The sequence below is a fragment of the Sphingomonas sp. GW821-FHT10F11 genome (genome assembly GCF_058809095.1).
Genome location: NZ_JBXASH010000014.1, coordinates 1 through 57,671, shown reverse-complemented (window position 1 = coordinate 57,671; position 57,671 = coordinate 1). Strand labels below are relative to the sequence as shown.

The 57,671-nt window shown below is 67.0% G+C and carries 41 protein-coding genes (1 of these 41 running past the window's edge); 21 read left to right on the top strand and 20 right to left on the bottom strand.

The features are described from left to right. A protein-coding gene (locus AC1RT8_RS24040; protein ID WP_493079018.1) for a TonB-dependent receptor crosses the window boundary here: on the top strand, window positions 1–736 show its 3' end. 1,721 nt of this gene lie to the left of the window's left edge; 736 of the gene's 2,457 nt are visible here — the last part of the coding sequence; the start codon falls outside the window, past its left edge; its stop codon occupies window positions 734–736. Here the strand turns inward: AC1RT8_RS24040 and AC1RT8_RS24035 are convergent, their stop codons facing one another. Both AC1RT8_RS24035 and AC1RT8_RS24030 read right to left on the bottom strand, forming a co-directional pair. After that, window positions 737–2,098 carry a sigma-54-dependent transcriptional regulator gene (locus AC1RT8_RS24035; RefSeq protein ID WP_493079016.1) on the bottom strand — a complete coding sequence of 454 codons (1,362 nt, stop codon included), beginning with the start codon at window positions 2,096–2,098 and terminating at the stop codon, window positions 737–739. After that, window positions 2,098–3,906: a sensor histidine kinase gene (locus AC1RT8_RS24030; protein ID WP_493079014.1), complete on the bottom strand. Its 1,809-nt coding sequence runs from the start codon at window positions 3,904–3,906 to the stop codon at window positions 2,098–2,100. The genes AC1RT8_RS24035 and AC1RT8_RS24030 overlap by 1 nt, the downstream gene beginning before the upstream one ends. Window positions 3,907–4,363: 457 nt before the next feature. Between AC1RT8_RS24030 and AC1RT8_RS24025 the strand changes: the two genes are divergently transcribed. From AC1RT8_RS24025 to AC1RT8_RS24015, 3 genes are read left to right on the top strand one after another with little or no spacing between them, the layout of a single operon-like run. Continuing rightward, window positions 4,364–5,710, top strand: coding sequence for a dicarboxylate/amino acid:cation symporter (locus AC1RT8_RS24025; protein ID WP_493079012.1), 1,347 nt, complete (start codon window positions 4,364–4,366; stop codon window positions 5,708–5,710). 27 nt (window positions 5,711–5,737) lie between these two features. Then, window positions 5,738–8,845: a TonB-dependent receptor domain-containing protein gene (locus AC1RT8_RS24020; protein ID WP_493079010.1), complete on the top strand. Its 3,108-nt coding sequence runs from the start codon at window positions 5,738–5,740 to the stop codon at window positions 8,843–8,845. Window positions 8,846–8,856: 11 nt separating this feature from the next. Continuing rightward, window positions 8,857–9,783, top strand: a complete 927-nt coding sequence (locus tag AC1RT8_RS24015; RefSeq protein ID WP_493079009.1) for a PEP-CTERM sorting domain-containing protein — start codon at window positions 8,857–8,859, stop codon at window positions 9,781–9,783. Here the strand turns inward: AC1RT8_RS24015 and mobA are convergent. The 12 genes from mobA to AC1RT8_RS23955 form a co-directional block, all read right to left on the bottom strand. Then, on the bottom strand, window positions 9,749–10,297 hold the full coding sequence (mobA, locus tag AC1RT8_RS24010; protein ID WP_493079008.1) for a molybdenum cofactor guanylyltransferase: 549 nt from the start codon (window positions 10,295–10,297) through the stop codon (window positions 9,749–9,751). The genes AC1RT8_RS24015 and mobA overlap by 35 nt on opposite strands. Further along, on the bottom strand, window positions 10,297–11,517 hold the full coding sequence (locus AC1RT8_RS24005; RefSeq protein WP_493079007.1) for a molybdopterin molybdotransferase MoeA: 1,221 nt from the start codon (window positions 11,515–11,517) through the stop codon (window positions 10,297–10,299). The genes mobA and AC1RT8_RS24005 overlap by 1 nt, the downstream gene beginning before the upstream one ends. Then, entirely contained in the window at window positions 11,510–12,289 is a 780-nt protein-coding gene (gene cobA / locus AC1RT8_RS24000) for a uroporphyrinogen-III C-methyltransferase (RefSeq protein ID WP_493079006.1), read from the bottom strand. The genes AC1RT8_RS24005 and cobA overlap by 8 nt, the downstream gene beginning before the upstream one ends. Further along, window positions 12,282–14,864 (bottom strand): molybdopterin-dependent oxidoreductase, encoded by a 2,583-nt coding sequence (locus AC1RT8_RS23995; RefSeq protein ID WP_493079005.1) that lies wholly within the window; start codon window positions 14,862–14,864, stop codon window positions 12,282–12,284. The genes cobA and AC1RT8_RS23995 overlap by 8 nt, the downstream gene beginning before the upstream one ends. A gap of 151 nt (window positions 14,865–15,015) precedes the next feature. Continuing rightward, window positions 15,016–15,357, bottom strand: coding sequence for a nitrite reductase small subunit NirD (nirD, locus tag AC1RT8_RS23990; RefSeq protein WP_372857881.1), 342 nt, complete (start codon window positions 15,355–15,357; stop codon window positions 15,016–15,018). Beyond that, entirely contained in the window at window positions 15,357–17,831 is a 2,475-nt protein-coding gene (gene nirB / locus AC1RT8_RS23985) for a nitrite reductase large subunit NirB (protein ID WP_493079003.1), read from the bottom strand. The genes nirD and nirB overlap by 1 nt, the downstream gene beginning before the upstream one ends. Next, on the bottom strand, window positions 17,828–19,039 hold the full coding sequence (locus tag AC1RT8_RS23980; protein WP_493079002.1) for an alginate export family protein: 1,212 nt from the start codon (window positions 19,037–19,039) through the stop codon (window positions 17,828–17,830). The genes nirB and AC1RT8_RS23980 overlap by 4 nt, the downstream gene beginning before the upstream one ends. Further along, entirely contained in the window at window positions 19,039–20,322 is a 1,284-nt protein-coding gene (locus AC1RT8_RS23975; RefSeq protein ID WP_493079000.1) for a nitrate/nitrite transporter, read from the bottom strand. The genes AC1RT8_RS23980 and AC1RT8_RS23975 overlap by 1 nt, the downstream gene beginning before the upstream one ends. 185 nt (window positions 20,323–20,507) lie before the next feature. Next, window positions 20,508–21,716, bottom strand: a complete 1,209-nt coding sequence (locus AC1RT8_RS23970; protein ID WP_493078999.1) for an ABC transporter substrate-binding protein — start codon at window positions 21,714–21,716, stop codon at window positions 20,508–20,510. Continuing rightward, on the bottom strand, window positions 21,713–22,291 hold the full coding sequence (locus tag AC1RT8_RS23965) for an ANTAR domain-containing response regulator (RefSeq protein ID WP_493078998.1): 579 nt from the start codon (window positions 22,289–22,291) through the stop codon (window positions 21,713–21,715). Before AC1RT8_RS23965 ends, AC1RT8_RS23970 begins: the two co-directional genes overlap by 4 nt. A gap of 66 nt (window positions 22,292–22,357) precedes the next feature. Beyond that, window positions 22,358–23,437 carry a glycosyltransferase family 2 protein gene (locus AC1RT8_RS23960; protein ID WP_493078997.1) on the bottom strand — a complete coding sequence of 360 codons (1,080 nt, stop codon included), beginning with the start codon at window positions 23,435–23,437 and terminating at the stop codon, window positions 22,358–22,360. Beyond that, window positions 23,434–25,920 carry a DegT/DnrJ/EryC1/StrS family aminotransferase gene (locus AC1RT8_RS23955; RefSeq protein ID WP_493078995.1) on the bottom strand — a complete coding sequence of 829 codons (2,487 nt, stop codon included), beginning with the start codon at window positions 25,918–25,920 and terminating at the stop codon, window positions 23,434–23,436. Before AC1RT8_RS23955 ends, AC1RT8_RS23960 begins: the two co-directional genes overlap by 4 nt. Before the next feature lie 151 nt (window positions 25,921–26,071). On the opposite strand from AC1RT8_RS23955, the gene AC1RT8_RS23950 reads away from it, so the two are divergent. The 9 genes from AC1RT8_RS23950 (at window position 26,072) to AC1RT8_RS23910 (ending at window position 35,500) form a co-directional block, all read left to right on the top strand. Continuing rightward, window positions 26,072–26,563, top strand: a complete 492-nt coding sequence (locus tag AC1RT8_RS23950) for a (2Fe-2S)-binding protein (RefSeq protein WP_493078994.1) — start codon at window positions 26,072–26,074, stop codon at window positions 26,561–26,563. Further along, window positions 26,560–28,713 (top strand): xanthine dehydrogenase family protein molybdopterin-binding subunit, encoded by a 2,154-nt coding sequence (locus AC1RT8_RS23945; RefSeq protein ID WP_493078993.1) that lies wholly within the window; start codon window positions 26,560–26,562, stop codon window positions 28,711–28,713. Before AC1RT8_RS23950 ends, AC1RT8_RS23945 begins: the two co-directional genes overlap by 4 nt. After that, complete coding sequence (locus AC1RT8_RS23940) at window positions 28,710–29,321, top strand: Isoquinoline 1-oxidoreductase subunit (protein WP_493078991.1); 612 nt, start codon at window positions 28,710–28,712, stop codon at window positions 29,319–29,321. The genes AC1RT8_RS23945 and AC1RT8_RS23940 overlap by 4 nt, the downstream gene beginning before the upstream one ends. Then, entirely contained in the window at window positions 29,318–30,232 is a 915-nt protein-coding gene (locus AC1RT8_RS23935; protein ID WP_493078989.1) for a crotonase/enoyl-CoA hydratase family protein, read from the top strand. Before AC1RT8_RS23940 ends, AC1RT8_RS23935 begins: the two co-directional genes overlap by 4 nt. Before the next feature lie 115 nt (window positions 30,233–30,347). Beyond that, complete coding sequence (locus AC1RT8_RS23930) at window positions 30,348–31,502, top strand: fumarylacetoacetate hydrolase family protein (RefSeq protein ID WP_493078988.1); 1,155 nt, start codon at window positions 30,348–30,350, stop codon at window positions 31,500–31,502. Continuing rightward, the gene (xylB, locus tag AC1RT8_RS23925) at window positions 31,499–32,311 is read left to right on the top strand and encodes a D-xylose 1-dehydrogenase (protein ID WP_493078986.1); all 813 of its coding nucleotides are present in this window, start codon (window positions 31,499–31,501) and stop codon (window positions 32,309–32,311) included. The genes AC1RT8_RS23930 and xylB overlap by 4 nt, the downstream gene beginning before the upstream one ends. Beyond that, window positions 32,295–33,194 (top strand): SMP-30/gluconolactonase/LRE family protein, encoded by a 900-nt coding sequence (locus AC1RT8_RS23920; RefSeq protein WP_493078985.1) that lies wholly within the window; start codon window positions 32,295–32,297, stop codon window positions 33,192–33,194. The genes xylB and AC1RT8_RS23920 overlap by 17 nt, the downstream gene beginning before the upstream one ends. A 40-nt stretch (window positions 33,195–33,234) precedes the next feature. Then, the gene (locus AC1RT8_RS23915) at window positions 33,235–34,641 is read left to right on the top strand and encodes a sugar porter family MFS transporter (RefSeq protein WP_493078984.1); all 1,407 of its coding nucleotides are present in this window, start codon (window positions 33,235–33,237) and stop codon (window positions 34,639–34,641) included. A gap of 1 nt (window position 34,642) precedes the next feature. Continuing rightward, complete coding sequence (locus tag AC1RT8_RS23910; protein ID WP_493078982.1) at window positions 34,643–35,500, top strand: aldose 1-epimerase; 858 nt, start codon at window positions 34,643–34,645, stop codon at window positions 35,498–35,500. A 5-nt stretch (window positions 35,501–35,505) separates the two neighbouring features. Here the strand turns inward: AC1RT8_RS23910 and AC1RT8_RS23905 are convergent, their stop codons facing one another. Beyond that, on the bottom strand, window positions 35,506–36,663 hold the full coding sequence (locus tag AC1RT8_RS23905; RefSeq protein ID WP_493078981.1) for a serine hydrolase domain-containing protein: 1,158 nt from the start codon (window positions 36,661–36,663) through the stop codon (window positions 35,506–35,508). A gap of 169 nt (window positions 36,664–36,832) precedes the next feature. Between AC1RT8_RS23905 and AC1RT8_RS23900 the strand changes: the two genes are divergently transcribed. Further along, on the top strand, window positions 36,833–39,040 hold the full coding sequence (locus AC1RT8_RS23900) for a TonB-dependent receptor (protein WP_493078979.1): 2,208 nt from the start codon (window positions 36,833–36,835) through the stop codon (window positions 39,038–39,040). Further along, complete coding sequence (locus tag AC1RT8_RS23895; protein WP_493078978.1) at window positions 39,027–40,541, top strand: PepSY domain-containing protein; 1,515 nt, start codon at window positions 39,027–39,029, stop codon at window positions 40,539–40,541. The genes AC1RT8_RS23900 and AC1RT8_RS23895 overlap by 14 nt, the downstream gene beginning before the upstream one ends. A 17-nt stretch (window positions 40,542–40,558) precedes the next feature. On the opposite strand, the gene AC1RT8_RS23890 is transcribed toward AC1RT8_RS23895, so the two are convergent. After that, window positions 40,559–41,905, bottom strand: a complete 1,347-nt coding sequence (locus tag AC1RT8_RS23890; RefSeq protein ID WP_493078977.1) for a helix-turn-helix domain-containing protein — start codon at window positions 41,903–41,905, stop codon at window positions 40,559–40,561. A 289-nt stretch (window positions 41,906–42,194) separates the two neighbouring features. Here AC1RT8_RS23890 and AC1RT8_RS23885 point away from each other — a divergent pair, with 289 nt between their 5' ends. The 3 genes from AC1RT8_RS23885 (at window position 42,195) to AC1RT8_RS23875 (ending at window position 44,247) form a co-directional block, all read left to right on the top strand. Continuing rightward, window positions 42,195–43,103, top strand: coding sequence for an IS1595 family transposase (locus AC1RT8_RS23885; protein WP_493078976.1), 909 nt, complete (start codon window positions 42,195–42,197; stop codon window positions 43,101–43,103). A 249-nt stretch (window positions 43,104–43,352) separates the two neighbouring features. Beyond that, window positions 43,353–43,577 carry a hypothetical protein gene (locus AC1RT8_RS23880; RefSeq protein WP_493078975.1) on the top strand — a complete coding sequence of 75 codons (225 nt, stop codon included), beginning with the start codon at window positions 43,353–43,355 and terminating at the stop codon, window positions 43,575–43,577. Between the two features lie 79 nt (window positions 43,578–43,656). After that, window positions 43,657–44,247 carry a hypothetical protein gene (locus tag AC1RT8_RS23875; protein ID WP_493078973.1) on the top strand — a complete coding sequence of 197 codons (591 nt, stop codon included), beginning with the start codon at window positions 43,657–43,659 and terminating at the stop codon, window positions 44,245–44,247. Window positions 44,248–44,657: 410 nt separating this feature from the next. Here the strand turns inward: AC1RT8_RS23875 and AC1RT8_RS23870 are convergent, their stop codons facing one another. Both AC1RT8_RS23870 and AC1RT8_RS23865 read right to left on the bottom strand, forming a co-directional pair. After that, window positions 44,658–46,319, bottom strand: a complete 1,662-nt coding sequence (locus AC1RT8_RS23870) for a glycoside hydrolase family 43 protein (protein ID WP_493078971.1) — start codon at window positions 46,317–46,319, stop codon at window positions 44,658–44,660. Next, window positions 46,319–48,097 carry an IlvD/Edd family dehydratase gene (locus tag AC1RT8_RS23865; RefSeq protein WP_493078969.1) on the bottom strand — a complete coding sequence of 593 codons (1,779 nt, stop codon included), beginning with the start codon at window positions 48,095–48,097 and terminating at the stop codon, window positions 46,319–46,321. The genes AC1RT8_RS23870 and AC1RT8_RS23865 overlap by 1 nt, the downstream gene beginning before the upstream one ends. A gap of 125 nt (window positions 48,098–48,222) precedes the next feature. Here AC1RT8_RS23865 and AC1RT8_RS23860 point away from each other — a divergent pair, with 125 nt between their 5' ends. Beyond that, a complete protein-coding gene (locus AC1RT8_RS23860; protein WP_493078968.1) occupies window positions 48,223–48,912 on the top strand; it encodes a DUF4336 domain-containing protein in 690 nt (229 codons plus the stop codon). An 11-nt stretch (window positions 48,913–48,923) separates the two neighbouring features. Here AC1RT8_RS23860 and AC1RT8_RS23855 read toward each other — a convergent pair whose 3' ends face one another. Both AC1RT8_RS23855 and AC1RT8_RS23850 read right to left on the bottom strand, forming a co-directional pair. Next, window positions 48,924–50,000, bottom strand: coding sequence for a LacI family DNA-binding transcriptional regulator (locus tag AC1RT8_RS23855; protein ID WP_493078966.1), 1,077 nt, complete (start codon window positions 49,998–50,000; stop codon window positions 48,924–48,926). 484 nt (window positions 50,001–50,484) lie between these two features. Next, on the bottom strand, window positions 50,485–52,635 hold the full coding sequence (locus AC1RT8_RS23850; protein WP_493078965.1) for an alpha-glucuronidase family glycosyl hydrolase: 2,151 nt from the start codon (window positions 52,633–52,635) through the stop codon (window positions 50,485–50,487). Between the two features lie 157 nt (window positions 52,636–52,792). Between AC1RT8_RS23850 and AC1RT8_RS23845 the strand changes: the two genes are divergently transcribed. Beyond that, on the top strand, window positions 52,793–55,180 hold the full coding sequence (locus AC1RT8_RS23845; protein WP_493078963.1) for a glycoside hydrolase family 3 N-terminal domain-containing protein: 2,388 nt from the start codon (window positions 52,793–52,795) through the stop codon (window positions 55,178–55,180). Then, a complete protein-coding gene (locus AC1RT8_RS23840) occupies window positions 55,177–57,546 on the top strand; it encodes a glycoside hydrolase family 3 N-terminal domain-containing protein (protein ID WP_493078961.1) in 2,370 nt (789 codons plus the stop codon). The genes AC1RT8_RS23845 and AC1RT8_RS23840 overlap by 4 nt, the downstream gene beginning before the upstream one ends. The last annotated feature ends 125 nt before the right edge of the window (window positions 57,547–57,671 follow it).

Below are 57,671 nucleotides of genomic sequence, written 5' to 3'. Positions count from 1 at the left end.
GCGCTACCAGCAGGGCTTCCGGCCGGGCGGGATCGCGGTGCGGCAGGACTTCGTCCAGCGCTTCAAAGGTGACCGGGTCGCCACCACCGAAGGCGGCGTGCGCTATAGTGGCCCTAATTTCAGCCTGTCGCTGAATGCCTCCTGGTCGCGCTGGAACGACATCCAGGCTGATCTGATCGATGGCTTCGGCTTCCCCACCACGGCCAATGTGGGAGATGGACGTGTCCTGTCGGTCGGGCTGTCGTCACGCTGGCAACCGCTTCATGGTCTGTCGTTCGATGCGTCGATCTACCTCAACGACAGCAAGGTGACCACGCGCGACCTGAGCAGCTTCGCGATCGCCGGCGGGACGACCACCTTGCCGGCCGACCTCGCCCAGACGACATTCGACCGCCTTCCCAATGTCGCCGATGCCACCGGCCGGCTCGGCTTCGCCTATGTCACGCCGCTATCGGACAAGCTCGATTTCGAGGTGAACGGCTATGGCCGCTATGTCGGAAAATCGACGCTCGGGATCGGCGCGATCCTCGGGCAGCTTCAGGGCGATTATCTCGACACCGGCCTCGAATTCCGGGTCGGCACCGCTCGGCGCGCCGTGACTCTGTCGCTGACCAATCTGCTCGATGCGCGCGGTAACCGCTTTGCGCTCGGGTCGCCGTTCCTGGTGCGGGATCGCAACCAGATCACCCCGCTTCAGCCGCGCAGCGTGAGGCTCGGTTTCGACGTCACCTTCTAGCTAGGCCTTGCGCCCAGCCGGCCGCGCGCGGAAATCCTCGACCTTGATCCCAAGGCGCGCGACCTTGTCGTAAAAGGTCTTGCGCGGGATGCCGAGCAGCGGGAGCGCTGCGGCCACGCTGCCGCCGGTCGCGCGCAGCGCTTCCTCGATCGCTCCGGCCTCGAACTGGTTGACCCGCGCCGGCAGGCTCGGCCGCTCCCCCGCCGGCGCGACTTGGGACGGCTCCGCCAGGCCGAGCACCGCGCCGAACGCGAAGTTGCGCAGCTCACGGACATTGCCCGGCCAGTCATGCGTGCGCAGGTGCCGGCGCATGCCGTCGGTCAGCAGGAAGTCGGTGATGCCCGCCTGTTGCTTGGCCTCTTCGACGAAGCTTGCGAACAAGGGCGCGATATCCTCCGCCCGTTCGCGGAGCGGCGGCACGCGCAATCGTACCAGGTTCAGCCGATAATAGAGGTCGGGGCGGAACCGCCCCTCGGCCGCGGCGCCTGCAAGGTCGGTCTTGGTCGTGGCGATCACGCGGAGATCGACGCTGCGCGGGCGGGTGTCGCCGATCGGGTGGACCTCGCGCTCCTCCAGCACCCGGAGCAGCCGCGCCTGGACGGCGGGCGCCATGCTGTCGATCTCGTCGAGCAACAGGGTGCCGCCGCTCGACGCCTCGATCTGGCCGATCCGCGCGAGGCGGGTGTGCGGCACGCTGTCGGCGGCATGACCGAACAGCTCGACCTCGGCGATCGCCTCGGGCAGGGCACCGCAATTGACCGCGATGAACGGACGGCCTCGCCGCGCACCGAGCCGGTGCAGCAGCAATGCGGCAAGCTCCTTGCCGGTACCCGTCTCCCCTTCCACCAGCACATCGATATCGGCCAGCGCGAGCTGGCGGATCGTGCCGCGCAACTGCACCATCGCGGCGCTGTCGCCGATCAGCGGCCCCGCCTCGTCGACCGCCGCCGCGGCGGCGCGAAGGCGCCGATTGTCGAGCACCAGCAGCCGTTTCTCCAGCGCCTTGTTGGTGGCGGCGACGAGATGGTCGGTCGCGAAGGGCTTGGTCAGGAAATCGAACGCGCCGTCGCGCAGCGCCCCCACCGCCATCGCGACATCGGCATGGCCGGTGATCAGGATGACCGGGATATCGGGGTCGATCGCGCGGACGCGCTCGAGCAGCTGCAGCCCGTCGATCCCCGGCATGCGGATGTCGGAGACGATCGCGCCGGCAAAGTCGGGCCTGATCTCGGGCAGCGCCTCGGTCGCGCTGGCGAAGGGGCGCACGCGCAATCCGGCCAGCTCGAGCGTCTGGATCGTCGCCTGGCGGAGATGCGCATCGTCCTCGACGAAGAAGATGCTTTGCTCGGTCGGGAACAGCATCAGACGCGCTTCAGCCTGAGCTTGAAGGCGGCGCCGTCGAGCGCCGAGCTGCCGATCTCCAGCTCGCCGCCGAATTCGCGGGCGATGTCGCGTGCAATGGCCAGGCCGAGACCGAGCCCTTCCGGCTTGGCCGAGACGAAAGGCGCGAAGAGCTGATCGGCGATGCTCGGGTCGACGCCCCGGCCATTGTCGCCGACCGTCACGGTCACGTCGCTGCCCGAGGTCGTGGCGGCGATCAGGATGCGCGGCGCGGCGACACCCTCGACCGCATCGAGCGCATTCTGCAGCAGATTGACCAGGATCTGTTCGAGTCGGACCCGGTCGCCCGCGACCTGGGTGTCGCGCATCGCGGGCGGCAAATCGACCGTCACGACCTCGCGCGCGCGTTCGCCGAGGATCAGCAGAGCGCCGTCGATCACCGATCCCAGCGCGATGGCGCCGCGCGCCGGCGTGCGGCGGCGGGCGAAGGTGCGCAGCTCGGCGGTGATCGATCCGATCCGGGCGGTCAGGTCGATGATCTGTGCCAGGTTGCCGCGTACCGGATCGATCTGGTCGCGGTCGAGGAAAGTGCCGGCATTCTCGGCAAAGGTGCGGATCGCGGCGACCGGCTGGTTGATCTCGTGCGCCACGCCAGCGGTGATCTGGCCGAGCGAGCCGAGGCGGTTGGCCTGGGCGAGTTCCTCGCGCGCCGCGCGGAAACGGCGCTCGGCCTCGATACGCTCGCGGGATTCGATGGTGAGCTGGCGGTTGGTCTCGCTCAGCTCGGCGGTGCGCCGGGCGACCTCCTGTTCGAGCGCTGTCTGGGCCTCGCGCTGGAGGTGGCGTTTTTCCCGTGCCCGCCACGCCAGCCCGGCGATCGCGCCGAGGATGATCAGGATGCCGAGGCCCCAGAGCCGCACCCGGGTCGTCGCGGCGGCGAGCGGCGCGGCGAGCGGTTCGAGATGGACCAGTCGCGATCCCGCAAGCGGCACCGGCAGCGACCCGACCCGATATCGCGCCGCGTTGCCACCAAGGGTCGCCGTCGCCGCTGTGCCGGACAGGGCGATCGGCGCGGCGCGGGGCGGTCCGCTGCCGAACTGCAAGGTGGTGCGCGCCTGCGCCAGGGTCGCGGCATCGAGCGGATGGGTGGTGCGGAAGCGCCAGTCGGGCACGCTGGTGATCAGGATCACGCCATGCGTATCGGTGACGAAGCTCGGTCCGGCGGCGCGCGCCCAGGTCGCTTCCAGCCGGTCGAACTCGACCTTCACCACCACGATGCCCACTGCGTGGCCACCGACCTCGAGCCGCCGGGCGAGGAACAGGCCGGGCCGGCCGCTGATCGTGCCGAGTGCGAACAGCTCGGAGGCGCCGCGCGCCATCGCGTCGCGGAAATAGGGACGGAAACTGTAATTCTGGCCGACAAAGCTGGTCGGCAGCCGCCAGTTGCTCGCCGCGACCGTCAAGCCCTTCGCGTCGATGACATAGATCACGGCGGCGTCGGTGCGGCTCGCGAGCAGCTCGAGCGTGCGGTTGAGCCGCGCGACCGCGGGCGGCGCATGGGTCTCCAGCGCGGTCGCGACATCGGGATATTCGACCAACACCAGCGGCAGCAGCCGGAACTTCTGCAATTCGCTGGCGAGCAGCCCGGCATGGCTGCGCGCCGTCTGGCCGGCGGTGGCATCGGCCGCCATGTCGGCCTGCGCGCGCGCCCAACGGCTACCCGTCCAGAACAGCACGGCCAGCGCCATCAGCACCGTCAGTGCCGCGACGATCAGCCGGATTCCGGGCCGGGTGATGTGCCACCGCCCCGTGATCGTCGATCCCGTCATCGGCACGACATCGCACCGGTCATTGTACAATGTCGTGCCGAAATGTCAGTGACCCTACTGACATTTCCAGCACCTATGGCAACGCCCGGCCGGTCTTTCGGGCGCCGGCTCGATTCAACCCGCCCATGGGTGCGGCTATCCTGCTTCATGTCGTCGTTCCGCCAACCGATTCCAGCCGGGCATCCGGCGAGAAATGGGTGAGACCGCGCCGATCTGCTAAGATTATGCCGATCCGCCATATGGGCGACATATCACACAAATTGGGATTGTCATGTGTGAAAATACGCACATTCTGGCATGGTCCGCAAATCATCTTTTCTCATATAATTATTATTCACCAATATCTTATTCAAGATTTTCGAAACTCTCCCCGGCGGCGTTCTGGTGCCGTATTTTCATACCCAGCCGCTCACCAGAAAGCGGCCGACAGCGCGTGTCGCGCGCCGAGAGGGACTGAATGACGATCACCGTCGCCACTGCAACCGACCGACCCCATGCTCGCGTGCCGTTGTGGCGGCATCTCTATGTGCAGGTGCTGGTCGCGATCCTTCTGGGTGTGACGCTCGGCCATTTCTGGCCGACCTGGGGCGCGGCGATGAAACCCGTCGGCGACGGCTTCATCAACCTGGTCAAGATGATCATCGCACCGGTGATCTTCCTGTCGGTCGTCAGCGGCATCGCCAGCGTCCGGCAATTATCGTCGGTCGGCCGGGTCGCGGCCAAGGCCTTTGGCTATTTCCTCGTCTTTTCGACGCTTGCGCTGATCCTCGGCCTGATCGTCGCGAACGTCGTGCAGCCGGGTGCCGGCATGAACGTCGATCCCGCGACGCTCGATCAGGGTGCGGTCGCCGCCTATTCGCACAAGGCGCATGAGACGACGATCACTGGTTTCCTGCTGTCGATCATCCCGACGACGATGGTGTCGGCGCTGACCGACGGTTCGATCTTGCAGACCCTGTTCGTCGCGATCCTGTTCGGCATCGCCATGTCGCTGGTCGGCAAGCCCGCCGAGCCAGTCCTGGAACTGGTCGAACGGCTGGCCTTGATCGTGTTCAAGCTGGTCGGCATCCTGATGCGCGCGGCGCCGATCGGCGCGTTCGGCGCGATGGCCTTCACCATCGGCAAATATGGCGTCGGATCGCTGGTCAATCTCGGCGCGCTGGTCGCGACCTTCTACCTGACCTCGCTGTTCTTCGTGCTGGTGATCCTTGGCGCGGTGGCGCGGGCGCACGGCTTCTCGATCGTCCGGCTGATCGTCTATCTGCGCGCCGAGCTGCTGCTGGTGCTGGGCACCTCCTCATCGGAAGCGGCGCTGCCCAGCCTGATCGGCAAGATGGAGGCCGCCGGCTGCGACAAGACGGTGGTCGGGCTGGTCGTGCCGACCGGCTATTCGTTCAACCTCGACGGCACCAATATCTATATGACGCTGGCGGCGTTGTTCATTGCCCAGGCGTGCGGGGTCGACCTGTCGCTGTGGCAGCAGCTCAGCCTCTTGCTGGTCGCGATGCTGAGCTCGAAGGGCGCGGCGGGGGTGACCGGCGCTGGCTTCATCACCCTGGCATCCACCCTGTCGATCGTACCCGACGTGCCGGTCGCCGGCATGGCGCTGATCCTGGGCGTCGACCGCTTCATGTCCGAATGCCGCAGCCTGACCAACTTTATCGGCAACGCCGTTGCGACCGTGGTGGTCGCGCGCTGGGAAGGCGCGCTCGATCGCACACGCCTCGACGCGGCGATGGCCGGCAATCCGCTGCCGGTGGAACAGGTGATCGCGCCCGACATCGAGACGGCGCCCGCCGAATGACAAGACAAAAAAATGGGGAGAGAAGAAATGACCTTTGCAATCCGATCGGCGGCCCTGCTCGCCGGAACCGCCTTTGCCGCACTCGCGACCGCCGGCGCCTGGGCGCAACAGGCGCCGCCTGCGTCCGCCGCGCAGGATAACGGCTCGCTCGCGCCGGCGGACGAAGATTCGGCCGACGTGAAAGACATCATCGTCGTCGGGTCGCAGATCAAAGGCTCGAGCGTCACTGCCGCGCTGCCCGTCACCGTGCTCGATTCGAAACAGATCGACGCGACCGGCGCCCTGACCGGCGACGATCTGATCCGCGCCATCCCGCAGATGGGCGACGTCACCTTCAACCCGTCGAACAACCCGCAGACCAGCAATGCGGCGCGCGGCGACGTCAATTCCATCAACCTGCGCAATCTCGGCGTCGGCAACACCCTGGTGCTGCTCAACGGCCGCCGCCTCGTATCGCACCCGGTGAGCCAGGCCGGCGAGGGCAATGTCCCGGTGCTCGGCTTCAACTCCAACTCGCTGCCGGTCGCCGGGATCGAGCGGCTCGAGGTGCTGCGCGACGGCGCGGCGGCGATCTACGGCGCCGATGCCGTGGCCGGTGTGGTCAACACCGTGACCAAGAGCGATTACAAGGGCGTCTCGATCGACGGCCGCTTCGGCTTCGCCGAGGGCACCCACCGCAAGGAATATCAGATCACCGGCTTTGCCGGCACCGACTTCGCCGGTGGCCGCGGCAATGTATCGCTCTATCTCGATTACACCCGGCGCACCGCGCAGCTTTCGGGCGACGAGCCCTATACCGCGACCAACGATCTGCGGTCGCTGTTCGCCAACAATCCAGCCTTTGCCAGCAATGCCAATTCCGACAGCCGCGCGACCCAGTCGCCCTGGGCGAACCTCGCGGTCGTGGGTGGCCCAGGCACGATCCGCCGCGGCACCACCGCCGTCACCAACTCGACCGGCGCCTTCCACACCCAATCCGCGCTCAATCCGGGCTGCGTGATCACGATCAGCGCCGATACCTGCCTCGGCACCGGCACGCGCGCCACGGGCACTACGCTGCGCAATGAGCGTTTCGACAATGCCGCGGACACCACCGTCTCGCCGCGCATCAACCGCTTCAACAGCTTCCTGAGCGCGCATTACGACGTCTCGGATGCCTTCACCCTCTATACCGAGATCGGCTATTATCAGGCGAAGAGCCACGCCATCCAGCCGCCGACGATCAACCTGAATGCGATCGTGGTGCCGGCGACCAATTACTGGAATCCGTTCGGCCCGACCGTGTTCGCCAACGGCACGGTCAACCCCAATCGCATCCCGGGCCTGACCAACGTTCCCGCCGCCGGCCTGCCGGTGCGGCTGTCGACCTATCGTTTCGTCGATACCGGCCCGCAATATGTCGACGTGACCAATTCGCAGTCGCGCTTCCTGGCGGGGGCCAGGGGCAAGATCGGCAGCTTCGATTTCGACACTGCCTTCCTCTATTCCGAAGCGATCGCGACCGACCTCTCCGATGCGATCAACATGACCAAGCTTCAGCAGAGCCTCGCACTCTCGACGCCCGATGCCTACAACCCGTTCAGCGGTGGCTGCTCGGCCAATCCGAGCATCGGCGATTGCTCGCCCTCCTCGCAGGCGGCGATCGACGCGATCCGCTTCAAGCTGCGCCGGCATGACAAGACCACCCTGGCGCTGGGCGATTTCAAGGTTTCCAACGGCCATCTCTTCGCGCTTCCCGGCGGCGATGTCGGCATCGCCGCCGGCATCGAGGGCCGGCGTGAGACCCAGCGCGATGATCGCGATCCCAATCTCGATGGGCGCATCCAGTTCGTCGACGCGGTGACCGGAGACGTCTCGATCAGCAACGTCGCGGCGGTAAGCCCGACTCCGTCGACCAAGGGCGACCGCTTCGTCGCCTCGGCTTTCGGTGAGCTTGCCGTCCCGCTGGTTTCGCCGGACATGAACATCCCGCTGATCCACCGCCTCGATCTGCAGCTGGCCGGCCGCTACGAGCACTACAGCGATTTCGGATCGGTAGCGAAGCCGAAGGTCGCCGCCGCCTGGGATCTGGTCGACGGGCTGCGCCTGCGCGGTTCCTGGTCGCAGGGCTTCCGCGCGCCGAACCTCGAACAGACCAAGACGGTGCAATATTCGCGGCTCAGCTCGAGCAGCGTGATCAACCAGGATTTCTATCGCTGCGAAGCCGATGTGAACAAAGGGACGATCGCCAATTTCAACACCTGCACGCGCAACATCAGCTACACCATCCTGATCAGCGGCAACCCGAACCTGAAGCCCGAGGACAGCACCAACTGGACGGTCGGCGCGGTGATCGAGCCCAAGTTCATCCCGCGGCGCTTCGGCCGGCTGACCTTGACCGCCGATTTCTGGTCGATCCATCAGGTCGGCATCGTCGGCCAGTTCGGCGCGCAGAATGCGCTCGTCCTAGACTATCTCCTGCGCCTCCAGGGTTCGAGCAACCCCAATGTCATCCGCGCGGCGGTGACACCCGATGATACGGCGGTGTTCGCCGGCTCCGGCCTCGCGCCCGCTGGGGCGATCCTGCAGATCAAGGACCAGTTCACCAACCTGCTGCCCCAGACGGTGCAGGGCGTGGATCTCGCCTTGCTCTACCGTCTCAACAATACCGGGATCGGCGATTTCGACCTCAATATCAACGCGGCGCGGCTGACCAAATATGCCCGCGAGAATCCGCCTCTGGTACAGACCCTGTTCGATGCGCGATCGGCCGGCACGATCGACCCGGCGACCCCGCTGACCGACGGCAGCGACCTGATCGAGGTCCGCGGCAAGCCGAAATGGCGCGTCACCGGATCGCTGACCTGGACGCTCGGCCAGGTACAGGTCGGCGGGTTCGCCAATTTCATCAGCGACGTCAATGACACCAATTTCCTCGATTCGTCGGGCAATCCCTATGTCATCCAGGGCCAGACGACCTTCAATCTCTACGCCCAGTACCGCTTCAAGGGCGGTGCGCTCGACAATACCCGGATCCGCGTCGGCGCCCGCAACCTGTTCGACAAGCAGCCGCCGATCACCGCTGACGGCTATTTCGGTTCGCTCTACAATCCCTATGGCCGTTACTGGTACGTATCGATCGGCAAGAAGTTTTGAGGAAAAGGTGGATGAAGACAGGCAGGGTCGGGTTGCTGTTGGCGGTGTCGTTCGCGGCGTTCGCCTCCGCCGCTGCGGATGCGCAGGTGCAGGCGCCTGTTCCTCCACCCGTGATCGCCACGGTGCCGGTGCCGGCGAAGACCATCCTGTTCGTCGGCAACAGCTTCACCCAGGGCGCGCATTCGGCGGTGCGCCGCTACCGCCCGGACACGGTGACCGACCTCGCCAATGACGGCACCGGCGGCGTGCCCGCGATTTTCAAGCTGATGACTCAGGAGGCGGGACTCAACTACACCGTCAGCCTGGAGACTCAGGGCGGGAAGGGCCTGGATTTCCACTACAACACCAGGCGCGCGCTGCTCGATCGCAAATGGGACGTGGTCGTGCTGCAGGAATTCAGCACGCTCGACCGGGCGAAGCCGGGCGATCCGGGATTGCTGCTGACCTATTCCAGGCTGTTCGCGGCGATGTTCCGCCAGCGCAATCCCGCGGTGCGGATCGAGTTCAGCTCGACCTGGTCGCGTGCCGACGAAACCTATGAGCCCGACGGCCATTGGTTCGGCAAGCCGATCACCGCCATGGCGCTTGATCTGCGTGCGGGGGCCAATCTCGCTTTGGCCAACCGCTCGATCGACGGGATCATCCCGATCGGCGAGGCGTGGAATCGCGCCTTTGCCGAAGGCGTGGCCGATCCTAATCCCTATGACGGGACCGAGTTCGGCAAGACCGATCTGTGGACCTATGACCAGTATCATGGGAGCGCCGCGGGCTATTATCTCGAAGCGCTGATGATCTTCGGCAAGGTGACCGGGCTCGACCCGCGCTCGCTCGGCGCGAACGAAAAGGCGGCGGACGATCTGGGCCTGTCGCCCAAGCTGGCGGCGGCATTGCGCGATATCGCCTTCAGGCAGCTCGAGGCAGAGAAGGCGCCGCGCTGAGAAGGCAGGCCAGATCGGTCGGGTAGTTGAGGTTCCCGATCGGGAAAGGCTCGTCGACCGTCCGCGCGCCGGCCTCGGCGATCCAGCCGCGCACGGCGCGGTCGCCCCGGGAGAGATGCGCGCCGAGCAGAGCGCGACAGGCGACGGGCCACCAGCCGATCAGATGCTGGTGCCGCAGCACCGCAGGCATGCGGCCCTGCAACCGCGCGACGAGATCGTCCGGCAAGGGCAAAGCGTCCACCGGCACCGACAGGACGGCGTCGAAGCCATGCCGCGCCGCGTGATGCAGCGCCGCCTCGAGTCCGGCCAACGGCCCGATCCGGCAGTCGCGCAGGTCGCGCAACGCCTTGAGGCCGGGCCAGTCGCGGCCGCAGATCGCCATTGTCTCAACCTGAGGACTCAGCGCCTCGATCACATGCGCGATCATCGGCCGCCCATGGATCGGTGCCAGCGCCTTGTCGCTGCCGAAGCGGCGCGACTGCCCACCCGCGATGATCGCGCCGAGCACCCGCATCAGAAATCGAGGATCATGGCTGGGGCGCCGGCCGGCTCGGCCGGGGCATCGCGCCCGCGCCGGATCAGCACATTGCTTGCCGCGAGACTGGCCTGGGACGAGGCCGTCTGCCGGTCGAGCGCCCTGACCGCGCTCCCGTCCCAGTCACCGCACAGGAAGCTTTCGCGATTGCCCGCTTCGTCCAGCGGTGCGCCAAGCATCGCCGGCCGCCAGCCAAGCGCCGCGGCGGCGGGCCTGCCGGTGAGCAGGCACAGCAACGGTGCGAGGAACAGCCGTGCCGTGACCAGTGCGGCGGTCGGATTGCCGGGCAGCCCCAGCACCTGGGTGTGGCCGGCGCGGCCATACCAGACCGGCTTGCCCGGCTTGATCGCCACGCCGGCAAAGGCCCGGTCGAGATCGAGCGCCCCCAAGGCGCTGCGCGAAAAATCGCGATCGCCGACCGAGGCGCCGCCGGTGACGACCAGCACATCGGCCTTCGCCATCGCGCTGCGCGCCCGCGCTTCGATCATGCCGCTATCGTCGGACGCCAGAGCCATGCCCGAGATCGTCGCACCCCATTCGGTCGCGAGCGACGCGATGGCGAGCGAAATGCTGTCGGGGATCGACAACGCGCCGCCGCCGGCCAGGCCCGGCCGGGACAGCTCGTCGCCGGTCGCCAGGATGAAGACGCGCGGCTGGCGCCACGCGGTCAGGGTCGCCGCATCCGCCGCGGCCGCGACCAGCATCGCGCGGGCATCGAGCCGGCGGCCGGGGGAGAGCAGCATTTGACCCGCCGCGAAATCGGATCCGCGCGATCTGACATGGCGGCCGCCGTTGGCGGCGGGGATGGCAACCTCATCGCCGTGCCGCACCGCCAGTTCCTGCACGATCACCCGGTCCGCCCCGTCCGGCATCGGCGCACCGGTGAAGATACGCGCTGCCTCGCCCGGACCGATCGCGCCGCGATACGGTCGGGCCGGAAAGGACTGGCCGATCACCTTGAGGCGAGACGCCCGCGGACCCTGAACCGCATAGCCATCCATCGCCGCCAGGTCGGCGCGCGGCGAATCGAGCCGGGCCAGCACCGGCCTTGCCAGGATGCGCCCCGTCGCGTCGGCGAGCGCCACCCGCTCCTGCCCGAGCGGTGCGGCCACCGCCGCCATGCGCGCGATGGCGGCGTCGAAGTCGAGCGTTGCCCGGCAGGGGGCAGCGGGGCGGATGGCGAAGGCAAGGTCAGACATGCCGGCGCGCCGCGTCGAGGATCGCATTGAGGTCGGCGGCACGGCGCGCGCGCATCGCCTCGCCGATCAGGATCAGCGCCGGCCCCCCGGTCGCGCTGCCGATTGCGATCGGCAACAGATCGAGCCGCGTATGAACCAGCCGCTCCTCGGCGAGGCTCACATCCTTGGCGATCAGCACCGGCGTGGCGGCGGAGAGGCCGTGCGCGATCAGCTTGCGGCAGATCTCGGGCGCGGCGCCCCGGCCCATATAGAAAACCAGTGTCGCGTCTGGATCGGCGAGCGCCGTCCAGTCGAGATCGATCGCCTCGCCCGCCCGCGCCTGAGCGGTGACGAAGCGCACCTGCCGCGCCGATCCGCGCAGTGACAGCGAGACGCCGGCGTTCGCCGCGGCAGCGCTGGCCGCGGTGATGCCTGGGCAGATCCGCGCCCGCACGCCCGCCTGCGCCAGCGCCTCCATCTCCTCAGCCGAGCGGCCGAAGATCGACGGATCACCACCCTTCAGCCGCACGACACGCTCGCCATCCAGCGCTGCCGTCACCAGCAGCCTGTTGATCGCCTCCTGGGTCCGCGAGTGCCGCCCGGCGCGCTTGCCGACGGGGACTCGGCGCACATGCGGGGGGATCAGGTCGAGCACGCCGGGCCCGACCAGCGCGTCATGGAATATCACCGAGGCGGCGGCGATCAGCCGCTCGGCCTTGCGGGTCAGCAGGTCGGGGTCGCCGGGGCCGGCCCCGACCAGCCAGACCTCGCCGGGGGCGATGGGCTCAACCATAAGCGGCTTCCTTTTGAGCTGGGAGCAGGGCGGCGATGGCGGGGCGGCACGACCCGCAATTGGTGCCGGCATTGATCGCCGCGCCGACTGCCTCGACGCTGACCAGGCGCTGCCCGGCGATCGCGTCGAGGATGGTGTTGAGACCGACATCGAAACAGACGCAGACGATCCTGCCGCGATCAGGCGCCGGCGTTGCCGGACGGCCCGCCAGCAATTCGAAAGGGGCGGCATCCGCCTGGCCCAGCTGCGCGATCAGCCAGTCGCGCGGCGGTAGGCCGCCGCTGCGCGAGACGAACAGCGCGGCTTTGAGCATGCCATTGGTCATCACCACTGACCGGATCACGCCGCGCTTGGGGTCGATCATCTCAGCCCGCTCGTCCTCGGGCAGCAGCGCGGTCAACGGTGCGATATCGCCGTCGCCGGCCAGCTCGGTCAGCCAGCCGCTCGCGGTGCGGATCCGCGTCCAATAGGCGCAGTCGGGTTTGGCCGGCAGGTCGCGCGAGAGCAGAAAACCGCTCCAGCCGGGCTTGTACGGACTGGCGCTGGCGGGTGTGTTCTTGAAGCCGGGCTGGCCCGACACCGGGTCGCGGTCGCGTGCCGGCAGCAACCCCGCTCGGCCGCCGCCACTGGTCTGGTCGGTCCAGTGGATCGGCACGAACAGCTCGCGCCGCCTTTGGTCGGGCGTGCTGGCGACGCGGAAGATGCTTGATCCTTGAGCCGTCTCGACCCGCGCAAGCCCGCCATCGGCCAGGCCGAGGCGCTGCACGGTGTCGGGATGTACCTCGACCAAGGGCTCGCGGCGATGCTGCGACAGCTTCGGCGACAGGCCGGTGCGCGTCATGCTGTGCCACTGGTCGCGATAACGCCCGGTGTTCAGGCGCAGCGGAAAGGCGCGGTTGCCGTCATCGCGCGGCACATGGCGGACTGGCACCAGCCGCGCCTTGCCGTCGGGCGTTGCATAACCCCGCGCCGCGAAGGGCGAAGCGCCGCCCCATTGGAACGGCGCCATCCCATCATAATCGTCGTTCGAAATGTCCGCCTTGCCGGAGATGTCGAGCACCCGCACGCCCCGATTCTCGAACCCGGTCTGCGCGGCGAATTCGCGGAAGATGCTCGCCGCGTCGGGATAGTCGAAGCCGGCAAAGCCCATGCGCTTCGCCACCTCGGCGATCGCCCACCAATCGGGCCGCGCTTCGCCGGGTGGCGTCATGAAGCCGCGCTGGCGCGAGACGCGGCGTTCGGAATTGGTGACGGTGCCGTCCTTCTCGCCCCAGCCCGTCGCGGGCAGCTTCACCTGGGCGTAGAAGCCGGTATCGGTCGCGGCGATACAGTCCGAGACGACGACGAACGGGCAATTGGCCAGCGCCACCCGCGCCATGCGCGCATCGGGCAGCGAGACGGCGGGGTTGGTCGCCATGATCCACACCGCCTTGATCCTGCCCTTCGCCATCGCATCGAACATGTCGACCGCCCTGAGGCCGGGCCCGGGGCAGATCGTCGGCGACTGCCAGAAGCGCTGGGCCCGGTCGCGCTCCGCCTCGCTGAACCCCATATGCGCCGCCAGCATCGAGGCGAGCCCGCCGACCTCGCGCCCGCCCATCGCATTGGGCTGGCCGGTGATGCTGAACGGCCCCGCGCCGGGCTTGCCGATGCGGCCCGTGGCGAGGTGCAGGTTGATGATCGCGTTCGCCTTGTCGGTGCCGCTGGTCGACTGGTTCACCCCCTGGCTGAACAGAGTGATCGTGCGCGGATGCTGGGCGAACAGGTCGTAAAAGGCCTGGAGGTCGGCTGGCGCGATATCGCAGATCTTCGCCACATCGCCGGCGGACAGGGTTTTCCAGAATCCTTCGGGCACTACGACATGCTCGGCAAGGTAACGCCCGTCGAGCCGCCAGATCGACCGCATCTCCGCGAGCAGTCCGGTGAACAGCGCGACATCGCTGTCGGGCGCGATGGCGAGGTGGAGATCGGCGCGCTCGGCGGTCTCGGTGCGGCGCGGGTCGATCACCACCAGCTTCGTCCCGCGCGTCGCCCGCGCCACCTCGATCCGTTGCCACAGGATCGGGTGGCACCAGGCGGTGTTCGATCCGACCAGGATGATCAGGTCGGCGGCGTCGAGATCGTCATAGCTGCACGGCACCACATCCTCGCCGAACGCCCTGACATGCGCCGCCACCGCGCTCGCCATGCACAGGCGCGAATTGGTGTCGATATTGGCGGTGCCGATGAATCCCTTCATCAGCTTGTTGGCGACGTAATAGTCCTCGGTCAGCATCTGGCCCGAGGCGTAGAAGGCGACGCTGTCCGGGCCATATTCGGCGATCGTCGCGGCAAAACGGCTGGCGACGAGGTCTAGCGCCTCGTGCCAGCCGGCCCTCTCCGACCCGATCATGGGGTGTAACAAACGGCCTTCGAGCCCGATCGTCTCGCCGAGATGCGTGCCCTTCGAGCAGAGCTTGCCGCGATTGGCGGGGTGATCCGGGTCGCCGGCGACGGTGGCGGTGCGGGGGGAGGTGAGGGTGGCGACAACGCCACAGCCCACACCGCAGTAAGGACAGGTGGTTTTCACCATCATTCCCCTCCCTGGAAGGGAGGGGCCAAGGGTGGGTCAGCTTCGAGGGGGCTCGATGCCCCCTCGAAGCTTTGTACCCTGTCGCGACGAGTCTTGATGGGCGCGCAGACGCGCGCGCCCACCCCCGGCCCCTCCCTTGCAGGGAGGGGAGGGCTCACGCCGCCACTCCCTCGAGCGCGGCAGCACGCCCGATCAAAATCCGCCCCCCATCCACCTTCACCGGAATCACCGGCACGCACCCCTTGTCCGCGCCCAGCGCCTCGCCCGTCACCAGCGAAATCCGCCAATTGTGCAGCGGGCAGGTCACCGTGGTGTCGTGGACGATGCCCTGGCTGAGCGGCCCTGCCTTGTGCGGGCATTGATTGGCCAGCGCATAGACCTGGCCATTGGCGGTGTGAAAGATCGCGATCTCGCGCCCGCCGCGCACCGGCAGGGTACGCGCGCCCAGCGCCGGCAGCTGATCGACGGGTCCGATATCGAGCCATTCGGGTTCCATCACGCGACCTCCAGCGCACGAGCGGCAGGAGCGGGGCGGATCTCGGCAAGATGCTGGTGGAGCTTCCAGTCCTCTCCCGCCGCGCGCTTCGCCCAGGGGTCGTCCTGCATGAAGCTCTGCGAATGGAGGAACCGCGCCCGCAGTGCCTCGCGCCCAGCATCGTCGTCCACGATCCGCTGCCGGATATAATCCAGCCCGACCCGCTCGACCCAGGGCGCGGTGCGATCGAGATAACGCGCTTCCTCGCGGTAGAGCTGGATGAACGCAGCGCAATAATCGAGCGCCTCCTGCTCGGTCGAAACCTTGCACAGGAAGTCGGTGCCGCGCAGCTTGATGCCGCCATTGCCGCCGATCGACAGTTCGTACCCGCTGTCGACGCAGATCACGCCGATATCCTTGATCGTCGCCTCGGCGCAGTTGCGCGGGCAGCCCGACACCGCGATCTTGAACTTGTGCGGCATGAAGCTGCCCCAGGTCATCTGCTCGATCCTGATGCCGAGCCCGGTCGAATCCTGCGTGCCGAAGCGGCACCATTCGGAGCCGACACAGGTTTTCACCGTGCGCAGCGCCTTGGCATAGGCATGTCCGCTGACCATCCCGGCGGCGTTGAGATCGGCCCAGACCGCGGGCAGATCCTCCTTGCGGATGCCGAAGATGTCGAGCCGCTGGCCGCCGGTCACCTTCACCATGCGCGCCTGATATTTCTCGGCGACATCGGCGATCGCGCGCAGCTCCTTCGGGTTGGTCACCCCGCCCCACATGCGCGGCACGACCGAATAGGTGCCGTCCTTCTGGATATTGGCGTGCATGCGCTCGTTGACGAAACGCGACTGGTTGTCGTCGACGAACTCGCCAGGCCAGGCGCAGAGCAGGTAATAATTGAGCGCGGGCCGGCAGGACGAACAGCCATCGGGCGTGGTCCAGTGAAGTTCCTGCATCACCTGCGGGATCGCCTTCAGCGACTTCTCGATGATCAGCCGGCGGACATCCTCATGGGTGAAGCTGGTGCATTTGCAGACGGTCGGCGCCGCGCGCTCGCCGGCATAATCGTCGCCCATGGTGATGGCGAGCAGCCCCTCGACCAGCCCGGTACAGGACCCGCACGAGGCCGATGCCTTGGTGCAGGCGCGGACCGCGTCGAGCGTGCAGGCGCCGCCCTCGATCGCCGCGACGACCTTGCCCTTGGACACGCCGTTGCAGCCGCAGATCTCGCCGTCGTCGGCCATCGCCGCGACGGCGGCATTAGGGTTTGCCGATGCCCCTCCTCCCGAGGCGAAGGCCTGGCCGAAGATCAGCGCATCGCGGATCGAGGCGACATCCTCCTGGCGTTTGAGCAGGTCGAAATACCAGTTGCCGTCCTGCGTATCGCCATAGAGCACCGCGCCGATCAGCCGGTCGTCCTTGACCACGACGCGCTTGTACACGCCGCGCGACGCGTCGCGCATGACGATGTCCTCGCAGCCTTCGCCGCCCGAGAAATCGCCCGCCGAAAACACGTCGATGCCGGAGACCTTGAGCTTGGTCGAGGTGACCGATCCGCCATAGCCATTGGGCGTCGCGACCAGCCCGTCGGCGAGGCTGCGGCACATCTCCCAGAGCGGCGCAACCAGGCCATAGACCTGGCCCTGATGCTCGACGCATTCGCCGACCGCGAGGATATTCTCGTCCGAGGTGACGAGATGATCGTCGACATGGATACCGCGCCCGATCGCGAGGCCCGCATCGCGCGCCAGCTTCACGTTCGGGCGGATGCCCACCGCCATCACGACGAGGCTCGCCGGGATTTCGCGCCCGTCCTTCAGCCGCACGCCCTCGACCTTGCCCATGCCGAAGATCTCGGCGGTGTCGGCCCCGGTCAGGATCGTCTGGCCGCGCCGTTCCAACTCCTCCTTGAGCAGCCAGCCGGCCGCCTCGTCGAGCTGGCGCTCCATCAGGGTCGGCATCAGATGAAGCACCGTCACCTTCATGCCGCGCAGGCACAGGCCATGCGCCGCCTCGAGCCCGAGCAGGCCGCCGCCGATCACCACCGCCTCGCCCCCGGCCGAGGCAGCCCGCAGCATCGCGCCGACATCGTCCATGTCACGGAAGGTGACGACGCCTTGGAGGTCATGCCCCGGCACCGGAATGATGAAAGGATCGGAACCCGTCGCGAGCAGCAGCTTGTCGTAACCCTCGACCCGGCCCGATCGCGCGGTGACCGTCCGTCCGGCCCGGTCGATCGCCACGATCGGATCGCCCGCGATCAGGTCGATCGCATTGTCGGCATACCAGGCGTGATCGTTGATCACGATGTCCTCGAACACCTTGTCGCCCGCCAGCAGCGGCGAGAGCATGATGCGGTTGTAGTTCACCCGCGGCTCGGCGCCGAAGATGGTGATGCGGTATGTCGCGGCATCGCGCGCGAGGATCTCCTCGACGGCGCGGCAGCCCGCCATGCCGTTGCCGATGACGACAAGATGCGGTTTGTCGGTCATATCGCCCACTCCAGGGAGAGCCAGAGCTTGGTGGTGTCGGTCGCGAAGCGGTCGGCGTTGTAGGACGCGTATTTGGCAAGGGCGGTGTAGCGCCCGCGCTTGACGCTCGCCTGCAGATCGATCTCGTCGCCATAATGCTGGGCGAGCCGGTCGCTGTCGAAACGGTGATAGGCCGCGGTCAGGTCGATCGAGGCGAAGGGCCCGACCTTCTTCCAGCCATAGCCGGTCGAGGCATAGGCATCGCGCAGGCCGTCGGGCGGGGTGACGAGGAACTTGTCCGCCCAGCCATTGAACTTGTGCAGGGTGGCGAGCGGCGTCTGGAAGCTGGTCAGCGCCACGCCCTCATCGGCGCCCAGGACCTCATAACCGCCACCCAGCTTGAATGCGGACAGCTCCAGCCCGAGCTCGCCGGCATAATAGCTGGCGGCATAGCGGTTCGGGTTGCGGCCATCATCACTCTGCCGCGCATAGCTGACCAGATAGGTCAGCTTCGCTTTGGGCGCGATCGCGCGGGCCCCGGCGAAGCGCGCGCCATAGGTCTGGCTGCTGTTGCGCAGCACCAATGCCCGGTCCTGGTCGACCAGATAGGCAAAGCCGGTCAGCGTGCCGAGCTTGGTGGTCAGGGAGAGGTTGGCGAAGACATTGTCGCCGCCGATCGACAGGTACCGCGCCGGGCCGTACCGATTGCCGCCGTCGATCCCCCAGATGGTCCGGTCGGACCAGGCATAGGTCATATCCGCCTTGAGGTTCTTCACGCCCGACCATTCGATCCGCGCCGCGTCGAAGGTCTGCTCATTGTCGCGCCAGCCGACCGACCCCACGAAGCGCTGGTCGTCGAGATTGATCCGCTGCCGCCCGACCGTGACGACCGTCTTGGGCAAACCGCGATACTGGAGCTGCAACCGGTTCAGCTCGATGTTCTGCGCATCGGGTACCAGCGGAAAGCCGGTCTTGCCGTTGAGTCCGCTATTATAGTTTTCCGAAATCGCCAGCACCGCTTCGCTCTCGGCGAGCAGCGCGAAATCGCCGGCTTTGGCCTCCAGGCCGCTGCGGATGCGCATCGTCACCGCATCGGCGTCGCGGGTCAGCGGCGCCTGGTCGACATGCTCGTAGCGCAGCCGGGCATCGATCAGCGGCTTCAGGGTGACCGGCCCGGCAAGGGCTGGTGTCGACACCAGCCCCGCCAGCAGGATGGGAAGCGCGCGCATCAGATCCGCACGCCATTGGTGGCGGCGCCCCAGGTGGCGCGCCAGCGCGCCTTGACCAGGGTCAGCCCAGCCAGCGCCACCAGCGCGAGGCCGGCGAAGATCAGGAAACCCGTGGACGTGCTGCCGGTGAGCTGCTTCGCGAAGCCGAGCGAAGAGGCAAGGTAGAAGCCACCGATGCCGCCGCCGAACCCGACAAGGCCGGTCATCACCCCGATCTCATGTCCGAATCGTTGCGGCACGAGCTGGAACACCGCGCCGTTGCCGAAGCCGAGCGTCCCCATCACCAGCAGGAACAGCGCCATCGTGCCCACCAGCGAGGCTGGCGCGGTGCTGATCGCAATCAAAGTCGCCGCGGCGAGGCCGTAGACGAAGGTCAGCGTCTTCACCCCGCCGATCCTGTCAGCCGTGGCGCCGCCGAACGGGCGGACGAGCGATCCGATGAACACACAGGCAGCGGTGCAATAGCCGGCCATCACCGGGGTGAGTGCGAACTGGTCGGTGAAGTAGATCGACAGGCTGGCGGCAAGGCCGACGAACCCGCCGAACGTCACGCCGTAGAACAGCATGAACCACCAGGCATCGGCTTCCTTGAGCACTTCCAGATAGGCGGCGAGCTTCTTCGGCGCGGGCCGGTCGGGGGCGTCCTTCGCCATCGCCATGTAGAGGACGAAGACGATGGCGAGCGGGATCGCCGCCAGGCCGAACACCGCGTTCCAGCCGAACGCCTTGGCCAGGCCCGGCGCGAACAGGGAGGCGAGTACCGTGCCCGAATTGCCCATGCCGGCAATGCCCATCGCCTTGCCCTGATGCTCGGCCGGATACCAGCGCGAGGCGAGCGGCAGGGCGACCGCGAAGCTGGCGCCGGCAAAGCCGAGCACCAGGCCGACCGCGAGCGTGCCCATGAAGCTGTGCACCCCGAACGCCCAGGCGGTGAGCAGCCCGGCGATGACGATGATCTGGCCGATCGCCCCGGTACGCTTGGGGCCGATCCGGTCGACCAGCACGCCGTTGACCAGCCGCAGCACGGCGCCCGCCAGGGTCGGCACCGCCACCATCAGGCCCTTTTGCGCGGGCGTTAGTGCAAGGTCGGCGGCGATGATCGGCGCGAGCGGGCCAAGCAGCACCCACACCATGAAGGCGAGGTCGAAATAGAGAAAGGCGGCGATCAGGGTAGGGCGATGCCCCACCTGCCAGAAGCCCTCCGCCTTGCCGGTGGCGATCGTCGTGATGGGCGGCCGTTGTTGAGCGACCGGCCGGTCCTGCAGCGCCTGTGCTTGCGTCATCTGCTTCCCCTTCGAGCAAACGCAAAAAAGCCGCCGCGACGACCGTTGCGAAACGGTGCCGGACGGCGACTTTGCCAGAATTTTCGGTGGTGCCGGGTGCTACCTCGTTGCAGCGATCCGGCGGTCGAGTGAAAGCTGACGCGGATCGCGATCCGATGCAAGCCTTTTTTGCATCGCAGCGTAAATCAAGGCCGATTCGACCCCAACAGGTAGTTTTCGAGCGCATCGGGATCGAAACTGCGCGAGTCGAAGAACCGGTCGGCGCCGAGAATCAACCGGCCCTGAGTCGTTCCCACGCCTAGCGAGTCGGCAATCCCACCCTCCAGCTTCGAACTGGCACCGGGCAGCGGCACCCCGAGCGGGCGGAGCGCGGCGCGGTAGATGTCGGGCCGGAAGACATGCTGCGCTGCATGATAATCCGCGTCGTTCGCGTCGGTATGCCCCGCCAGGCACATCTGGGCATAGAGCCATGCCGCCTGGCTAACCCAGGGGAAGTTCGCCGCCTCGCGGTGCTGGAACATGAAGTCGGGCACATGGATCGCAGGGAAGCCGCGCGCGAACAATATCTGGTCGGAAATGGCGCGGCGGATCAGCGCGGCCGACCCATCGAGATAGTCCGGCCGCGCGAGAATATCGGAAATCTCGTCGAGCCGCGTCGGATCGACGAACGCGACGCCTGCCCGGTACAGCGCCCGGATCAGGCGGTTGGTCAGATCGGGATCGTCCTCCATCCGCGCGGTGCGCATCGCCAGCACCTTCTCGACGCCGCGCAGCCAGATCTGCGAGGTGACGGCGACGATCACCCCCACACCGCGATCGACCGCGACGCTGTTCCACGGCTCGCCGACGCAGATGCCGTCGACCTCGCCGCTCGCCAGCGCATCGGCGGCAAAGGGTGGCGCGACGGTGACGATCTCGACATCGCGGTCCGGGTCGATACCGCAGCCGGTCAGCCAGTAGCGCAGCATGTAGTTGTGGCTCGAATAGCGATGCACCACGCCGAAGCGCAGCCGCCTGCCACCGTCACGCGCGACGGTCGCCAGCTTCGCGCCGATCGCCGCCACATCTCCGGGCTGACCGACCGTCGTGACCTGTTCGGCCAGATCGGGGCGCAGCGTAATCGCATTGCCGTTCAGCCCGAGCACGAAGGGCACCGAGATCGGCGTCGCCGGTCGGCCCAGCCCGAGCGTTGTCGCGATGGCGAGCGGCGCGATCAGATGCGCCGCATCGCTATGGCCGTAGAGCAGCCGGTCGTTGACCGTCGCCCAGCTCATGTCGCGGACCAGCGTCAGGTCGATCCGCTCCCCCTCGGCAAAGCCGAGTTCGCGCGCCAGGATCGGCAGGGCGGCGTCGACCAGGGGGAGGAAGCCGATGCGGAACGGCGTGTTGCTCATAGGTCCCCCATCAGCCGGTCGGCGGTGACGATCGCGTCGGCGACGTCGCCGATCCGCCGGCCGCTATCCATCGCCGCCTTGCGTAGCGCGGCATAGGCGGCGGGCTCGTCGATCCCGCGCTTCTTCATCAGCAGCGCCTTGGCCTGGTCGATCGCCCTGCGCTCGGCCAGCGCGCCGCGCGCCTCGTCCAGCTCGGCGCGCAGCCGCGAATAGGCCCGGAAACGCCGGATCGCGAGTTCGAGCACCGGCTTGATCCGTTCCTTCTTGAGGCCATCCACCACATAGGCGGAAACCCCGGCGTCGATCGCCGCCTCGATCCCGGCGGTATCGCTCTGGTCGACGAACATCGCGACCGGGCGCGCCATCGCCCGCGACAGGGCGAACAATTCCTCCAGCTCGTCGCGGTGTGGATTGGCCAGGTTGATCAACACCACATCGGGCGCGAACGCTTCGAGCCGCGCGGCGATGCCCAGGCGTTCGTTGAAGATCGCGACATCGGTCAGGCCCGCGTCACGCAGGCCTTCCTCGATCACCGCGGCGCGCGCGGCGCTTTCATCGACGATCGCAATCCGCACCAGGACAGCCTTTCTTGCTGCGACGCGGCATAGACGTCCCGGGGCAGGTAGTTCAACTGCCCATGATCAGCCGGCGGCGCGGGCCGCAAGCTTGCGCTGTACGGTGCGGGCGGTGCCGACGAGCCGCGACATGATCAGATCGTCTATCCCGGCATAGCCCAGCCCGAGATGATCGGGCCGCACCGCGACGGCATCGCCCAGGTCGAGCTGGCCGGTGCGCAAGCCTGCCCGGCCGATCCGCGCCCAGCGCCGCGCGGTTTCCCACCGGATCAAGCTGCGGCTGTTCGAATCCGGCCGATGCCTCTCCAGGAAATCGTCCTGCAATGCGACAAGCGCATCGCCGACCTGCTGGAAGGTCGCGCGATTGGGTACGGGCCGCTGACCCATGACATATCTGACCATCAGCTCGGCGGTCTCCCGCGCCGCGTCGCCGAACAGATCGGCATAGGCGCTGGCCAGCACATCGGTGGCACGGCCGGTCATCGCATCGACATGGCGCTGCGAGGCGCCGCCGCTGTGGCGGCGATAGATCGTCAATTCCTCGTCGAGCCTGGCGATCGTGCCCAACCGGCCGATGCGGTGATAGAGGTCGTAATCCTCGGCGAAGAGCAGGTCGGGCCGCTGGAAGGGGTCGAGCCGCCGTGCGGCGTCCGTGCGCAGCATCACCGAGGACCAGACCAGCGGATTCTCGATCCTGAGCAGCCATTCGATCAGCGCCGGCGTCGTGACCGGCGCGAGCGTCCCAGGCAGGACCATGCCGTCTTCCAGGATGGAAGCGGCGGTGCCGACCAGCACGGTTTCGGGATTGGCGTCGAGATAGGCGACCTGTTTCGCGAACCGGTCGGGATGGCAGAGATCGTCATGGTCGAGCGCGGCGATATAGCGGCCCCGCGCTTCACCGACTCCGCGATTGCGCGAGGCGACCACGCCCTGGTTCCGCTCGGCAGCGATCAGCTTGATGCGTGGGTCGTCGAAGCCGCGCACCACCGCGATGGTATCGTCGGTCGAGCAATCGTCGACCACGATCACCTCGAAATCGCCAAAGCTCTGAGCCTTCAGGCTTTCGAGGGTCTCCACGATCAAGCCGGCGCCGTTATAGGCGCCGATGACGACACTGACGGTCGGGCTGGTCGTGGGATCGCTCACGCGACGGCCCTTTCGCTGGTGTCGAGCACCTGATTGACGATCATCAGCCCGACATCGTTCTGCCATTGCCACAGGCCGTTTGCCTGGCCGCGGAAGCTCGGCTCGCCGCCCAGCGCCCCCCAGGGCACGAAGCCCGCGGCAAGACCGATGCCGTAGAGCCCGGCGATCGGGACGCCATCGGCGTCGCAGACCCGGCAATGCCGGTCGACCATCGGTCCATTGCCCTGCGCGGCGAGCGCGATCGAAACCCCGTTCGCATCGCTGACCGGCAAGGCGCGGGGGCGATAGCCCATCGCCGCGATCACCAGATCCGCCGTGGCGAGATGCTCGCGCGCTACCGCATCGTCGTCGCCCGCCACCTGGTGGATCGCGACGCGCGGATCGGGCACGCGTCCGTCGACCCCGAGCATGCGCAGCACCAGTTCGCGCGCTTCCAACCGGAAGCCGCCGAGACGATAGACGAAACCGCTGACCGGGCAGATGTCGTCGGGGCCGAAATCGGTGAAGCCTTCCGCATGCGCCGCCTCGACCGAATGATAGAAGGGCCGCAAGGGCCGCCGATGGAGCAGGGTGACGGCACCCGCGCCGAACGGGAAGGCGGGGCGGCTCTTCAGCAGCAGCACCATCGTCGCGATCGCACTGGTCGATCCGCCGATCACCACGATGCGCGGATTGCGCTTGCCGGAGAGGAGATCGGCGACCTTGGCCATGCCGCCTTCGACAAGGACCTCGTCCGACTGGACCAGCCGGTCGCCGGCTTGCTGCACCAGCGACAGGCCCGCCACCTTCTGGGCGGCGAGCCGATCGAGCGGCTGATAGCCCCCGGTCGCGATCACCACCGAGCGGGAAAGCCGGTCGAATTCATTGCCGTCGATCAGGCGGCGGAGCCGGGTGCGCCACAGGCCCTCGCGCGTCCGCGTCGTGCCGAGCACCTCATGCCCGGTCAGCACCGAGCCGCCATTGTCGGTGACGATCCCCGCAAGACGGTCGCCCGTCGTGCGGACCAGCCGCCCGGCCTCGACCAGCGGCACGCCTTCGACTCCATCGTGCCGGGCGACGGCGCGGCCGACCGGACCGTCGGCGATCGCCGCGATCTCGGGGTGCACATTGTCCTTCACCGCGCTCAGAAAGGTCGTCGCGGTGCTGTCCGAATTGATCGCGTAACGTCCCAGCCAGCCACCGCCGATCGCATGCTCGCGTTCGACCACGACCAGGCCCGATTGCGCCAGCCTTGGCAGCAATCCCTGCTTGGTCGCTGCGGTAAGCAAGGCTGTGCCGGCGGGGCCGCCGCCGACCAGCAGCATGTCGGCGATCGGCAGGCTGCGCGCCTCGGCCGGCGGTCGCATGGTGGTGCGCACCGCGGAAAGGCGATTGAACACCTCCGCGACCGTCCTGGCGTCGTCCGGCGTCATCGCGTCGGTCACCGGCAGCGATAGCAGCCGGGCGGAAATCGAGTCGGCGACCGGGGTCGGCTCGATCGCGGCGACCGATCGGAACAGCGGCTGTTCGCCGAGATGGGGGCTGAAATAGCGGCCGCAGCCGATCCCGGCCTCGGCCAGCCCCGCCGTGATCGTGTCGCGGCGCGCCACCATCGCTTCGGGCAGCACGACCGGCATGAACTGGCTCGCGCGGCGACGCCCGGAGACGCGCTGGAAGGTCATGCCCAACAGGGAGTCGCGATACGCCTCCTCGATCGCCGCCCGGTTGTCGCAGACCGTTTCGATCTCGGCGAGCTTGGTGCGCGCCATCAGGCCCAGGATTTCGGGCAGCTTGGCGTTGATCCCCGGAACCGTGGCGCTGCGCCCGCTCTGGAACCCGAAATTGATCATCGGGCGGAGCGCCTCGATCAGCCGCGAGTCGCCGGAATGGATCAGGCCGCCCTCCGCCACCGAGAAGGTCTTGGTCGCATGCATCGAATAGACCACGGCAAAGGGTGCGTCGGCGCCGAAGCCCAGTCCGCACTCGTCGACCGTGCCGAGCGAGGCGGCGGCGTCCACCACCACGCCCGCGCCATATTCGCGTTGCAGCCAGGCATAGCGGTCGAGATCGATCGCGTTGCCGAAGGTCGCATAGGGAACGATCACCGCGATCCTGTCGCCATACTGCCGCAGCAGCCGCTCCTCGGCCGTGGGGCAGGCGCCCCAATCCTCCGGATCCACATCGCAGATCAGCGGGGTGAGTCCGGCCCAGATCGCCGCCTGCGCCGTCGCGGCGAAGGTCAGCGCGGGCATCAGGGCGAAGCGGCCGGTCGGTGCGGCCGGCCCCGCCGCTTCGCGGATCGCGACGATCAGCCCGAGCGTGGCATTGGCGACGGCCAGGCTTGCGCCATGCCCGCCGAACAGGCGGTCGTTCGCCTCGGCCTCGAACGCGCGGACCTCGGGGCCGTTGTTGCTGAAGACGCCTGAATCCTCGACTCGCTTCAGCGCGTCGAGATGCTCGCTGAGGCGCGGCGGATTGGGGGCGATGAGCGGGAAGCGTTGCATGGAAATGAGGCCGACCTGCGCATTTGGGGTTCCAATGCCGGAACTATGGCCCCGGACGGCCTAAAAAGCCGTTACACCGGCGATCGTTTCGATTGCCGACCCGGCGCGCCGCGCTTATCTGTACCGAGCGGGCTAAAAAGGGAGACGCTGCATGGCGACCGAGTTCCTCCTGAACGGGGTCAAGACCTCGTTCGACGGCGATCCCGATACCCCGCTCCTCTGGGTGCTGCGCGATCATCTCAAGCTGACCGGCACCAAATATGGCTGCGGCATCGCTCAGTGCGGGGCGTGCACCGTGCATCTCGACGGCAAGAACCGCCGTTCCTGCGTCACGCCGATCGGCACCATCGCCGGGCGCAAGGTCGTGACGATCGAGGGGGCGACCGACGCGCGCGCGGAGGCAGTGAAAGCTGCGTGGGTCAAGATCGACGTGCCCCAATGCGGCTTCTGCCAATCGGGCCAGATCATGTCGGCGATCGGTCTGCTCGCCGCCAAGCCCAGGCCGACCGATGCCGATATCGATCAGGGCATGGCCGGCAATATCTGCCGCTGCGCGACCTATGTGCGGATCCGCCAGGCGATCAAGGATGCCGCGAACGCGGCGGGCAAGGATGCCGCGAACGCGGCGGCGGTGCCGGCATGACCGCGCTTCCTCCCGCCAGCCGCCGCGAGTTCCTCGCCTCGTCGGGCCTCGTCATCGGTCTCGCTTTGCCGATGGGCCGCGCCGCTTCCGCCGCCGCGCCGGGCGCGCCCTTTGCTCCCAACGCCTTCGTCCGCATCGCCGCCGACGACAGTGTCACCGTGGTGATCAAGCATATCGAGTTCGGCCAGGGACCCGCCACCGGCCTCACCACGATCGTCGCCGATGAGCTCGATGCCGATTGGGGCCAGATGCGCATCGAATTCGCGCCGGCCAACGACCCGCTCTACAAGAATCTCCTGTTCGGCACGATGGGCACCGGCGGCTCGACGGCGATCGCGAACAGCTGGATGCAGATGCGCAACGCCGGCGCCGCCGCCCGTGCGATGCTGGTCCAGGCCGCGGCGAAGCGCTGGAAGGTGCCCGCCGCCGAGGTGAAGGTGTCGAAGGGCGTGGTCAGCCACGGCAAGAACCAGGCGCGCTTCGGCGAGCTGGCGGCAGACGCCGCATTGTTGCCGGTGCCGGAAAAGCCGGTGCTGAAGACGCCCGATCAGTTCACCCTGATCGGCACCGACGTGCCCAAGATCGACAGCCTCGCCAAGTCGAACGGCACCGCGATGTTCACCATGGACATATCGCGGCCCGGCATGGTCAACACCGCCATCCTTCATCCGCCGGCGTTCGGCGGCACCGTGAAGTCGGTCGACAAGGTAGCGGCATTGGCCGTGCCAGGCGTGGTCGCGGTCGAGACGATCCCGCAGGGCGTGGTGGTCTATGCCAAGGATACGTTCGCCGCGATGAAGGGCCGCAGCGCCCTCAAGGTCGAATGGGACTTAAGCAAGGCCGAGAAGCGCTCGACCGAGGATCTGGTCAGGACCTACAAGGCCGCCGCCGCGACGCCGGGCAAGCAGGTCGAGGTCAAGGGCGATGTCGCCGCCGCGCTCGCCGGCGCGGCGAAGACGATCGAGGCGACCTATGTCTTCCCGTTCCTCGCGCACGGCCCGATGGAGCCGATGGATGCGGTGATCGAGCTGGGCAAGGGCCCCGACAAGAACAGGGCCGATGTCTGGATGGGCAGCCAGTTCCAGGTCGGCGACATGCAGGCCATGGCCAAGGCGCTGGGCATCCCGTTCGAGGGCATAACGCTGCATGAGCAGTTCGCCGGCGGCTCGTTTGGCCGGCGCGCGACGCCCGACCAGGATTTCGCGGTGGAAGCGGCGCTCGCCGCCAAGGCCTATCCCCAGGCGCCGGTCAAATATGTCTGGAGCCGTGAGAATGATATCCGCGGCGGGCGCTACCGCCCGCTGGTCGTGCATCGGGTCAAGGGCGGGATCGATGCCAAGGGCGATCTGGTCGGCTGGGACCATGTCGTCGCCGCGCAATCCTTCTTCGCCAACACGCCGATGGCCGCGATGGGGATCAAGGACGGCATCGACGAATCGATCGTCGAGGGCGTGGCGCAGAGCAGCTATGCCTGGCCCAATTACCGGGTCGGCAGCCATATCATGGAGAATGGCGTGCCGACGCTCTGGTGGCGCTCGGTGGGCAACACCCATACCGCCTATGCGGTCGAGACCTTCCTCGACGAACTGCTCGCGCTCGGCGGCAAGGATGCCGTCGAAGGCCGCATCGCATTGATGAAGGAGGACCGCGCCAAGGGCGTGTTGAAGCGCGTCGCCGAGATGGCGGACTGGGGCCGCAAGCCAGCCGAGGGCCGCGCCTTCGGCATCGCCGCGCACAAGAGCTTCGGCAGCTATGTCGCTCAGGTCGCCGAGGTGTCGAAGGGCGCCGATGGGCTGCCCAAGGTCCACAAGATCTGGGCGGCGGTCGATTGCGGCATCGCGGTCAACCCCAACGTCATCCGTGCGCAGCTCGAAGGCGGGATCGGCTACGGCCTCGGCCATGCGCTCTACAGCGAGCTGACCCTCGGCGAGGGCGGCCGTGTGGCGCAGGGCAATTTCGATACCTATCGCTCGCTGCGGATCGGCGAGATGCCGGATGTCGAGGTCGCCATCATCAAGTCGGGCGAGAATCCGACCGGGGTGGGCGAACCCGGCCTGCCGCCGCTTGCCCCCGCCGTCGCCAATGCCTGGCGCAGGTTGACGGGCAAGGCGGTCCGCCGGCTTCCCTTCGCGCATGGAGAGAATGCATGAACCCGCGCCTTCTCGCCCTTGGCGTGGCGATTATCGCCCTGCCGGTCGCCCTGGTCGCGCGCGAGGCGCCGCCGGCGCTCAAGGCTCCGGCCGCCTTTGCCGGCATCGCCGACAAGGATGCCCGCTCGGTCGCCCTGTTCCGCGAAATGGGCAAGGTCATCCAGAGCCCGCGCTGCATCAACTGCCACCCGCGTACCGATCGGCCGCTCCAGGACGACGACATGCACCCGCACAGCCCGCCGGTGGCGCGCGGACCGTATAATTTCGGGGCGTCGGGCATGGAATGCACCACCTGCCACGGCCGCGAGAACGTCACCTTCGCCAATGGCGAAGGCAGCATTCCCGGCAATCGCAAATGGAGCCTGGCACCGATCTCGATGGCATGGGAGGGCAAGTCGCTCGCCGAAATTTGCGAGCAGATCAAGGATCCGGCACGCAACGGCCACAAGACGCTCGACCAGCTGATCGAGCACAACACATCCGATGTGCTGGTCGGCTGGGGCTGGAACCCGGGCAAGGGCCGCACCCCGGCGCCCGGCACCCAGGCAGAGTTCGGCGCGCTGACCAAAGCATGGGTCGAAAGCGGGGCGAAGTGCCCGGCGGCATGAGCCGGGACTTCGCGACGATCCGGCTGGAAACGGATGCGGAGGGGATCGCCACGATCACGCTCGACCGGCCGGACAAACTCAACGCCTTCAACAAGGCGATGCTCGACGACATGCTCGCTGCGTTCGACGCAACCGATGCGGACGATGCCGTCCGCGCGGTGATCGTCACCGGCAGCGGCCGGGCCTATTGCGCCGGCGCCGATCTGTCGGAAGGCGGCGCGACCTTCGATTACGAGAAGCGCGGCGGCCGCTGGGCCGACGGCGCGTCGCCGGTGGACCAGGACGGCGGCGTCGACTGGTCGAACCCGGCGGTGCGCGACGGCGGCGGCATGCTGAGCTTGCGCATCTTCGACTCGCGCAAACCCGTGATCGGCGCGATCAACGGCCCGGCGGTCGGCGTCGGCGCGACGATGACCCTGCCGATGGATTTCCGCCTGGCGAGCGACACGGCGCGATTCGGTTTCGTCTTCGCCCGGCGCGGGATCGTGCCCGAAGCGGCCTCGACCTGGTTCCTGCCGCGCCTGGTCGGCATCGGCCAGGCGCTCGAATGGTGCTATTCGGCGCGTCTGTTCGATGCGGCCGAGGCGCTCCGCGGCGGCCTGATCCGCAGCGTCCACGCGCCCGAAGACCTGCTCCCCGCCGCCCGAACTCTCGCGCGCGACCTGACGGCGGAAAGCGCGCCGGTCTCGATATCGGTGATGCGCCGGATGCTCTGGGCCGGCCTCGGCGCGCAGCATCCGATGGATGCGCACCGCCTCGAAAGCCGGGTCATGTGGTTGCGCGGCGCCAGCGCGGATGCGCGCGAAGGCGTCGGGGCGTTCCTCGAAAAACGTAGGGCCGTCTTTCCTGACCCTGTGACCGAAGCATGGGATGATTTCGCCGACTGGTTCGACCGCCCACGTTACCGGTGACCTTCGCGCCGGTTTTGCACACCTCTCTCCGCGTTTCCATGCCATTCCAGGCCTTGACAGGGCATCCATGGCGCTCAATGGTAGCGCTATCAATAACGTGGTTGAGCGGAGCGGGATGTCTGACGGGGGCTTTGCGGTGGCGGATGCGCTGCCAGCGGATTGGCGCGAGGGTCTGTTTGTCGGCCGGATCGCCAGCGCGGAAGGGCCGAGCCCGGTCCTGATCGCCGGTGGCGTCGTGCACGACATGGCGACAGTGGCGCCGACGGTTTCGGCATTGATTGAGGACAAGGCGTTCGATGCGAGCGCCGGCGTGGCGCTCGGCGACCTCGAGTCGCTCGGCCTTGGCGTGGGCGAAGGGGCGGCGCTGCGCCTGCTCAGCCCGATCGACCTGCAATGCGTCAAGGCAGCCGGCGTGACCTTCGCCGTCTCCGCGCTGGAACGCGTGATCGAGGAGCGCGCCCGCGGCGATGCGGGTGCTGCGGCCGATGTCCGCGCCCGGCTCGAGGACATCATCGGCGGCAGCCTGCGCGCGGTCGTGCCGGGCTCGCCCGAGGCAGCCGCGATGAAGACCGCGCTGATCGAAGACGGCATGTGGTCGCAATATCTCGAAGTCGCGATCGGCCCCGATGCCGAGGTCTTCACCAAATCCCCCGTGCTCTCGACCATCGGTTATGGCGGCGAGATCGGCGTCCGTTCCGACTCCACCTGGAACAACCCCGAGCCCGAGATCGTGATGCTCGCCGATTCGACCGGTGCCGCGGTCGGCGCGACGCTCGGCAACGACGTCAATCTGCGCGACTTCGAAGGCCGCTCGGCGCTGCTGCTCGGCAAGGCGAAGGATAATAATGCCTCCTGCGCACTCGGCCCGTTCGTCCGGCTGTTCGACGCAGGCTTCACGCTCGACGATGTCCGCCAGGCCGAAGTCGAGCTGCTGATCGAAGGGCCCGAGGGGTACCGCCTGACCGGCACCAGCTCGATGAACCAGATCAGCCGCGATCCCGAGGCGCTGCTCAGCCACACGATGAGCGAGCATCAATATCCCGACGGCTTCGTGCTGTTCCTCGGCACGCTGTTCGCGCCGACCCAGGACCGCGACGTGCCGAACCACGGCTTCACCCACAAGACGGGCGATGTCGTGTCGATTTCCACGCCGCGCATCGGGCGCCTCGTCAACCGCGTGACGACCTCGAAGGCGGCACCCCCCTGGCAATTCGGCATCGGCGATCTGATGCGCAATCTCGCGCGTCGGGGCCTATTGGCCGCATCATGACGACCATATTGGAGACTGAATCCGTGCTGCAGGCAAAAGCCGCTGGGGCAACCGGCGCAAATTATCCCAGCCTGGCCGACAAGCGCGTCATCATCACCGGTGGTGGCAGCGGCATCGGCGAAGGCCTGGTCGAGGCCTTCGTCGCGCAAGGGGCCAGGGTCGCGTTCGTCGACATCGCGGACGCCGCCAGCCAGGCGGTGGTGGACCGGCTGATCCCCGGCGCGAAGCACGCCCCGCTTTATCGCAACTGCGACCTGACCGACATCGCGTCGCTCAAGCGCGTATTGGCCGAGCTCGAGCAAGGCCTTGGCGGCGTCGACATATTACTCAACAACGCCGCCAATGACGACCGCCACACCATCGACGACGTCACCCCGGAATATTGGGACGAGCGCATGGCGGTGAACCTCCGCCACCAGTTCTTCGCGGCGCAAGCGGTGGTGCCGGCGATGAAGCGCGCGGGCGGCGGTGTGATCCTCAATTTCGGGTCGATCAGCTGGCATCTCGGCCTGAACGACCTGGTCCTGTACCAGACGGCCAAGGCGGCGATCGAAGGCCTGACGCGCAGCCTGGCGCGCGACCTCGGCCGCGCCAATATCCGCGTCAACACGATCGTGCCCGGCAACGTCCAGACGCCGCGCCAGGAGAAATGGTACACGCCCGAAGGCGAAGCGGAGATCGTCGCGGCACAGTGCCTCGACGGCCGCATCCAGCCCGGCGACGTCGCCGCTTTGGTGCTGTTCCTCGCCTCGGACGATGCGAGGATGTGCACCGGTCACGATTATTTCGTCGATGCCGGCTGGCGCTGAGATGGTCGCGGGCGCGCCGCGCCGGGTGTGCGGCGTCGGGGCGACGCTGGGCGAAGGACCCGTCTGGGTCGCGCGCGAAAACGCGCTGTGGTTCGTCGATATCAAGGAGCAGCGGATCTACCGCTTCGACCCCGCCAGCGGCGATCTGAAGCACTGGGACGCGCCCTCGCAGATCGGCTGGGTCCTGCCCGAACGCGGCGGGGGCTTCATCGCCGGGCTGCAGCGCGGTGTGGAGCGGTTCGATCCGGCGACCGGCGGCTTCACCCCGCTGCATGCGCCGGAGGCGCATCTGCCCGGCAACCGCCTCAACGACGCGACCACCGATGCGCGCGGCCGCATCCTGTTCGGCTCGATGGACGACAGTGAAACCGATCTGACCGGCCGCCTCTACGCGCTCGATACGGCCGGCGTGAAGGATACCGGCCTGCCGCCGGTGTGCATCACCAACGGCCCGGCCGTCTCGCCCGACGGCAGGATGCTCTATCACACCGATACGCTCGGCAAGATCATCCACGCGGTCGCGGTCAATGACGACGGATCGCTCGGCGCGATGCGAGTCTTCGCGACGATCGAGGAGGGTGCGGGCTATCCCGACGGTCCGGTGGTCGACAGCCAGGGCTGTGTCTGGACCGGCCTGTTCTTCGGCTGGGGCGTGCGCCGCTATGCACCGGACGGCGCATTGCTCGAAACGGTCAGGCTGCCGGTGTCGAACGTCACCAAGATCGCGTTTGGCGGGCCCGACCTGATGACAGCGTACGTCACGACCGCACGCAAAGGGCTGGACGCGGCCGCTCTGGCGGGGCAGCCTGAGGCCGGAGACCTGTTCGCGTTCGATGTCGACGTGCCGGGCCTGCCGGTCGCCGAGGCGGTGGTTTCCAGCTGACCGCCTGAGACGAAAAGAAAAATGGAGAGGGGATTAGACGATGGCAAGTAGAGGCACGGAGCAGGCGAACAACGGGTTCATCGCCCTGATCGTCGCGGTGGCGACGATCGGCGGATTCATGTTCGGCTATGACAGCGGCGTGATCAACGGCACGCAGGACGGGTTGCGCGCCGCCTTCAACCTCAGCGACCTGTCGCTGGGCGTAGCGGTTGCCGCGCTCCTGCCCGGTTGCGCCGTTGGCGCCTTCCTTGCCGGCCGCCTGGCCGACCTGTTCGGCCGCCGCGCGGTGATGATGAGCGCGGCGCTGATCTTCATCGGCAGCGCGATCCTCGCCGGTGCCGCAGGGTCGGAAGAACTGTTCATCGCGGCGCGCTTCGTCGCCGGCCTCGCGGTCGGCGCGGCCAGCGTCATCTCGCCCGTCTATATCAGCGAGGTCACCCCCGCGGCGATCCGCGGCCGGCTGTCGAGCGTTCAGCAGGTCATGATCATCGCCGGCCTTACCGGCGCGTTCCTCTCCAACTATTGGCTGGCCGCCACGGCCGGCGCGTCGACCGAGACCTTCTGGCTCGGCTATCCGGCCTGGCGCTGGATGTTCTGGATGCAGGTCATTCCCGCCGGCATCTATTTCCTGGCGCTGCTGCTCATCCCGGAAAGCCCGCGCTATCTGATGCTCAAGGGCCGCGATGCCGAGGCCGGCACCGTGCTGACCAAATTGTTCGGCAGCGCCTTTGCCGGTGAGAAGGTCCGCGAGATCCGCGAGAGCTTTGCCGCCGACCATCATCGTCCCAAGTTCAGCGACCTGCTCGATGCGAACGGCCGAGTCCGCAAGATCGTCTGGGCGGGCATCGGCCTCGCCGTGTTCCAGCAGCTCGTCGGCATCAACATCGTCTTCTATTACGGATCGGTGCTGTGGCAGGCGGTCGGCTTCAGCGAGAATGACGCGCTGCTGATCAACATCCTGTCGGGCAGCCTGTCGATCCTCGCCTGCCTGTTCACCATCGCCACGATCGACCGGATCGGCCGCAAGCCGCTGCTGCTGGTCGGCTCGGCCGGCATGGCGGTGACGCTTGCGATCATGGCGTGGTGCTTCTCCACCGCGATCTTCGTCGACGGCAAGCTGCACATGGCGGACGGGGTCGGCACGGTCGCGCTGGTCGCCGCCAATCTCTACGTCATCTTCTTCAACCTCAGCTGGGGGCCGGTGATGTGGGTGATGCTTGGCGAGATGTTCCCGAACCAGATCCGGGGCTCCGGCCTCGCGGTTTCGGGCTTTGCTCAGTGGATCGCCAACTTCGCCATCTCGGTCAGCTTCCCGGCGCTCGCCAGCGGGGTCGGCCTGCCGATCACCTATGGCTTCTATGCCGCGAGCGCGCTGATCTCCTTCTTCTTCGTGAGGGCGATGATCAACGAGACGCGCGGCCGCGAGCTCGAGGACATGGAAGGCTGAGATGATCGAGCTTTCGGGCGCGGGGTGGGCGCTGACGCTCCTCCCCGCGCTCGGGGGCGCGATCGGCGCCCTGCGCTACAAGGGCACCGACATTCTCCGCCCCACGGCGGATGGCGCCACCGACCCGCTGCACAGCGCCTGTTTCCCGCTCGTCCCTTATGCCAATCGCATCGCCGGGGGGCGTTTCAGCTTTGGCGGGCGCGACGTCGCGCTGCCGCTCAATTTCGGCGACCACCCCAATAGTCTGCACGGCTTCGGCTGGCAGCGCCCTTGGGAGGTGGTCGAAGCCGGCGCGGATCGGGCCCGGCTGACGCACGTCCATGACGGCGGCGATGGCTGGCCGTGGCGCTACCGCGCCGAGCAATTGTTCGAACTGGGCGGGGATGGGCTGCGCGTGATCCTGACCCTCGCCAACGCGTCGCGCGAGCCCATGCCCGCGGGCATCGGCCTGCACCCCTATTTCGCGATTCCGCCGGGAACCCGCCTTCGCCTGAACGCGGCGCGGCTGTGGTTGACCGACGACGTCCAGATCCCGAGCGCGCCGGCCGCCGTCGACCATTTCGGCGACTGGGTGGCGGGCGCCTCGATCTCCGACGCCGGCTTCATCGATCATAGTTACGAGCAATGGGACGGATTCGCGACGCTCGACCGCGGCGACCATGTCGTCCGCCTGACCGCCGAGGGTGCGCGCGACCTGCACCTCTTCCATCCGCAGGGCGAGCGCTTTTGCTGCCTTGAACCGGTCAGCCACCTCCCCGACGCGTTCAATCGGCCGGGCGCGCTGTTCGACCTGCTCCCGCCCGGCGGATCGCTGATGCTGTCGATGCTGATCGGGGTGGAGCGGAACCGGGGCGCGTGACGAGCTCAGCCGCGATCATTTGATCGAGTCCTTCGGCCGCCAGGACCTCGCTCAGCAGCACCCAATGCGCGGCGGATGGAGATCGCCAGGTTCTTCAATGCCGTTTCGCTGCCCTCACAGGCGTCGTTGGCCAGCAGGACAAAACCTGCTTGCTCCCTGGGATAGAGGACCATCTGGCTGGTCTCGCCGAACGTTCCGCCGCCATGCCAGAGCATCGGCGCCCCATCGTCTTCGCCGATATTCCAGATCAGCCCCTGTCCGTCGCTCGGCGTACCGCGGATCGATCGGTGCGCCAGGGCGATGACGGGATCGCGCTCGTCGAGCTGCCATGCGAGATAGCGCGCCATGTCCCGTGGAGTCGAATAGAGACCATAAGCGGCGCCCGCGCTGCCGTCGTGATAGGGCTGGACATGGGCGGTGCGGCTGTACGGCGTCACCAGGCGCCGGCGCATGCCTGGGGTCAGCGCGAAGCCGGTATCCGCCATCTTCAGCGGGCCGAGGATGTCGCGCTGGAGCAGCCGGTCGAGCGGCGCGCGGTACACCGTTTCCAGTCCATAGCCGATCACGCGGATGCCGATGTTCGAATAGGCGAAGCTGGTGCCCGGTGTCGTGCGAAGCGTGACGCGGCGGAGCGCCGCGAGCGACCGGGCTCGTCCGAATCCCTTGTTCAGCGCAGCCAGCTGATCGCCGATACGGTCATAGTCGGGCCGCGCCATCAGGGCGTCGCTGTCGGGCAAGTCGCGCTGCAGCCCGGACGTGTGGGTCGCCAGGTCCCGCAGGGTGAAGGATCGCCCGTCCATGGCCAGATTCGGATAGCGCTCCGGCAGATAGGCACGGAAATCATCGTCCAGCTTCATGCGCCGCTCGGTCACTGCGCGGGCCGCCAGGGCTCCGGTGAAGGTCTTGGTCACCGATGCCAGCTCATAGACGCTGTCGGGTGTCGGCCGTTCCACGCGATCCCGGCGGGTCGAGCCGTAATCGAAGAGGTACGATCGGCCGCCGATCCGCGCCACCACGGACAGGCCGACATGACATTGGTCGGCCATGTATCGGCCGGCGGCGACGTTCACCGCGTCACCTATCTGCGCCGCCCGGCCACTGTCGGGCGCGGCCAGTGCCGAGGTCAGGCAACCGAGAACCAGGGGGAGCGCGATCAGCTTCATCGGCCCTGTTCTATCTTGCCGAGAGCGACGTTTCGATAGCGAAGGCGAGCCGCCCGTTACCGCTCCGGGCGCAACGTTACGAACGATCGTCGCAACCGTTATGAACTGGCGGCGCCCCGCCTCCCTTGCAAGGCCGATCCCCACAGAAACCAAATGGGGGGGAAGTATCATGGATTTCACCAATCGCGCCGGCACCACGGCCCGCGGCGTTTGCGCCCTGCTGGCGCTGGGCGCCGCGACTCAGGCACATGGCCAGGAGGTCCCGCCGCGGGACCGCAGCGGGGAAGACATCGTGGTGGTCGGGCTTACCGACAGGCTCGTCACCCCTACCTCAACCGGCAGTCGGCTTGGCCTGACGGCGCTCGAGACGCCAGCGAGCATCGCGCAACTCGACGGCGACGAGGTGCGTGCCCGAGCTGACCTCACCATCGTCGATGCCGTCACCCGCGCGCCCGGTTTCACCAGCGTCGCCAACCCCGGCAACGGCTCCACCGCGCTCGCGGCGCGCGGGTTCAGCGGACAGGGCTCGGTGCTTCAGCTCGTCGACGGGATCCGGCTGTTTCCCGTGGCGGGCACCATCACCTTCCCGACCGATCCCTGGAATATCGACCGGATCGAGGTGCTGAGCGGCCCGGCATCGGTCCTTTATGGTCAGGGCGCGCTCGGCGGCGCGGTCAACATCATCACCAAGGTGCCGAACGGGAAGCGTACCGAACTCCAGGCGGAGGCAGGCTATGGCTCGCAGAATAGCTGGCACCTCGCCGCCGGCGCGGGCGGGCCGATCAATTCCGTTCTGTCGTACCGGATCGATGCCAGCTACCGGCAGTCGGACGGCTATGTCGATCGTGGACGATCGAGCAGCCTGGCGCTGTCCGGCGCGTTGCGCTTCGCCCCGACCGACAGGTTCTCGCTGACCTTGCGGCATGATTATGGCGATCAGCGTCCCATGCGCTATTTCGGCACGCCGTTGATCGACGGTGCGCTCGACCCGCGCATTCGGGACGAGAATTACAATGTCGCGGATTCGGCGATGCACTTCCGCGACAACCGCACCACGCTTGCGCTGGAATGGGGCGTCAGCGACGCCGTCACGATCAGCAACACCGCCTATCGGCTCACCAGCAAGCGCTTGTGGCGCAATCTCGAAAGCTATTGCGCGGTCGCCGCCGACGGCTTTTGCCCCAATGGCTATAATGGCGATCCGCAGACGCCGGGCCTGATCTACCGCACCGACAATTACGGCATCGTCCATGATCAGACCCAATGGGGCGACCAGGGCACGGTCAGGATCGCCACACCGATCGGCGGCGGGCTGTCGAACGATCTTGTTGTCGGTTTCGACGCCAATCTGATCAATCTCACCTATTCGCATGATTTCGGGTCGGACCTGCAGGAGGATCAGGTCGATCCGTTCAATCCGGCGCCGGGCCTGTTTCTCGATACCCAGGGCATCGCCCCGCGCTATCGCACCCGCACCGCCGAATTCAGCCTGTTCGCCGAGGATCGCCTGAAGCTGAGCGAGCGGTTTTCGCTGGTCGCCGGCGTCCGGCACGAGCGGGACCGGGTGACGCGCTATAATTTCGTCTATGGAGCGGGCGGGGCGGTGAGCGAGGTCAATGCCTTTCCGCTGGGCCAGACGGCGCGGGAGATGTCCAACACGACATGGCGCGTCGGCGCGGTCTATCAGCCGATTCCGACCGTCTCGCTCTACGCCCAATATTCCACCGGGGTCGATCCGCTCGGCACGCTGACGACCTATACGACCAGCGGCGCGCAATTCTTCTTCACCAACGCGACCGGCGACCAGGTGGAGGCGGGGATCAAGGCGAGCTTCCTCGGCGGGCGCGGCTCGGCCACGCTTGCCGCCTATCGCATCGTCAAGAAGAACCTCGTCGCGCAGCGCACGCCGACGAGCCCGGTCGAACAGATCGGCCAGCGCTCGGCCAAGGGCATCGAGGCATCCCTGTCGCTCGCGCTGCCCGGCAGCTTCGGGATCGACGCCAACGGTACGGTGCTCGATGCGAACTATGACGACTTCATCAGCGGCGGCACCAGCTACACCGGCAACACCCCGCCGGGCGTTCCCGAGACGGCGGCCAATCTCTGGCTGACCTGGAGCGGCATGAAGAAGGTCCAGGCGCGCGCCGGCCTGCGTTATGTCGGCCGCCGCTTCTCCGACGATGGGAACCGGTTCCGGGTGCCGGGCTATGCCGTGGTCGATGCCGGGCTGAGCTATGCGGTAACCGACAATATCGCCGTGGATGCGCGGATCTATAATCTGTTCGACAAGGATTATGCGGCCACCACCTATAATGACGAGCAATGGCTGCTTGGCCGTCCGCGATCGGTCGAGGTCGCGTTTCGTGTCCGCTTCTGAGCCGACCAAGCGGCTGGGCCATCGGCTCAAGCGCTGGCTGTATTTGACTCATCGCTGGATCGGCATCGTGAGCTGCCTGTTCTTCGCGATGTGGTTCCTGTCGGGTCTCGTGATGATCTACGTGCCCTTTCCCGCGCTGGGAAAGGCCGAGCGGCTGGCGGGCCTGCCGCCGATCGACTGGTCCCTGGTCCGTTTCTCCCCCGGACAGGCACTGCGCGCGGCGGGGCTCGATGCTCCGCCGCGCGCCCTTTCGCTCGAGATGCGCGCCGACCGCGCCGTCTGGCGCGTCCTTCCCGCGCTCGGCGATGAGATCGATATCGGGGCCGCTGACGGCCGCCGGCTGGGCGTCGCGGGCCGGGACGAGGCCCGGCGCGCCGCCGAACTGTTCGCCGGCGTCCCGACGACGTCGCAATCCCTGATCATGCGCGACCAATGGACCGTCCCGGGCAGCTATGACCGGCACCGGCCGCTGTGGAAGCTGTCGCTGGCGGGGGCTGGCGGGCGGGTGCTCTATGTTTCGTCGCGCAACGGGGCGGTGGTGCTCGATACCAATGCCCATGAACGCTTCTGGAACTGGCTCGGCTCGGTCCCGCACTGGCTCTATCCGACGATCCTGCGGCAGGACAATGCCGCCTGGCGGCAGGTCGTGATGTGGGTCTCGGGGCCCTGCATTCTGGGCGCGGTGGCCGGGCTGTGGATCGGCGTGCTGCGGACCCGCCCGGGTCGGCGCCGCTTCCGCGATGGTCGGATGACGCCCTATCGGGGCTGGATGCGCTGGCACCATATCGCCGGCCTGGTCGGGGGTCCGTTCCTGCTCGCCTGGATCTTCAGCGGATGGCTGTCGGTCGATCCTTTCCGGATCTTCGCGAGCGGCGGCGTCGGGGACTCGGCGCTCGCCGGCTATGAACGGCCGGGCGCGCCGCCGGCCCTGCCGCTCGGGCGGCTGGCCGCGGCGGCGCCGGGAGCACATCGGATCGAGCTGCGCTGGCTGGCCGGAAGGGCGATGCTCGTCGCGCAAGGCGCGCCATCCGGATTCGTCGTGATGGACGCCGTCACCTTCGCCCCGATAAAACCGAGCGAGGCCGGGATACGGGCCGCGGCGGCCGTCCTGGTGCCGAATGCCCGCATCGTCGCGGTCGAGCGGCTGACCGCGCCCGACAGCTACTGGTACGGCATTGACGAGCAACCGCCACTGCCCGTGCTGCGCGTCAAGTTCGACGATGCGGCGGGCACCTGGGTCCATATCGATCTTCGCACCGGTGCCGTGCTCGGTGACATCGACGCGCGGGGCCGGGTCTATCGCTGGCTGTTCGACCTGCTGCACAAATGGGATCTGAACGTGCTGACCCGGCAGCGGCCCTTGTGGGACATATTGCTCTGGCTGTTGTCGATCGCGGGGATCGTGACATCCGTCAGCGGCATCCGCGTTGGCTGGACCAGGTTGTTTGGGCGGAAGCCCGTGACGAAGCCCGAGGGGGCGGGCACGACGCGGCGGTCATGACCGCGCACGGGCGGCGGTCAGCGCGTATCGCTACGCGGCGTGGCCGAGGGTCCGGCATATTCATCGGGAAAGGCCTGACTCTGTTCGCCCGACCAGTCCGTATCGCCCCGCCGCGGGGAAACGGCCAGCACCCGGGCCCGCAATCCGACATTCTCCAGGCTGTCGATCGCCAGCAGGGCCTCGAAGGGCGATCCCGGCTCCAGCGACCGGGTCAGCTCGGCGAGCGAGTCGAGCCTGGTCGCGAATTCGGCAGCCTGCGTCAACGCCGCGTCGCGGGTGCCTGCGATGGCGACGACCCAATTGCCGGTCGGGCCGCGAAAGCTTGAGATGAGGGCGAAATCCTGGCTCGGATTCTTCCTGTTCTGATCGAGATGAATACCCGCCACATAGCTGCGGCCGGTCCGCCGATCGACGATTTCGTCATAGGAGCTGCCGATCGCGAAGCGCGATCCGCTGAACATCGGATTGCGCAGGGCGCCGAGGCCGCTGAGATAACCCAGATAGACGATGTTCCGATGTTTCAGCATCTCGGGGCCGAGGTGCGAGGCGGGTATGACGAGGGTGCGATCCTCGCGGTCGAGGATGGGCGCCACGACGCGCAGCGCGTTGCCGACTCCCACCGGAAGATAGTTGAGCCCGAGATCCATATAGTTTCTCGCCCGCTCGGGCTGGCTGGAGACCAGCGCATCCAGATCCTGGCGCGAATTGACGTCGAACTCCCGGATGAGGCGCGAAATCTCCCCGTTCGCATCGCGTTCGGCGAAGATGTAATAATCGCCCACGACGATGAGCGCGCGCCGTGAGACCGGCACGACCGGCTTCCATAACAGGCTCGAGCGGACCGCCTCGAGCGGCGCGTCGGCGCGACCGGCGCGCCTGCCGATCCACCAGCTCGACAAGGCCACGACGATCATCAGGGCCAATACGCCGCCGACCTCGATATGGCGCCGGCGTCGCGAGCGGCGGTCGGCAGCCGGTATCGTTGCCGCGGTCTCCGCGCGCGCCCGCATCGGCTCGATCATCAGCCTATAGCCGCCCTTGGGGATCACCAGCCGGACCGGTTCGCGCGCTCCGGGCCCGGCATAGAATTCGCCCAGCTTGCGCCGCAACCGGTGGATTTGAACGCGGATCGAGGCATCCTGATCGGCACTCGCAACATCCCTGCCGAACAGCTCGTCGGCGATCTCCACTTCCCTGGGCGTGCGCCCGTCCAGGGCGCACGCCAGGAGGAAACGAAACAGGGTTTCAAGTGCATGGGAGCGCCCGAATGCGTCGGCGGTAAGCAGGAGGTTCGCTTGCCCGCGGAGCTGTTCCGTCCCCGAAGCCTCGTCTGGCGGGCTCGCGGCAAGGGGGTCCGTCGTCATGGCGGCGGACCTTAGCAGAGGCCGGGGTTCGCGAAAGTCCCTCGGTCCGGGATCGGAAGCTGTGGCCCTAATTCGGGGACGCCATACTTTATTGCCGCATTCGCTCGTATCAGTGCGCGCGGCGCGTCATCCACCCGCGACGCGACCGCGATTCACCGATCCCCGTCGCTGGAATAGGATGCTCGGCCCGGCGGTTGGTGCCGGAGAATCCGGGGATTCCACCGGCAATTATATACTTGACGTAACACCTACATGATCTAGTCGAACGGGCGAAGGAGGTTTTTGCCCGATGTTCGATCTCACCAACCCGATCTATCACGACACCCATGCGGCGCGTGAGCACCTTGAGGATCTGCACTGGCCAGAAGGCCCGGTGTGCCCGCGATGTGGTGAGATGGAGCGGTTGAAGCGAGCTTCCGGTAAAAGCACCCGCCCCGGCGTGATCAACTGCAACCCCTGCCGCAAGCCGTTCACTGTAACCGTCGGCACGATCTTCGAGGACTCCAAGATCCCGCTGAACAAATGGCTGCTCGGCTTTCGCCTGATGGCTGGATCGAAGAAGGGGATCAGCGCGCACCAGCTGCATCGCTCGCTTGGCATCACGTACAAGTCGGCCTGGTTCATGGCGCACCGTATCCGCGAGGCTATGGACATCGACGACGGTCCGCTGGGCGGCCCCGACACCGTTGTGGAAGCGGACGAAACGTACGTCGGCGGCAAGGCCAAGAACCGCGCGACCCGCAAGCCCGCGCCGAAGAAGGCAGTGGTGGCACTGGTCGAGCGTGACGGCCGCGTGGCGAGCCGCCACGTCGCTAACGTCACGGCGAAGGAACTGCGCCCGCTGGTCGTGAGCAAGATCGATCGCGCCAGCTACCTCATGACCGATGAGGCCGGGGTCTATATCCGCATGGGCCGCGAGTTCGCCGGGCATGGCCAGGTGAATCACGGCGCCGGCGAGTATGTGAAGACGGCCGGCTTCCATCACACCAACACGGTCGAGAATTTCTTCTCGATCTTCAAGCGCGGTGTGATCGGCACCTATCACCACATGAGCGAGGCGCACCTGCCGCGCTACTGCGCCGAGTTCGACTTCCGCTACAACACGCGGAAGATCACTGATGCCGAACGAACTGATGTCGCCATGCGCGCCGCCCGCGGCAAGCGCCTGACATATCGGCGGACTGACATCGCAGCGTAGCCTGACCGTCGAGTTCAGCCTGACACAAAATTGGCGCTGGCGCCGTTTCCATTAGCCGCTTAGTTTCCGCGTCGCCGCTCGGGTCTGAACAGCCTTAGCGGCGCACAACATGTGCTGAGCACGGGTCCGTCTTGTCGGGCGGCCCGCGGAATAAAATAGCCTCACGGCGAATACGTGGGGCGTGCTGCACCCGTGCTCGCACGTGTTCAACCACCCGGCTCGCGCCGGGCGAGCGCACGGGGCTTGCCTATGATCGTCGTTATGCTGCTGTTGATTTTGCTCGTGCTGCTGTTCGGCAGCGCCGTCGTGAAGGGATGGCTGCGAGGAGCGGCCGCTATCGGTTGCGGTGTCATCGTCATGCTACTGGTGGTCGGTTACGTCGGATCGTCATTCGGCGAAAAGGCCGGCAGCTATGCCTTATACGCCGTGCTGGCGGCGATCTTCCTTGGCGCCTGCGCGCTCATGAAGCGCTGATACCTTTTTAGCTGGCCGTAGCGCCCGCTTGAGACCCTTGCTCATCCGTGCTTCGATCTCGGCACGGGGGAGATCGTCTGTGTCTGATGCTGCCATGTTTGATGCTCACTGCCTCGCCTTGGGCCGCCTGTGCGTAGCATGGGCTGTCATCGACCGGCAACTCAACCTGCTGCTCGGCGCCTTTCTCAACTCAACACCTGCCTCGGTCGCGTGCATAACTTCGAGCATAGACTCCGTCGCCAGCCGCTGTGAAATGCTGCGCAAGCTGGGATACGAAGACCCGATCAGTGACGATTGGAGCACTCAATTCGCTAAGCTGATGGTGCGCCTAGCCCAAGAGATAACGCCCAAGCGCAACCGCTATGTGCACGACTATTGGTCGCTGTCAGAGGGTGCGCTGTCCGCGCTCGACCGGCGCGCCAAGGTCGGCAAGCCCCAGTCTCGAGTGGCAATTCGCCTGACTTATGACGAAACCGAGGTTGTGCCGATCGATGCGGTGGAGGCTCTCTGCGGAGAGGTTGGGAAAGTGGCCTTCATGCTTCATGCCGCTCTGCGCGATGTCGAGAACTGGCGACAGCTAAGGACGCACGCAGCACCGCCTCTACTATGTCGGGCATCCGATCTTCGGAATGTTCCAGATGTCCTCCAGCCTGTGAGGCAAGGGCAGTAACGCCGGCCGCAATCATCTCATCGCTGATTTCGATCTCGGCCTTGAACCCCAAAATCTAGCTCCTGTTACGTCAGGTATACAATTGCCATTCCACCGTGCCAATACAGATTTTCCCCTCTGACTATTCGCCAGTAAAGCGAATACAAGAACCGATAGGGGTCGCGGAATTCGGTAAGTCACCGTCTAATCGATGCAGGGCATCTGTTCGCCAGCCAGTTCTCAGCATTCCAACATCTATACTGCCGGATACTGCGAGCGCCGCACAGGCCGGCAATAACACTCGATTTCACCCCTCTTCGCAAGTGGGTCGCGAAATTCCGCGAATACTGGCCGCTTCGCCGCGGCGTCCAACATGGTTACTTCACGTGGCGTCGCGGAGATATGGGACGCGCCGGTGTCCCCTATCTCCCCTAATCGCCCGCCCGGGCGAACGGGCCGATGGTCGCGCCGATGAAGCCGCCCGCAGTCTTCGTGCTCAGGATCGTCGCGTCCTGGTCCTTCGCCAGCATATGCCAGCGCCCGTCGGCGCCCGCATAAAGGAAGTCGCACAGATCGCCGCGCAGCACGATGCGCAGCCGCACGGTCGTGCCGGCATAGGGCGCGGAGACGACCGTCACGCCATCGGCTGGTTCCTTCGGCCCGCTGCGCTTCTCCAGCACGATCACCCTGCCCCCGCCGGTGCGGGTCAGCGTCAGGGCATAGAAATAGGCGGTGTCCTGCACCACCGCGATCCCCGCCCGGTCGCCCTCGCGCTTCGGCGTGAAATCGACCCATGTCTCCGCCGTTGCCCAGCCATGCTGCACCCGCCGGCCGAGAAAGGCGGTCTGGCCCGTGGCGCCCAGGGCCACCGGCCGCGCATCGATCGCCAGCGCCCCGCCCGAGAGGTGGCGCCAGCCCGTATCGGTCGCCCGGATCTGCACCCAATAGGGCGCGAGTCGGGTGCCGGCGAATTCGTCGCGTACATGGAAGGCGCCGTTGTTCGGCACCGGCGCCGCCTTGCCCCGCGCCAGCGCGGGCCGGGCATGGACATAGGGGATGGTCGCGCCCGGCGCGGTCACCTCGGGCCAGCCGTCCCGCCAGCGCACCGGCAGCAGGAAGGTCTCGCGGCCGATATTGTAGAAGTCGCCCTTGTACGGCCGGGTGCCGAGGAACACGCTCCACCAGTCGCCCCCGGGCGTCGTCACGAAATCGGCATGGCCGGTCGAGGTGACCGGGAAGGACCGTGCCGGATCGAGCGTGCGCTGGGTCAGGATCGGGTTGGCCGGCCCGGGCTCATAGGGGCCGGTGACCGATTTGCTGCGGAACACCACTTCGCTGTGGTTCTCCGCGGTGCCGCCCTCGGCCGCGATCAGGTAATACCAGCCATCCTTGCGGAACAGGTGCGGTCCCTCGATCCAGATCGGCTTGTCCGCCGGCTTGACGCCGCCATTCACGATGATGGTGCGCTCGCCGAACGGCTTCAGTGTCTTCAGGTCGATCCGCTGAATCCAGATCGCGCGGTGGCCCTCATAAGTCGGCTCACCCCCCGGCAAGCCGTTGTTGAGGATCCACGCCGCTCCGTCGGTGTCGAAGAACAGCGACGGGTCGATCCCGTCGATGTCGTTCCAGTGCGGGTCGGACCAGGGGCCGGCGGCGCTCTTTGCGGTCATCACGAAATTGCCGCCGCAATTCACGCAGGTGCCGGCCATGTAGAAGGTGCCGGCGCGGTAGCTGAGATCGGGCGCATAGATGCCGCGCGACGTGCCGAGCTGCTTGAAATCGACCTGGCCCGGCCGGTCGATCGCGTTGCCGATCTGCATCCAGTTCACCAGGTCGCGGCTGTGGAAGACCGGCAGCCCGGGGAAATAGGTGAAGGTCGAATTGACGAGGTAATAGTCCTGGCCGACGCGCAGGATCGACGGGTCCGGATAGAAGCCCTGCAGGACCGGATTGCGATATTCCGCCGGCCCGGCCTTCATCGCCCGGTCGACCGGGTCTTCGCCCTTGTAATCGAACCAGGCGAAGCGGGCGACCGGGGTCGCCGGCGCCGCCGCGGTGAGGAGCAACGTCAGCAGCGCGGCGACCGCGCGCATCAATGGTTATGCCGCGGCGTCTTCGCCGCAATGCCGCGATATTTGACGGCCATCTCCAGCACCGCGCCATCCTCGAGCTGCCCGGTCTTTTCGCGGTACAGCTCCTCCCATGGCGTGTTGCTCGACGGGAAGGCCGGGGCAGGGCCGCCCTTGCGCCGCGCGATCTCGGCCTCGTCGACCAGCACGTCGCAGCGCCCGGTGTTGAGGTCGATACGGATCACGTCGCCGGTGCGCAGCCAGGCAAGCCCGCCGCCAACCGCGCTCTCGGGCGAGGCGTTGAGGATCGAAGGGCTGTCCGACGTGCCCGACTGGCGCCCGTCGCCCAAGGTCGGCAGCCACGCGATGCCGCGCTGGATCAGCGCGTCCGGCGGCTGCATGTTCACGACTTCGGCAGAGCCCGGCCAGCCGATCGGCCCGGCGCCGCGGATCACCAGGATGCAATTCTCGTCGATCTCCAGCGCGGGGTCGTTGATGCGATGATGATAATCGTCCGACCCGTCGAACACGATCGCGCGGCCTTCGAACACGCCTTCCTTGCCCGGATGGCTGAGATAGCGGTTGCGGAATTCCTCGGAGATCACGCTGGTCTTCATGATCGCAAAGTCGAACAGATTGCCGGAGAAGGCGAGGAAGCCGGCCTTCTCCTTCAGCGGCTCGGCGAACGCGCGGATCACCTCGCGGTCGCGCGACTGGCGGCCCGCGATATTCTCGCCGATGCTGCGCCCGGTAACCGTCAGGCAGTCGCCGTCGAGCACGCCGCCATCGGCCAGCTCGCACAGGATCGCCGGCACGCCGCCCGCGCGGTGGAAGCGCTCGCCGAGGAAGCGGCCCGCCGGCTGGACGTCGGCGAGCAGCGGCAGGTCATAGCCATGCTCGGTCCAGTCGGAGGGGTGGAGTTCGACCCCAGCGTGGCGCGCCATCGCCATCAGATGCGGCTGCGCGTTGGAGGAACCGCCGATCACCGTGATGGTGCGGATCGCGTTGAGGAACGCCTCCCGCGTGAGAATCTTCGACGGGCGCAGGTCCTCATAGGCCATGTCGACGATGCGCCGGCCGGTCTCATAGGCGATCTGCCCACGCTCGCGATAGGGTGCGGGGATGGCGGCGCACCCGGGCAGCGACAGGCCGAGCGCTTCGGCGACCGCGTTCATCGTCGAGGCTGTGCCCATCGTGTTGCAATGCCCGGCCGAGGGCGCGCTGTCGGTCGCGCGGCGGAGGAATTCCTCCTCGTCGATCTCGCCCGCGGCAAGCTTGCGGCGCGAGCGCCAGATGACCGTGCCCGATCCGACCAGCTCGCCCTCGTGCCACCCGTCGAGCATCGGCCCGCCGGAGAGCACGATCGCCGGAATGTCGACGGTCGACGCCGCCATGATGCCCGATGGCGTGGTCTTGTCGCAGCCGGTGGTGATGACCACCGCGTCGATCGGATAGCCGTACAGGATCTCGACCAGCCCGAGATAGGCGAGGTTGCGGTCGAGCGCCGCGGTCGGGCGGCGGCAATTCTCGAAGATCGGATGCGTGGGGAATTCCATCGGAATGCCGCCCGCATCGCGAATGCCCTCGCGCGTGCGCCGCGCCAGATCGACATGGATCCGGTTGCATGGCGAAAGGTCGCTGCCGGTCTGGGCGATGCCGATGATCGGCCGGCCGCTGCGCAGCTCGCTCGCCGTGATGCCGTAATTCATGAACCGCTCGAGATAGAGCGCGGTCATGTCCGAGCGCTCCGGATCGGCGAACCAGTCCCGCGAACGGAATGGCTTTACGGGTTCACGCTGCACTGTCGCCTCTCCTGGTCGTCTCGAATGGTAACGCTAACGCAAAGTCCCGTTAGCTTCAACGAACGCCGCGCGCAAACCGGCCTTCGTTCTGGCCACCTGGCCCGTCGGGATGGCATGGATCGGCCATGCTGACCGAATTCGGCCCTGGGATCTGGATCGCTGACGGCCCCGACCTGGTCGCCGCGCTGGGCTTCCATTATCCCACGCGAATGGCGGTCGTCAGATTGGCCGATGGCGACCTGTTCATCTGGTCGCCGACCGCGCTGACCGACGGCCTTCGCGCGGCGGTGGAGGCCCTGGGGAAAGTCCGCCACCTGGTCGCCCCCAATGCGTTGCACCACCTGTTCCTTGCCGACTGGAAGCGCGCCTGGCCGGACGCTTGCCTCCACGCCCCGCCCGGGCTGAGGGAGAAACGCAAGGACCTCGCCTTCGACCATGACCTTGCCGACATGCCGATACCGGCCTGGGCCGGGCAGATCGACCAGGTCGTCATGCGCGGCAATCTCATCACCAACGAGGTGGTGTTCTTCCACGCCGCCAGCGGCACGGTGCTGTTCACCGATCTGCTTCAGCAGCTTCCCGCCAGCCGCTTCTCGGGCTGGCGCGCACTGGTCGCCAAATGGGACCTGATGACCGCTCCCGAGCCATCGGTACCCCGAAAATTCCGCCTTGCCTTCACCGACCGGCGCGCCGCCCGTGCTGCGCTTGATCATGTCCTGTCATGGCCGGCGGAACGGGTGCTGATGGCGCACGGAACGCCGGTCAATGAAGACGGCCGCGCGGTGATACGCCGCGCATTCCGGTGGCTGTCATGATGACAAGCGGATCAGGTCCGGGGCGGCGTCACCGCGGGGCGGCGGCGGGGGGCTGCGTCGGACTGGCGGCGCACGAGCTGGAAATCGAGCTGCCGGTGCTGGGTCGGGTCGCGGTGCCCGGCGCGGCGGCTGCGGATTTCCTTCACCAGCAGCTCGACCGCGGCCAGCGACATGTCGGTGATCGGCTGGTGTATCGTTGTCAATTCGGGCCAGATCGTCGTGGCCAGCGCGGTGTCGTCGAAGCCGCAGACGGTGAGGTCGTTCGGCACATCGAGCCCATGGCGGTGCGCGACGGCGACGGTCGCGGCTGCCATGTCGTCATTGCTCGCGAAGATCGCGGAGGGCGGATTGGCGACGACCAGCAGTTGCTCGGCCACATCGAGGCCCGAGCGGTAGGTGAACAGGCCCTGCGCGACCAGGTCGGGGTCATAGGGCAGGCCGACCGCGTCGAGCGCGTCGCGATAGCCGGCGAGGCGTCGTTCGCTCGCGGTCTGGTCGGGATTGCCGATGATGAAACCGATGCGCTGATGGCCGAGCGCCGCGATATGCCGCGTCATCTCGAACGCGGCGCGGTGATCGTCGATGCTGACCGCCGAGAAGCCGGGGGTGGGATGGCCGCTGGCCACCGTCACCGCCAGCCCGTTCGCTCCGCGCAGCACCTCGAGCAGTGGCAGGGAATCGCAGAGGGGCGGGGGCAGCACGATGCCCTCGATCCCGCCGCGCAGCAGCCGGGTGGCGGCTTCCTCCGCCTGTTGCAGCCCGTCACATTTCTCGACGACGATCTGGATGTTGGCGCGGCTGGCATAATCGAGGCTGCCGACCAGGAACTCGCTCAGATAGGCGGCGCTCGGGTTGCTGTAGAGCAGGCCGATCCGTACCGGCGCCGCGCCGGCCAGGCTGCGCGCGGCGGGGTTGGGCGAATAATTGAGCGCCGCGATCGCTTCGTTGACCACCTCTCGCGTCGTCGCGCGGACATTGCCCTCGCCGTTCAGCACCCGGGATACCGTCATGGGGGAAACGCCGGCCTTGCGCGCGACATCGGTAATGGTCGCGGTGGTGCGCTGCCGTCGGGACGTGGGTTGGCTCAAGAAAATGCTCCTCGGCAAGATGGCTATAATGTTGCGGCGCGGGCTGCAATGCGGACGTTTCGATCGGCACGGGCGGCAAAAAGAGGGGCGGCCGGATATGCGCCGGCCGCCCCAGGGGAGATCGTCCGGCATGGGCAGCGAGGAGCGCCCATGCCGGGATTGGATGGCGGCGTGCGACCACAGCCGCCGCCATCCGCATCAGATGCGGCCGTGCGGGCCGAAGAACCTTGTGTCCGATTGAAATGGCAGAGCCGCGCCGTGCGTCGGGCAGGCCGTGCCCGATATCGGGCCTCGGCGATCTGCGCACATGGGAAACAGCTCGGTGTTCATTTTACCCCTCCAGCGTCGGGCCTCTTCGTGCCCATGTCGCTCCAGCCGAGATTCGGTATGGTAGCGATCACATATAGAGCTATTCTCATGTTAGAGAACTGTCAATCCTCCCGCGACAGCCTCATTCCTCAGTCGTTTTATGGGCTGTTAGCGCTTATCGTCCGGGCTCGTACGGCCATGAAACAGCCTCGTAATCGGCAAGGGGTTTGGCCGGCGGCGCTTCTCCCGCCGGGAGTTGACGGCCCGATACGCTGGACCAATAGGCAAGGCTCGCATCCCGCCACCACTGCGCCTCGCGCTGCTGAATCGACAGGAAGCTGTCGGTCTTCGCGAAGCGGTCCTGGTCGATATAGGGCGCGAGCGCTTTCCACGCGTTGTGCATGTCCGCCACCTCACGCACGCCCAGCGCATATTTGCCGGCAAGCTCCTCCCACAGCGTCTTGCCGGACTTCATGCGATAGTCCCAGCCGACATGGTGGAACCACAACAGGTCCTGCTCGGGCGTGGTCTTCACATCGCCGAACTGCCTGGCGAGGACGGGCGCATATTGCGCGACGGCGTTGCTGCCGGCCTTGGTCCGGTCGTACCCGATGCCGGTCGCATCGGCCTTGTGATAATAGACCGGGTTCCATTCGGGCCGGGCGAGATCCTTGATCCAGGGGCCGGGGCCATAATGGTGGCTGGTCGCCATCAGATGGGCGAGGCCGAGCGGGGTCATGTAGTTCACCACCGCTTCGCGCGATGTGGTCATGATATCGACGACCTTGGGCGTGATGGCCGGATCGGGGCCGAAGGTCAGCTCCGACCATTCGCCCGCGACCTGCTTGGCCGAGGCTTCCGGGTCCCATGCCATGCGGCCATAGACGAACCAATTGGCCTGGTTGAAGGTCGATCCGCTCCAGTCGCGGTCGGTGCCGATATTGGCGACGCCGGCCATGCCGGTCAGCTTGTACTGGTCGAGGCCGCCCTCGATCACCCTGGCGACGGTCGATCCCTTGCCATGGGCGAAGGTGTCGGCCTGCAGCACTTCCTCATAGAGCGGCCCGAGATAGACGAGGTGGGTCGCCATCCCGAGATATTCCTTGGTGATCTGGAATTCCATCATCAGCGGCGTCTTCGGCATCGCCCCGAACAGCGGGTGGAAGGGCTCGCGCGGCTGGAAATCGATCGCGCCGTTCTTCACCTGGACGATGACATTGTCGGCGAACTGGCCGTCCAACGGCTTGAAATCGTCATAGGCCTGCTTGGCGCGGTCCTCGGGGTTCTCGTGCTGGTAGACGAAGGCGCGCCACATGATGATGCCGCCATGTGGACGCACCGCGGCGGCGAGCATGTTGGCGCCCTCCGCATGGTTGCGCTTGTAGTCCTGGGGGCCAGGCTGGCCTTCGGAGTTCGCCTTCACCAGGAAGCCGCCGAAATCGGGGATCGCCTTGTAGATCTCGTCGGCCTTGGCCTTCCACCAGGCGGCCACCACCGGGTCGAGCGGATCTGCGGTCTTGAGCCCGCCAATCTCGATCGGGGAGGACCAGCGCGCCGAGAGATAGACCTTGATGCCGTACGGGCGGAACACATCGGCCAGTGCCGCGGCCTTGGCGATATAGGGGGCGGTCAGGCTGTCGGCCTTGGCGTTGACGTTGTTGAGCACGGTGCCGTTGATGCCGATCGAGGCATTGGCGCGGGCATAGTCGGTATAGCGCGGGTCCTTGAAGTCGGGGAGCTTCCACCAGTCCCAGATCGACTGGCCGGCATAGCCGCGCTCGACCGTGCGATCGAGATTGTCCCAATGGTTGAGCAGGCGCAGCTTGAGCTTCGGGGTCGAGGCGATGTCGAGTGCGTCGAGCGGCAGGCCGCGCTGGAGATGCTGGATCAGCGCGAAGCTGCCGTACAGCACGCCCACGCCGCTGTTCGCGGCGACCACGGTGACCTTCCTGCCATCGACCGCGATGCTGCGGATCAGATAGCCCTCGGCGCCAAGGCTGGCGAGCGGGAGCTTGAGTGCCTGGATGCGGGGCTGGGCAGCGGTGCCGAGCAGGATCGCGCCGGGCCGGAGATCGCCGGCAGGCAGCTTCACGCCGAGCATGCCCGACAGGGCGCGGTCGAGTTCCTCCACCGCCTTGAGGATCGAGGGATCGTTGCCGGCATCGAACACCAAGCCCGTTGCGTGGGCGCGATCGCGGGCCTGAATATCGGCGGGGAGCGGGCGGTAGCGGAGCCAGAGATCATACCCATCCTCGGCCTGTGCGATGCCGGGCAGGGCGCCCAGCGTCAGAAACAATGCCGCGCACCAGGCGATCAACCGACCCATGTCATTCCTCTCCAACGCTCGCGCGCCATGGCCCTTCACGTGGCCATCGGCGATTGACAGTCTCTGCCTGACTTTGCATGGTAGCGCTATCAGAAAAAGGCGCTGACGTTGGTGTCGGCCAACGAATCAGCGCCACCGAGGGGTAGCCGGAATGCCAATGGTAGCGCCGCATATTGTTCATCGCTCGCTGGCGATTCTGCTCGCGTGCGCCGCCCCGATAGCGCCGGCGGGCGCCGCGCCGCCGATCGTCGAGGCGAGCCCACTCTACAAAAATGCTAGCGCACCCATTGCCGCGCGTGCGGACGACCTGCTCAAGCGCATGACGCTCGAGGAAAAGGTCGGCCAGCTACTGACCGTGTGGGGCGCCAAGGTGAAGATGCTCGACGCGAAGAAGCGGATCGATCCTGCCAGGGTCGCCGCGCTCTTCCCCAATGGATTCGGCGGCTTCGCGCGTCCGTCCGACACGCTCGGCGGCGGATCGCCGCGCGTCGTGCCGGGTCGTGACGTGAAGGGCACGATCGAGGTGGTCAACACCTTGCAGCGTTATGCGCTGACGAAGACCCGGCTGGGCATTCCGATCCTGTTCCACGAGGAAGGGCTGCACGGCTATGCCGCGCGGGACGCGACGAGCTTCCCGGTGCCGATCGGCCTTGCCTCGAGCTGGGACCCCGACATGATCCGCCAGATCAACGCGGTCACCGGGCGCGAGATCGCCGCGCGCGGCGTGACCCTGGCGCTGTCGCCGGTGGTGGATGTCGCGCGCGATCCGCGCTGGGGCCGGATCGAAGAGACGTTCGGCGAGGATCCCTATCTCGTCGGCGAGATGGGCGTCGCGGCGGTGCAGGGTCTGCAGGGCGCTGACAAGGCCGAGAAGCTCGCGCCGGGCAAGGTGTTCGCGACGCTCAAGCATCTGACCGGGCACGGCCAGCCCGAGAGCGGCACCAATATCGGCCCGGCCCAGATTTCCGAGCGCGAGCTGCGCGAGAATTTCTTCCCGCCCTTCGAGCAGGCGATCAGCCGCGCCGCGCCGGGCGCGGTGATGCCGAGCTATAACGAGATCGACGGCACGCCGAGCCATGCGAGCAAATGGCTGCTGGGCGATGTGCTGCGCGGCGAATGGGGTTTCACCGGCGCGATCACTAGCGATTATGACGCGATCGATCAGCTGCGGTCGATCCACCATATCGCCGCCGACCGGACCGAAGCGGCATTGCTGGCGATCAACGCCGGCGTCGATTCCGACCTGCCCGAGGGCGACAGCTACAAGACGCTGGTCGACTCGGTCCGCGCGGGCAAGGTCTCTGAGGCCGTGATCGACTCTGCCGTGCGGAAAATGCTGGAGATCAAGTTCCGCGCCGGCCTGTTCGAACATCCTTATGCCGATGTCGCGGCCGCGCTGAAGATCACCAACAATGCCGAGGCACGCGCGCTGGCGCGGACCGCGGCGGCGCGGTCGATGGTGCTGCTCAAGAATGACGGCACGCTGCCGCTCGCCATGTCGACGGGTGCGGCGAAGCCGACCATCGCGGTGATCGGGCCGAGCGCGGCGGTGGCGCGGCTGGGCGGCTATTATGGCCAGCCGCCGGTGACCGTCTCGATCCTCGATGGGATCAGGACAAAGCTCGGGTCGCGCGCCAATGTCGTCACGTCGGAGGGCGTGAAGATCACCGAGAATGACGATTGGTGGGAGGATTCGGTCAAGCTCGCCGATCCGGCCGAGAATACGAAGCGCATCGCTGCGGCGGTCGAGGCGGCGAAGGGCGCCGACACCATCATCCTCGCGATCGGCGATACCGAGCAGACCAGCCGTGAAGGCTGGGCGAACAACCATCTCGGCGACCGATCGAGTCTCGACCTGGTCGGCCAGCAGCAGGATCTGTTCGATGCGCTGAAGGCGCTGGGCAAGCCGATCGTCGTGGTGATGATCAACGGCCGGCCGCTCGCGATCAACGAGGTCGCGGCCGAGGCCAATGCGGTGATCGAGGGCTGGTATCTCGGCGAGCAAGGGGGCAACGCGGTCGCCGATGCGCTGTTCGGCGACGTCAATCCTGGCGGCAAGCTGCCGGTGACGATCGCGCGTTCGGTCGGTCAGCTGCCGATGTTCTACAACTACAAACCCTCGGCGCATCGCGGCTATCTGTTCAGTGAGGCGACGCCGCTTTTCCCGTTCGGCTATGGCCTCAGCTACACCAGCTTCACCGTCGGCGCGCCGCAGCTGTCGGCGACGACGATCCGCCCCGACGGCCAGGTCGAAGTGAAGGTCGATGTCGCCAATACCGGCAAGCGCGCCGGCGACGAGGTCGTGCAGGTCTATGTCCGCGACACGGTGAGCTCGGTGACCCGGCCGGTGAAGGAGCTGAAGGCGTTCAGGCGCGTCACGCTCCAGCCGGGCGAAACCAGGACCCTGAGCTTCACGCTCGATCGCCGCGCTTTCCAGATGTGGAACCTCGACATGAAGCGCGTGGTCGAGCCCGGCCAGTTCGAGATCATGGCCGGTGCGAATTCGGTCGATCTGAAGTCCGCTACCCTGACGGTCGTCCCATGATCGGCCGGCGCCAGCTCCTGGTCTGGCTGTCCTCGGCCAGCGTCGCGGCGCTGACCCCGGGCGTCGCTTTCGCCCGCGTAGCGAAGCCGCTCTACAAGGACGCGCGCGCGCCGATCGCCGACCGGGTCAAGGACCTGCTCGGGCGGATGACCCTGGAGGAGAAGGTCGCGCAGACCATCGCGCTCTGGGCGACCAAGGCCGAGATCATGGACGGCCTGGCCTTCGATCCCGCCAAGGCAAGCTCTGCCTATCCCAACGGCATCGGCCAGATCAGCCGGCCGTCGGACAAGCGCGGCGGGCCCGGCATCGTCAATACCGAAGGCGGCACCGGCGCGCGCTGGCGGACGCCTGCGGAGAATATCGCGTTCAACAATGCTGCGCAGCATTGGGCGCTGGAAAAGACGCGTCTCGGCATCCCCGTGCTGTTCCATGAGGAAGCGCTGCACGGTTTCATGGCGACCGAGGCGACCAGCTTCCCCCAGGCGATCGCGCTGGCGGGAAGCTTCGACACGGGTCTGGTGCGCCGGGTGAACGCCGTGATCGCGCGCGAGGCGCGGGCGCGCGGCGTGCCCTATGTGCTGTCGCCCGTCGTCGATATCGCCCGCGACCCACGCTGGGGGCGGATCGAGGAAACCTTCGGCGAAGACCCCTATCTCTGCGGCGAGATGGGTGTCGCGGCGGTCGAGGGGTTGCAGGGCGTCGGCAAGGGCGAGCGGCTGGCAAAGGACAAGGTGTTCGCCACGCTCAAGCACATGACCGGGCATGGCGAGCCGCAATCGGGCACCAATGTCGGTCCCGCCCAGATCTCGCAACGCGAGTTGCGCGAGAATTTCTTCCCGCCCTTCCGCGAAGTCGTGGAGCGCACCGCGATCGGCGCGGTAATGCCATCCTATAACGAGATCGACGGCGTGCCGAGCCACGCGAATAAATGGCTGCTGCGCGATGTGCTGCGCGGCGAATGGGGTTTCGACGGCGTGGTCGCGAGCGACTATGGCGCCATCGAGGAACTCGACCGCATCCACCATGTCGCGGCCGACAAGGCCGATGCGGCGCGGCGCGCACTGGCCGCCGGCGTGGATTGCGAGCTGCCCGACGGGATCGCCTATCGCGTGCTGGCCGATGAGGTCCGTGCGGGCCGGGTGAGCGAAGGGGCAATCGATACTGCGGTGTCACGCATGCTGACGTTGAAGTTTCGCGCGGGGCTGTTCGAGAACCCCTATGGCGATGTGAGGCTCGCCGCAGAGATCACCGGCAATGCCGAAGCCCGCGCGCTGGCGCTGGAGGCAGCACGCAAGAGCATCTGCCTGCTCAAGAACGACGGCACGCTCCCGCTCAAGGCCGGCGCGCAGAAAATCGCGGTGATCGGCCCCAATGCGGCGCCGGCGAGGCTCGGCGGCTATTCGAGCGTGCCGAAGCAGAAGATCGGCCTGCTCGACGGCATCAAGACGAAGCTCGGTGGCGAGGTGATCCATGCCCAGGGCGCGTTCATCACCACCAGCGACGATCCGAGCCAGAACGAGGTGACGCTCGCCGATCCGGTGAAGAACCGTGCGTTGATCGCTGAGGCGGTGGAGGTGGCGAAGGCGGCCGATGTGATCCTGCTCGCGGTCGGCGACAATGAACTGACCAGCCGGGAGGGCTTCGCGAAAAACCATCTCGGCGACCGGACCGGGATCGACCTGCTCGGCGAGCAGAATGCGTTGTTCGAGGCGCTGCATGCGCTCGGCAAGCCGGTTGTGGTGGTGGCGATCCATGGCCGGCCGGCGAGCTGGCCGACGATCGCGGGGAAGGCCAATGCGATCCTCGATTGCTGGTATGTCGGGCAGGAAGGCGGCACCGCCATGGCGGAGGCGCTGTTCGGCGACGTGAATCCCGGCGCCAAGCTGCCCGTCACGGTGATCCGCGATGCGGGGCAGATCCCCTTCTTCTACAATCACAAGCCGAGCGCGCGGCGCGGCTATCTGTTCGACGATGCAGCGCCGCTTTTCCCGTTCGGGCACGGGCTGAGCTACACCAGCTTTACCGTCGGCGCCCCGGCGCTGTCGGCGACGCGCATCGCGCCTGACGGCAATGTCACCGTCTCGGTCGACATCGCGAATACCGGCAACCGTGCCGGCGACGAGGTGGTGCAACTCTATATCCGTCACCTCGACGCCTCGGTCACCCAGCCGGTGATGGCATTGAAGGGCTTCGAGCGCGTGACGCTCGCGCCGGGCGAACGGAAGACGGTCCGCTTCACGCTCGGGCCCAAGGCTTTCCGCATCTGGAACGTCGCGATGAAAGAAGTCGTAGAGGCGGGCCGGGTGGAAATCATGGCCGGGAACAGCTCGGCCAAAGTGCAATCCGCGATCCTCACGATCGCTTGAGTGGAAATATCATGCCGAAGATCACGAATGCGCGCGTCATCGTCACTTGCCCTGGGCGGAATTTCGTCACGTTGAAGATCGAGACGGACGAGGGGTTGTACGGCCTTGGCGATGCGACCTTGAAC

What these genes read in the sequence shown, in the direction of transcription:
- AC1RT8_RS24035 (WP_493079016.1), bottom strand. Translation starts at nt 2,098, where the DNA reads ATGCTGTTCCCGACCGAGCAAAGCATCTTCTTCGTCGAGGACGATGCG.
- AC1RT8_RS24030 (WP_493079014.1), bottom strand. Translation starts at nt 3,906, where the DNA reads ATGACGGGATCGACGATCACGGGGCGGTGGCACATCACCCGGCCCGGA.
- AC1RT8_RS24025 (WP_493079012.1), top strand. Translation starts at nt 4,364, where the DNA reads ATGACGATCACCGTCGCCACTGCAACCGACCGACCCCATGCTCGCGTG.
- AC1RT8_RS24020 (WP_493079010.1), top strand. Translation starts at nt 5,738, where the DNA reads ATGACCTTTGCAATCCGATCGGCGGCCCTGCTCGCCGGAACCGCCTTT.
- AC1RT8_RS24015 (WP_493079009.1), top strand. Translation starts at nt 8,857, where the DNA reads ATGAAGACAGGCAGGGTCGGGTTGCTGTTGGCGGTGTCGTTCGCGGCG.
- mobA (WP_493079008.1), bottom strand. Translation starts at nt 10,297, where the DNA reads ATGCGGGTGCTCGGCGCGATCATCGCGGGTGGGCAGTCGCGCCGCTTC.
- AC1RT8_RS24005 (WP_493079007.1), bottom strand. Translation starts at nt 11,517, where the DNA reads ATGTCTGACCTTGCCTTCGCCATCCGCCCCGCTGCCCCCTGCCGGGCA.
- cobA (WP_493079006.1), bottom strand. Translation starts at nt 12,289, where the DNA reads ATGGTTGAGCCCATCGCCCCCGGCGAGGTCTGGCTGGTCGGGGCCGGC.
- AC1RT8_RS23995 (WP_493079005.1), bottom strand. Translation starts at nt 14,864, where the DNA reads ATGATGGTGAAAACCACCTGTCCTTACTGCGGTGTGGGCTGTGGCGTT.
- nirD (WP_372857881.1), bottom strand. Translation starts at nt 15,357, where the DNA reads ATGGAACCCGAATGGCTCGATATCGGACCCGTCGATCAGCTGCCGGCG.
- nirB (WP_493079003.1), bottom strand. Translation starts at nt 17,831, where the DNA reads ATGACCGACAAACCGCATCTTGTCGTCATCGGCAACGGCATGGCGGGC.
- AC1RT8_RS23980 (WP_493079002.1), bottom strand. Translation starts at nt 19,039, where the DNA reads ATGCGCGCGCTTCCCATCCTGCTGGCGGGGCTGGTGTCGACACCAGCC.
- AC1RT8_RS23975 (WP_493079000.1), bottom strand. Translation starts at nt 20,322, where the DNA reads ATGACGCAAGCACAGGCGCTGCAGGACCGGCCGGTCGCTCAACAACGG.
- AC1RT8_RS23970 (WP_493078999.1), bottom strand. Translation starts at nt 21,716, where the DNA reads ATGAGCAACACGCCGTTCCGCATCGGCTTCCTCCCCCTGGTCGACGCC.
- AC1RT8_RS23955 (WP_493078995.1), bottom strand. Translation starts at nt 25,920, where the DNA reads ATGCAACGCTTCCCGCTCATCGCCCCCAATCCGCCGCGCCTCAGCGAG.
- AC1RT8_RS23950 (WP_493078994.1), top strand. Translation starts at nt 26,072, where the DNA reads ATGGCGACCGAGTTCCTCCTGAACGGGGTCAAGACCTCGTTCGACGGC.
- AC1RT8_RS23945 (WP_493078993.1), top strand. Translation starts at nt 26,560, where the DNA reads ATGACCGCGCTTCCTCCCGCCAGCCGCCGCGAGTTCCTCGCCTCGTCG.
- AC1RT8_RS23940 (WP_493078991.1), top strand. Translation starts at nt 28,710, where the DNA reads ATGAACCCGCGCCTTCTCGCCCTTGGCGTGGCGATTATCGCCCTGCCG.
- AC1RT8_RS23935 (WP_493078989.1), top strand. Translation starts at nt 29,318, where the DNA reads ATGAGCCGGGACTTCGCGACGATCCGGCTGGAAACGGATGCGGAGGGG.
- AC1RT8_RS23930 (WP_493078988.1), top strand. Translation starts at nt 30,348, where the DNA reads ATGTCTGACGGGGGCTTTGCGGTGGCGGATGCGCTGCCAGCGGATTGG.
- xylB (WP_493078986.1), top strand. Translation starts at nt 31,499, where the DNA reads ATGACGACCATATTGGAGACTGAATCCGTGCTGCAGGCAAAAGCCGCT.
- AC1RT8_RS23920 (WP_493078985.1), top strand. Translation starts at nt 32,295, where the DNA reads ATGCCGGCTGGCGCTGAGATGGTCGCGGGCGCGCCGCGCCGGGTGTGC.
- AC1RT8_RS23915 (WP_493078984.1), top strand. Translation starts at nt 33,235, where the DNA reads ATGGCAAGTAGAGGCACGGAGCAGGCGAACAACGGGTTCATCGCCCTG.
- AC1RT8_RS23910 (WP_493078982.1), top strand. Translation starts at nt 34,643, where the DNA reads ATGATCGAGCTTTCGGGCGCGGGGTGGGCGCTGACGCTCCTCCCCGCG.
- AC1RT8_RS23905 (WP_493078981.1), bottom strand. Translation starts at nt 36,663, where the DNA reads ATGAAGCTGATCGCGCTCCCCCTGGTTCTCGGTTGCCTGACCTCGGCA.
- AC1RT8_RS23900 (WP_493078979.1), top strand. Translation starts at nt 36,833, where the DNA reads ATGGATTTCACCAATCGCGCCGGCACCACGGCCCGCGGCGTTTGCGCC.
- AC1RT8_RS23890 (WP_493078977.1), bottom strand. Translation starts at nt 41,905, where the DNA reads ATGACGACGGACCCCCTTGCCGCGAGCCCGCCAGACGAGGCTTCGGGG.
- AC1RT8_RS23885 (WP_493078976.1), top strand. Translation starts at nt 42,195, where the DNA reads ATGTTCGATCTCACCAACCCGATCTATCACGACACCCATGCGGCGCGT.
- AC1RT8_RS23880 (WP_493078975.1), top strand. Translation starts at nt 43,353, where the DNA reads ATGATCGTCGTTATGCTGCTGTTGATTTTGCTCGTGCTGCTGTTCGGC.
- AC1RT8_RS23870 (WP_493078971.1), bottom strand. Translation starts at nt 46,319, where the DNA reads ATGCGCGCGGTCGCCGCGCTGCTGACGTTGCTCCTCACCGCGGCGGCG.
- AC1RT8_RS23860 (WP_493078968.1), top strand. Translation starts at nt 48,223, where the DNA reads ATGCTGACCGAATTCGGCCCTGGGATCTGGATCGCTGACGGCCCCGAC.
- AC1RT8_RS23850 (WP_493078965.1), bottom strand. Translation starts at nt 52,635, where the DNA reads ATGGGTCGGTTGATCGCCTGGTGCGCGGCATTGTTTCTGACGCTGGGC.
- AC1RT8_RS23845 (WP_493078963.1), top strand. Translation starts at nt 52,793, where the DNA reads ATGGTAGCGCCGCATATTGTTCATCGCTCGCTGGCGATTCTGCTCGCG.
- AC1RT8_RS23840 (WP_493078961.1), top strand. Translation starts at nt 55,177, where the DNA reads ATGATCGGCCGGCGCCAGCTCCTGGTCTGGCTGTCCTCGGCCAGCGTC.